This window comes from Streptomyces sp. NPDC002133, from assembly GCF_040296405.1.
Taxonomy (GTDB): domain Bacteria; phylum Actinomycetota; class Actinomycetes; order Streptomycetales; family Streptomycetaceae; genus Streptomyces.
In genome coordinates this window covers 1-56233 of record NZ_JBEOXF010000019.1, presented here as the reverse complement: position 1 = coordinate 56233, position 56233 = coordinate 1, and the positions used below count along the sequence as shown (strand labels likewise).

The 56233-nt window shown below is 71.5% G+C and carries 53 protein-coding genes and 1 riboswitch; of the genes, 22 read left to right on the top strand and 31 right to left on the bottom strand.

Translation table 11 applies throughout. The features are described 5' to 3' along the window. Positions 1-72 precede the first annotated feature (72 nt). Positions 73-1659 (top strand): peptidoglycan recognition protein family protein, encoded by a 1587-nt coding sequence (locus ABT078_RS19895; protein ID WP_351229420.1) that lies wholly within the window; start codon positions 73-75, stop codon positions 1657-1659. Positions 1660-1738: 79 nt separating this feature from the next. On the opposite strand, the gene ABT078_RS19890 is transcribed toward ABT078_RS19895, so the two are convergent. The 3 genes from ABT078_RS19890 to ABT078_RS19880 all read right to left on the bottom strand — a co-directional run bounded on the left by ABT078_RS19890 (position 1739) and on the right by ABT078_RS19880 (position 5469). After that, complete coding sequence (locus ABT078_RS19890; protein WP_351229541.1) at positions 1739-3790, bottom strand: galactose-binding domain-containing protein; 2052 nt, start codon at positions 3788-3790, stop codon at positions 1739-1741. A gap of 429 nt (positions 3791-4219) precedes the next feature. Next, entirely contained in the window at positions 4220-4501 is a 282-nt protein-coding gene (locus ABT078_RS19885; RefSeq protein WP_351229418.1) for a hypothetical protein, read from the bottom strand. Between the two features lie 179 nt (positions 4502-4680). Beyond that, on the bottom strand, positions 4681-5469 hold the full coding sequence (locus ABT078_RS19880) for a hypothetical protein (RefSeq protein ID WP_351229416.1): 789 nt from the start codon (positions 5467-5469) through the stop codon (positions 4681-4683). 221 nt (positions 5470-5690) lie between these two features. Here ABT078_RS19880 and ABT078_RS19875 point away from each other — a divergent pair, with 221 nt between their 5' ends. Continuing rightward, on the top strand, positions 5691-6416 hold the full coding sequence (locus tag ABT078_RS19875) for an SMI1/KNR4 family protein (RefSeq protein WP_351229414.1): 726 nt from the start codon (positions 5691-5693) through the stop codon (positions 6414-6416). Positions 6417-6551: 135 nt separating this feature from the next. Here ABT078_RS19875 and ABT078_RS19870 read toward each other — a convergent pair whose 3' ends face one another. Next, positions 6552-7202 carry a maleylpyruvate isomerase N-terminal domain-containing protein gene (locus ABT078_RS19870; RefSeq protein ID WP_351229412.1) on the bottom strand — a complete coding sequence of 217 codons (651 nt, stop codon included), beginning with the start codon at positions 7200-7202 and terminating at the stop codon, positions 6552-6554. A 61-nt stretch (positions 7203-7263) separates the two neighbouring features. Next, on the bottom strand, positions 7264-7683 hold the full coding sequence (locus ABT078_RS19865) for a hypothetical protein (RefSeq protein WP_351229410.1): 420 nt from the start codon (positions 7681-7683) through the stop codon (positions 7264-7266). Positions 7684-8562: 879 nt separating this feature from the next. Between ABT078_RS19865 and ABT078_RS19860 the strand changes: the two genes are divergently transcribed. Continuing rightward, the gene (locus ABT078_RS19860; RefSeq protein WP_351229408.1) at positions 8563-10311 is read left to right on the top strand and encodes an N-acetylmuramoyl-L-alanine amidase; all 1749 of its coding nucleotides are present in this window, start codon (positions 8563-8565) and stop codon (positions 10309-10311) included. On the opposite strand, the gene ABT078_RS19855 is transcribed toward ABT078_RS19860, so the two are convergent. Together ABT078_RS19855 and ABT078_RS19850 are read right to left on the bottom strand one after the other, a co-directional pair. Beyond that, positions 10308-10826: a hypothetical protein gene (locus tag ABT078_RS19855; protein ID WP_351229406.1), complete on the bottom strand. Its 519-nt coding sequence runs from the start codon at positions 10824-10826 to the stop codon at positions 10308-10310. The genes ABT078_RS19860 and ABT078_RS19855 overlap by 4 nt on opposite strands. A 168-nt stretch (positions 10827-10994) precedes the next feature. Further along, positions 10995-12647: a beta-N-acetylhexosaminidase gene (locus ABT078_RS19850; protein ID WP_351229404.1), complete on the bottom strand. Its 1653-nt coding sequence runs from the start codon at positions 12645-12647 to the stop codon at positions 10995-10997. Positions 12648-12892: 245 nt separating this feature from the next. On the opposite strand from ABT078_RS19850, the gene ABT078_RS19845 reads away from it, so the two are divergent. The 6 genes from ABT078_RS19845 to ABT078_RS19820 all read left to right on the top strand — a co-directional run bounded on the left by ABT078_RS19845 (position 12893) and on the right by ABT078_RS19820 (position 17673). Then, a complete protein-coding gene (locus ABT078_RS19845) occupies positions 12893-13498 on the top strand; it encodes a 2-oxo-4-hydroxy-4-carboxy-5-ureidoimidazoline decarboxylase (protein ID WP_502981259.1) in 606 nt (201 codons plus the stop codon). Between the two features lie 167 nt (positions 13499-13665). Beyond that, positions 13666-14046 carry a succinate dehydrogenase, cytochrome b556 subunit gene (gene sdhC / locus ABT078_RS19840; protein ID WP_351229402.1) on the top strand — a complete coding sequence of 127 codons (381 nt, stop codon included), beginning with the start codon at positions 13666-13668 and terminating at the stop codon, positions 14044-14046. An 8-nt stretch (positions 14047-14054) separates the two neighbouring features. Then, positions 14055-14537 (top strand): succinate dehydrogenase hydrophobic membrane anchor subunit, encoded by a 483-nt coding sequence (locus ABT078_RS19835; protein WP_351229400.1) that lies wholly within the window; start codon positions 14055-14057, stop codon positions 14535-14537. A 25-nt stretch (positions 14538-14562) separates the two neighbouring features. After that, positions 14563-16317: a succinate dehydrogenase flavoprotein subunit gene (sdhA, locus tag ABT078_RS19830; RefSeq protein WP_351229398.1), complete on the top strand. Its 1755-nt coding sequence runs from the start codon at positions 14563-14565 to the stop codon at positions 16315-16317. Continuing rightward, a complete protein-coding gene (locus tag ABT078_RS19825) occupies positions 16317-17075 on the top strand; it encodes a succinate dehydrogenase iron-sulfur subunit (RefSeq protein WP_351229396.1) in 759 nt (252 codons plus the stop codon). Before sdhA ends, ABT078_RS19825 begins: the two co-directional genes overlap by 1 nt. Before the next feature lie 85 nt (positions 17076-17160). Beyond that, positions 17161-17673: a hypothetical protein gene (locus ABT078_RS19820; protein ID WP_351229394.1), complete on the top strand. Its 513-nt coding sequence runs from the start codon at positions 17161-17163 to the stop codon at positions 17671-17673. 9 nt (positions 17674-17682) lie between these two features. On the opposite strand, the gene ABT078_RS19815 is transcribed toward ABT078_RS19820, so the two are convergent. Continuing rightward, positions 17683-18699: a hypothetical protein gene (locus ABT078_RS19815; RefSeq protein WP_351229392.1), complete on the bottom strand. Its 1017-nt coding sequence runs from the start codon at positions 18697-18699 to the stop codon at positions 17683-17685. A 55-nt stretch (positions 18700-18754) separates the two neighbouring features. Next, on the bottom strand, positions 18755-19534 hold the full coding sequence (locus ABT078_RS19810) for an alpha/beta fold hydrolase (protein ID WP_351229390.1): 780 nt from the start codon (positions 19532-19534) through the stop codon (positions 18755-18757). Positions 19535-19659: 125 nt separating this feature from the next. Between ABT078_RS19810 and ABT078_RS19805 the strand changes: the two genes are divergently transcribed. Genes ABT078_RS19805 through ABT078_RS19795 form a run of 3 tightly spaced genes read left to right on the top strand, consistent with a single transcriptional unit; the run spans position 19660 to position 21332 of the window. Next, the gene (locus tag ABT078_RS19805) at positions 19660-20094 is read left to right on the top strand and encodes a hypothetical protein (RefSeq protein ID WP_351229388.1); all 435 of its coding nucleotides are present in this window, start codon (positions 19660-19662) and stop codon (positions 20092-20094) included. Positions 20095-20100: 6 nt separating this feature from the next. Beyond that, positions 20101-20535 (top strand): thiol-disulfide oxidoreductase DCC family protein, encoded by a 435-nt coding sequence (locus tag ABT078_RS19800; RefSeq protein ID WP_351229386.1) that lies wholly within the window; start codon positions 20101-20103, stop codon positions 20533-20535. A 20-nt stretch (positions 20536-20555) separates the two neighbouring features. Next, complete coding sequence (locus ABT078_RS19795) at positions 20556-21332, top strand: TetR/AcrR family transcriptional regulator (RefSeq protein WP_351229537.1); 777 nt, start codon at positions 20556-20558, stop codon at positions 21330-21332. Positions 21333-21428: 96 nt separating this feature from the next. Here ABT078_RS19795 and ABT078_RS19790 read toward each other — a convergent pair whose 3' ends face one another. Then, positions 21429-22877, bottom strand: coding sequence for a metallophosphoesterase (locus tag ABT078_RS19790; RefSeq protein ID WP_502981258.1), 1449 nt, complete (start codon positions 22875-22877; stop codon positions 21429-21431). A gap of 15 nt (positions 22878-22892) precedes the next feature. Further along, complete coding sequence (locus ABT078_RS19785; protein WP_351229382.1) at positions 22893-23138, bottom strand: SCO4848 family membrane protein; 246 nt, start codon at positions 23136-23138, stop codon at positions 22893-22895. A gap of 130 nt (positions 23139-23268) precedes the next feature. Here ABT078_RS19785 and ABT078_RS19780 point away from each other — a divergent pair, with 130 nt between their 5' ends. Beyond that, a complete protein-coding gene (locus tag ABT078_RS19780) occupies positions 23269-24552 on the top strand; it encodes a D-alanyl-D-alanine carboxypeptidase family protein (RefSeq protein WP_351229380.1) in 1284 nt (427 codons plus the stop codon). A gap of 198 nt (positions 24553-24750) precedes the next feature. On the opposite strand, the gene ABT078_RS19775 is transcribed toward ABT078_RS19780, so the two are convergent. From ABT078_RS19775 to ABT078_RS19760, 4 genes are all read right to left on the bottom strand, one after another. Continuing rightward, entirely contained in the window at positions 24751-25653 is a 903-nt protein-coding gene (locus ABT078_RS19775) for a YihY/virulence factor BrkB family protein (protein WP_351229378.1), read from the bottom strand. Continuing rightward, positions 25641-26093 (bottom strand): GtrA family protein, encoded by a 453-nt coding sequence (locus ABT078_RS19770; protein WP_351229376.1) that lies wholly within the window; start codon positions 26091-26093, stop codon positions 25641-25643. Before ABT078_RS19770 ends, ABT078_RS19775 begins: the two co-directional genes overlap by 13 nt. Before the next feature lie 80 nt (positions 26094-26173). Beyond that, on the bottom strand, positions 26174-27139 hold the full coding sequence (locus ABT078_RS19765; RefSeq protein WP_351229375.1) for a decaprenyl-phosphate phosphoribosyltransferase: 966 nt from the start codon (positions 27137-27139) through the stop codon (positions 26174-26176). After that, entirely contained in the window at positions 27132-27737 is a 606-nt protein-coding gene (locus ABT078_RS19760) for a phosphatase PAP2 family protein (RefSeq protein ID WP_351229373.1), read from the bottom strand. The genes ABT078_RS19765 and ABT078_RS19760 overlap by 8 nt, the downstream gene beginning before the upstream one ends. A 152-nt stretch (positions 27738-27889) precedes the next feature. Between ABT078_RS19760 and dprE1 the strand changes: the two genes are divergently transcribed. Together dprE1 and dprE2 are read left to right on the top strand one after the other, a co-directional pair. Further along, positions 27890-29290 (top strand): decaprenylphosphoryl-beta-D-ribose oxidase, encoded by a 1401-nt coding sequence (gene dprE1, locus ABT078_RS19755; RefSeq protein WP_351229371.1) that lies wholly within the window; start codon positions 27890-27892, stop codon positions 29288-29290. An 83-nt stretch (positions 29291-29373) separates the two neighbouring features. Beyond that, positions 29374-30129, top strand: a complete 756-nt coding sequence (gene dprE2, locus ABT078_RS19750; RefSeq protein ID WP_351229369.1) for a decaprenylphospho-beta-D-erythro-pentofuranosid-2-ulose 2-reductase — start codon at positions 29374-29376, stop codon at positions 30127-30129. A gap of 34 nt (positions 30130-30163) precedes the next feature. Here the strand turns inward: dprE2 and ABT078_RS19745 are convergent, their stop codons facing one another. Both ABT078_RS19745 and trpS read right to left on the bottom strand, forming a co-directional pair. Next, positions 30164-30766, bottom strand: coding sequence for a 2'-5' RNA ligase family protein (locus ABT078_RS19745; protein ID WP_351229367.1), 603 nt, complete (start codon positions 30764-30766; stop codon positions 30164-30166). 80 nt (positions 30767-30846) lie between these two features. Continuing rightward, on the bottom strand, positions 30847-31860 hold the full coding sequence (gene trpS, locus ABT078_RS19740; protein ID WP_351229365.1) for a tryptophan--tRNA ligase: 1014 nt from the start codon (positions 31858-31860) through the stop codon (positions 30847-30849). Between the two features lie 74 nt (positions 31861-31934). On the opposite strand from trpS, the gene ABT078_RS19735 reads away from it, so the two are divergent. The 3 genes from ABT078_RS19735 to ABT078_RS19725 all read left to right on the top strand — a co-directional run bounded on the left by ABT078_RS19735 (position 31935) and on the right by ABT078_RS19725 (position 34177). Beyond that, complete coding sequence (locus ABT078_RS19735) at positions 31935-32582, top strand: RNA polymerase sigma factor (RefSeq protein ID WP_351229363.1); 648 nt, start codon at positions 31935-31937, stop codon at positions 32580-32582. After that, on the top strand, positions 32575-33360 hold the full coding sequence (locus tag ABT078_RS19730; protein ID WP_351229362.1) for a hypothetical protein: 786 nt from the start codon (positions 32575-32577) through the stop codon (positions 33358-33360). The genes ABT078_RS19735 and ABT078_RS19730 overlap by 8 nt, the downstream gene beginning before the upstream one ends. Positions 33361-33511: 151 nt before the next feature. Then, positions 33512-34177: a hypothetical protein gene (locus ABT078_RS19725; RefSeq protein WP_351229360.1), complete on the top strand. Its 666-nt coding sequence runs from the start codon at positions 33512-33514 to the stop codon at positions 34175-34177. On the opposite strand, the gene glyA is transcribed toward ABT078_RS19725, so the two are convergent. Then, on the bottom strand, positions 34174-35469 hold the full coding sequence (glyA, locus tag ABT078_RS19720) for a serine hydroxymethyltransferase (protein ID WP_351229358.1): 1296 nt from the start codon (positions 35467-35469) through the stop codon (positions 34174-34176). The genes ABT078_RS19725 and glyA overlap by 4 nt on opposite strands. Positions 35470-35560: 91 nt before the next feature. Beyond that, positions 35561-35651, bottom strand: a riboswitch (ZMP/ZTP riboswitch). A 209-nt stretch (positions 35652-35860) separates the two neighbouring features. Here glyA and rocD point away from each other — a divergent pair. Continuing rightward, positions 35861-37069, top strand: a complete 1209-nt coding sequence (gene rocD / locus ABT078_RS19715) for an ornithine--oxo-acid transaminase (protein WP_351229356.1) — start codon at positions 35861-35863, stop codon at positions 37067-37069. A 166-nt stretch (positions 37070-37235) separates the two neighbouring features. Here rocD and ABT078_RS19710 read toward each other — a convergent pair whose 3' ends face one another. Together ABT078_RS19710 and ABT078_RS19705 are read right to left on the bottom strand one after the other, a co-directional pair. After that, on the bottom strand, positions 37236-38417 hold the full coding sequence (locus tag ABT078_RS19710; RefSeq protein WP_351229354.1) for a glutathionylspermidine synthase family protein: 1182 nt from the start codon (positions 38415-38417) through the stop codon (positions 37236-37238). Between the two features lie 20 nt (positions 38418-38437). Next, complete coding sequence (locus ABT078_RS19705; RefSeq protein WP_351229535.1) at positions 38438-38722, bottom strand: hypothetical protein; 285 nt, start codon at positions 38720-38722, stop codon at positions 38438-38440. A gap of 121 nt (positions 38723-38843) precedes the next feature. On the opposite strand from ABT078_RS19705, the gene ABT078_RS19700 reads away from it, so the two are divergent. Next, positions 38844-39749 (top strand): DMT family protein, encoded by a 906-nt coding sequence (locus ABT078_RS19700; RefSeq protein WP_351229352.1) that lies wholly within the window; start codon positions 38844-38846, stop codon positions 39747-39749. A 31-nt stretch (positions 39750-39780) separates the two neighbouring features. Here the strand turns inward: ABT078_RS19700 and pdxR are convergent, their stop codons facing one another. Continuing rightward, the gene (gene pdxR / locus ABT078_RS19695) at positions 39781-41205 is read right to left on the bottom strand and encodes a MocR-like pyridoxine biosynthesis transcription factor PdxR (protein WP_351229350.1); all 1425 of its coding nucleotides are present in this window, start codon (positions 41203-41205) and stop codon (positions 39781-39783) included. 47 nt (positions 41206-41252) lie between these two features. On the opposite strand from pdxR, the gene ABT078_RS19690 reads away from it, so the two are divergent. Further along, entirely contained in the window at positions 41253-41744 is a 492-nt protein-coding gene (locus ABT078_RS19690; protein ID WP_351229348.1) for a carboxymuconolactone decarboxylase family protein, read from the top strand. A gap of 125 nt (positions 41745-41869) precedes the next feature. Here ABT078_RS19690 and ABT078_RS19685 read toward each other — a convergent pair whose 3' ends face one another. The 10 genes from ABT078_RS19685 to ABT078_RS19640 all read right to left on the bottom strand — a co-directional run bounded on the left by ABT078_RS19685 (position 41870) and on the right by ABT078_RS19640 (position 55212). After that, entirely contained in the window at positions 41870-42832 is a 963-nt protein-coding gene (locus ABT078_RS19685; RefSeq protein ID WP_351229346.1) for an ABC transporter substrate-binding protein, read from the bottom strand. Positions 42833-42859: 27 nt separating this feature from the next. Then, on the bottom strand, positions 42860-44821 hold the full coding sequence (locus tag ABT078_RS19680) for an ABC transporter permease (protein ID WP_502981256.1): 1962 nt from the start codon (positions 44819-44821) through the stop codon (positions 42860-42862). A 355-nt stretch (positions 44822-45176) separates the two neighbouring features. Next, positions 45177-46226: a quaternary amine ABC transporter ATP-binding protein gene (locus ABT078_RS19675; RefSeq protein ID WP_351229344.1), complete on the bottom strand. Its 1050-nt coding sequence runs from the start codon at positions 46224-46226 to the stop codon at positions 45177-45179. Continuing rightward, positions 46223-47875 (bottom strand): GMC family oxidoreductase, encoded by a 1653-nt coding sequence (locus ABT078_RS19670; RefSeq protein WP_351229342.1) that lies wholly within the window; start codon positions 47873-47875, stop codon positions 46223-46225. The genes ABT078_RS19675 and ABT078_RS19670 overlap by 4 nt, the downstream gene beginning before the upstream one ends. Positions 47876-47895: 20 nt before the next feature. Further along, a complete protein-coding gene (locus tag ABT078_RS19665) occupies positions 47896-49383 on the bottom strand; it encodes an aldehyde dehydrogenase family protein (RefSeq protein ID WP_351229340.1) in 1488 nt (495 codons plus the stop codon). A 475-nt stretch (positions 49384-49858) separates the two neighbouring features. Further along, complete coding sequence (locus tag ABT078_RS19660) at positions 49859-50383, bottom strand: SixA phosphatase family protein (RefSeq protein WP_351229338.1); 525 nt, start codon at positions 50381-50383, stop codon at positions 49859-49861. A gap of 107 nt (positions 50384-50490) precedes the next feature. Continuing rightward, complete coding sequence (locus ABT078_RS19655) at positions 50491-51480, bottom strand: malate dehydrogenase (protein WP_351229336.1); 990 nt, start codon at positions 51478-51480, stop codon at positions 50491-50493. Positions 51481-51708: 228 nt separating this feature from the next. Next, a complete protein-coding gene (locus ABT078_RS19650) occupies positions 51709-52704 on the bottom strand; it encodes an XRE family transcriptional regulator (RefSeq protein WP_351229334.1) in 996 nt (331 codons plus the stop codon). Positions 52705-53481: 777 nt separating this feature from the next. Continuing rightward, complete coding sequence (locus tag ABT078_RS19645) at positions 53482-54339, bottom strand: DUF3017 domain-containing protein (protein WP_351229332.1); 858 nt, start codon at positions 54337-54339, stop codon at positions 53482-53484. A gap of 6 nt (positions 54340-54345) precedes the next feature. Further along, entirely contained in the window at positions 54346-55212 is an 867-nt protein-coding gene (locus tag ABT078_RS19640; protein WP_351229330.1) for a bifunctional methylenetetrahydrofolate dehydrogenase/methenyltetrahydrofolate cyclohydrolase, read from the bottom strand. Positions 55213-55447: 235 nt separating this feature from the next. Between ABT078_RS19640 and ABT078_RS19635 the strand changes: the two genes are divergently transcribed. Next, on the top strand, positions 55448-56095 hold the full coding sequence (locus ABT078_RS19635) for an RDD family protein (protein ID WP_351229328.1): 648 nt from the start codon (positions 55448-55450) through the stop codon (positions 56093-56095). The last annotated feature ends 138 nt before the right edge of the window (positions 56096-56233 follow it).

Genomic DNA, 56233 nt, shown 5'->3' with positions numbered 1-56233 from the left:
TTCGGCGGGTCATCAACTGCGTACGAGGGATGGGGCATGAGTCCGAGAGGAACCCGCGCACGGCGGGCGAGCGTGAATAGGCGTGCGATCTGGCTGGCGGCGGGAGTCGTCGTCCTGGGTGGCACGGGGGTGACGGCAGTCGCCGTCTCGGGGGCCGCCGACGACGCCGGGGCCGGCCCCGGGGAGCGTCCCGCGAAGGCGCATGTGCTGGCCATGGACGGCAAGGACCCGAAGAAGCGCACGCTCCCGCGCACCGAAACACAGATGTTCTCGCTCGTCGGCGTCTCCTGGAAGGACAGCGCCGACACCTTCGAGGGCACCGCCCAGATACGTACCCGGAAGGCCCCCACCGGTGAGTGGACCGAGTGGCGCGATCTCGACTTCGACGTACGGGCGCCGGAGTCCACGGAGGGCAAGTCCTCGGGTGTGCGCGGTGCTTCGGAGCCGCTGTGGGTCGGACCGTCGGACGGCATCGAGGCGCGGGTGCTGGCGGACGGCGAGGAGACCGCCGTGCCCACGGCGCTGCGGATCGACATGATCGACCCGGGCGAGACCACCAAGGGCAAGGGAAACGGCGGGGGCAAGGGAAGCGGAAAGGGCAAGCCCACGGCCTCGCCCGATACCTCGCAGACCCCTGTCGACCCCGCGCCGCAGCCCTCGGAGTCCACGCCCGGCACGGCGCCCACGGACGAGCCCACGACCGCTGCCCCCAGCGCCGACCCCGGGGACACCACCGGCGGCTCCGGCGGCGAGACCTCGCAGCCTCCCACCGAGGAGCCGACCGGCACGCCACCCGCGCCCGAGGAGCCCGCTCCGTCCACCGACCCGGGTACGGATCCGACGGACGAACCTACGGACGGCCCCACCGAGGCGCCCACCCAGGAGCCCTCCGAACAGCCCTCAACACCGCCCGCCACCAGCGAGGCCCCTGCGGAGCCGACGCCGAGCACCGCGCCTTCGGAGGAGCCCACGGACCCCGACCCCACCGTCGACCCGAGCGGCACCCCCGAGCCGAGCGAAAGTTCTCCGGCCACGCCCACCGCACCCGCCGCGCCCGCCATCGTCAGCCGCGCCGACTGGGGCGCCGACGAGACGCTCGTCCAGGACCCGCCCTCCTACCTCGGCAAGGTCGACGCCGTCTTCGTCCACCACACCGCAGGAACGAACAACTACACCTGCACCGACTCCCCCGCCATCATCCGCGCGATCCTCACCTACCACCTGCAGACCAACGGCTGGAACGACATCGGCTACAACTTCTTCGTCGACAAGTGCGGGACCGTCTTCGAGGGCCGCGCCGGCGGCATCGACCGGCCCGTACTCGGCGCCCACACCTACGGCTTCAACAGCTACTCCTCCGGCATCTCCCTGCTGGGCGACTACGAGAACGGCGGCACCCCGACCCCCGAGGCCAAGCAGGCCATCGCCGACGTGGCCGCCTGGAAGCTCGGCCTGCACGGCGTCGACCCCGAGGCGAAGGTGACGCTCACCGCCGCCGCCGACACCGGCGTCTGGACGAAGGGCCAGGCGGCCACGCTCAACACCATCTCCGGACACCGCGACGGATACGCCACGCTCTGCCCCGGCGCGAGCCTCTACTCCGCCCTCCCGGGAATCCGTACGGCAGCGGGCAGTTCCCCGTACGCCGCCGGAAACTGACGAGCACGACGACAACCGCGACGCCGGCGGCCGGGGCTCTTCGACTGAGCCCCGGCCGCGGTGCCCCACGCCCGCGTTGTCAGCTGCTGTGGACCCCGACCTCGTGGAGGGAGTAGCCCCATCCGGTGCCGCGTTCCAGCCCGTGAATGCGTACGTAACGGGCTGATGTCTCCGTGAACCGTGCCGTGTCCAGGCCGCCGTCACCGTCGGTCGTGGACCACACGGTCCGCCAGTTCGTGCCGTCGGTGGAGACCTCGATGCGGTACGCCTTCCCGTAGGCGCGCTCCCAGTCGAGGCTGACGCGCGAGATCGGGTGCGGGTCCCCGAGGTCGATCCGGAGCCACTGGTCGTCGCTCCAGTCGCTCGCCCAGCGGGTGTCGGCCCTGCCGTCCACGGCCCGGTCGGGCGCATAGCTGGTGAACAGGCTCCACTCCGACGAGCTGGCCGACGCGGCGCCGCCCGAGGCGAGGTTCACCCCCGGCTCGTGGTTCTCGGACGCCTCCCAGGTGGTGAGGTAGGACTCGGCGCCCCGGAAGAGGTCGTCCACGACGTCCTGTCCGCCGACGACCCGGATGTCCTCCAGCCAGTCCGGGACGAGACCGTAGTGCGCGGCTCCGTCGCTGTTGATGTCCCACGTGCGCTCACCGGTGGTCTGGCGGTCGATGACGGCGCCGCCGTCGGCACTCCGGAAGGGGTAGCGCACCGGGTTCGAGGTGTCCGCGCCGCGCGGGCCCGGCCAGCCGCCGACGCCGTTCATGTCGGTGCCGTAGCCGTATCCGACGCCGTACTTGTCACGCAGCGCCTCCGTGCGCTTCGCCTCCCCGATGAACCCTTCGGAGCCGTGCATGTACTGGGCGATGAAGCCACCCAGACCGTAGACCCGCTCGGTCCAGTTGAGGTCCATCCAGCTGTGCGAGGAGATCACGCCGGCGTACGACTCCGACTCGAGGATGTCGAGGGCGCGGCCCGTGGCCTTGACGCTCATGTGGTCGATCTCCAGCATCATCCCGCGCTCCATCATGCTGCGTACCGCGTATTCGCCGAGCTCGGTGAGACCGCGGGTGTTGCACTGCGCGTCAGCGGCGTACGACGGGACCGACACGCCCGGCGGGAGTTCCTTCTCGGCTTCGGGCGCCGACGCGAGGCCGATGGGGTTGTCGTGCTGCGGGCCCGTGCACGTCTCCGTCTTCCAGAAGGTGCCGGTCGACAGGAACTGACCGACGTTGATGGCCGTGCCGAGGGTGCCCTCGTCGAAACGGACACCGCACAGGGCGTTGTCGAACTTGTGGCACAGGAACATGCTGCGTACGCCGAGGCCGTGCAGCTCGTCGAGACCCCGGTCGATGTCGTCCTTGCCGCACTGGGCGATGTCCAGGATCTGCTTGCAGCCGAACGGTTCGGAGGTCTCCACCCCCAGGACCACGGCAAGCTTGCCCTGCTCGATGACCTCGCGGGCCTGCGCGCTGTCGGTGACGATCCTGAACCAGCCCTTGCCGGGGCCGCCGTACATCCGGTCGATGTAGGCCTGCAGGTCGTATGTCTTCTGCGCCTGCAGGCGGATGGAGGTCATCTCGTCGCAGCTGCGGTCCTTGAAGAAGTAGACCGAGCAGATCACGCCGTTGGTGACGAGGTCGTTGACGAGCACCCGCTGACCGCCGCGCCAGGCCCGCTCGACCCAGGCGTAGTAGTTCTGCTGGTGGGTGAGCGAGTCATGGGCCGGCCAGTCCTTGAACGTCGGCCACCCGTTGGGGTCGTGCCTGCCGTCCCCGCCCTTGGTGATGAAGTCGAAGACCGCGAGCGAACCGTCGGGGTAGTGCTCGGGACAGTCCTTGAGCGCGTCGGCGATGCCCTGCTCGGAGAACGTCTTGCCGCAGATGAGCCGGCCGCCGAAGGCCTCGTTGGACATCAGGTGGTTGTGCGCGTCGACGAAGCCCCGCACCCGGCCCTGGGAGTCGGTGCCTTTGAAGGGCTCCCCCGTGACATCGATCCGGGAGTCGGGTGTCGGCCGCGCGGTCGGCGTCCACCAGTCGGCCCCGGCCCCGGCTTCGGCGCCGGCCTCGGCCGAGGAGGAACTGGGCCCCGTGCCGAGGACCAGGGCAACAGCGGTGAGGAGCAGCACCAGTACCGTGATGGGCCGACTGCGTGTGCGGTGCGAGCGTCGATTCGTGGTCGTCACTCATGCCTCCGGTGTCATCGCTCAGAACATCGGTGAGCGGGTGGGGGGTCTCGTGGAGCTGAGCCCTGCGGCGCACGACCACTGTGGAATTGTCATGGCCGCGCAAGCAGTGCGTCGAGAAAAGCGGCTGTGAGACAAAGTGTCAATGCTCTGGGACTTGCGACTCGACGGCCCGGCCGGATCCGTCGCACCGGCGGACGCCGGAGGATGACGCGGCGCTGTTCGCCGGCGTGCCCGCGGTGTGCTGCGAGGAGGCGACGGCAGCGACGCGATGAGGATGCGGCACGGCGAACGCAGCGACGCGATGAGGATGCGGCACGGCGAACACAGCGACGCGATGAGGATGCGGCACGGCAGCCGGGCGCCGGCCGCTGCGCCCTCCTGTCAGATCTCCATGGCGAGGTCGCACTCGGCGCAGACGACGTCCGCGTGAGCCGGGTCGTACCACGGCGCGGAGGGATGCTCGGACGGATTCCAGGTCGCCGCCTCCATGCCGAACGTGTCCTTGCCGCAGATCGTCCGTGGACCGGGAGCGAAGGGGTTTCCGGGGGCGGCCGGTGCCGCGTGGACCTTGCGGACGCGCCGGCTCTCGTCCGCCGGACCGCGCGCGGGACCGGCGGCCGGGCTCGGCTTGTCGCATTCGTGCACAACGATGATCTCGCTCATGATGCGACGGTATGCCGCCCGGCGGCAGCCCACCCGGGTTGCCTCGGCCGGCGCGCGTCGCCGACCGGCGTGCGTCGCCGGCCTGCGCGCGCCGCTGCCTGGTGCGTGCCGCACGGCCGGGGCCAGGCAGTCGGTCGTGAAGGCGTTCTGGTACTGGGGCCGTTGGGGCGTACGGGCCGTCAGTGCAGATCCACCCGGAACGGATGGTCATGGCCGGTGGGGCAGACGAAGATCCGCAGGTCGCCGTATCTGCCCACGACCACTCCCGACTCGGCGTCACTGGCCGCGGTGAACAGCAGTGTCATCTCCGCACCGCATGTGGTGCAGCGGAACACTCCGGGGTGATTCAGATGCCAGGTCGGCCAGCCGCCGAGCTTCCACCCCGCGACTCGGGTGATCACATCGCCGCCGTCACCGGTCCTGCGGACGAGCTCCTCCAGCGGCGGACGCAGTACCGGGGGCAGCACCTCGCGGAACGGGAAGTCGACCAGCGGCTCGACGGTGAGCGTGCACGGCTCGGGCAGATACCCCTCGCAGTGCCGCGAGGGCTCCGGCGAAACCCGTGGCGGCGTGCCGTCCACTTCGGCGGCCCGCCGCCATCGCATCTCGACGACGGGGCTGCCGTCGTCCTGGGGAGGCGGAACGTCCCAGTGCTCGTTGGGGCACCACAGGATCTGCAGGAGGTCGACGCCGTCGGGCCACCAGGGCCCCGGCACGTCCCGCCGGAAGATCTGGGCGACGGGCACCATCGCCGTGGCGGGCAGCCCCGTGGGGTCCTCCTCGTCGGGTACGGAACAGGTGGGCCACGGCTCCTGACCCGGCCACAGCAGCGGCCCGCCGATCGAACTGTCCCCCGGCCCCGGCTTCCCCCGCTCCGGGTGCAGTCGCACCGCCTCGCGCGCGAAGGGCGCGAGGCCGGGCAGGGCGTCGAGTATCTCTTCGGCCGAAGGTCTCGGGGAGTACGTCATCACGCCTTCTCGTCGTTCGCCGGCCGCGGGGCTCGCAACATACAGGCCGACGGCGACAGCGCCCCGTGCCGGGCCCCACGTGCCATCCCCGGATCGGACTGACCCGGAAATCCGTCAGGAAGGCGGCGGCGGCTTGAGCCGCAGGGGCTCTTCCCCATCGGGGGGCGCTTCGATCCCCTCATCCCGGCGGGCATGTCGGACCCGGCCAGTATGGTCGCCGCATGACACATGAGTTCGACCTGGCGCGGTCGCTGGCCGCGGGCGTCGAGGGCCGGCAGGGCGCCTGGCAGTTCATCCGCGACTTCACCGCGCACTGGACGGACGAGGCCCTCGGGGACGACGACGGATGGTCCGAGGCGGACCTCGCCGCTGCCGAGGCGCGACTGGGGCTGCGTCTGCCGGCCGCACTGCGCGAGGCGTACGCCCTCCTCGGCAAGCGCCACGACCTGACCAGCAACCACGACGCGCTACGCGCCCCTGCCGAGCTGTACGTCGACGAGAGCGGCGAAGCGCTCGTCTTCCGCGACGAGAACCAGGGCGCCGCGCGCTGGGGCATCCTGCTCACCGACCTCGCCCAGGACGACCCCGCCGTCGTCATACGCCTGGACCTGGCGGACAAGAGCGCCGAGACGTGGGAGGGCTGGCTGGACCGCGTCTCGCTCACGTTCGTCGAAATCGTCCTGTCGGAGTCGCTGCACGCGCCCGAGGGGTTCGTCGACTACCTGGACGCGCCGGACGAGGCGGACCTGAAGGAGCTGGAACGGCACGGCACCCGGCTGCCGTTGCCGGCCTGCCCGCCGGACGAGGACCCGGCCACGCGCTGGTTCCTGCGCGGCGACGTCCTGCTGCGCGACGACGCCGGAGCATGGCTGATGGCCCGGGGCCGCACGGAAGAGGCGCTGGACCGCGTCCGCGACCTCATGGACGGCGACTGGCTCAACGGCTGAGACAAGGAGAACCCCGGACTGCCGGGGATCCGTACAGCCGCAGGCAGTTCCCCGTACGCCGCGCGCTGACCACGACCACGACGACGGCCGGGCCCCACACCGGGGTCCCGGCCGCTGCCGTGCGTCCGCGACTGGTCAGTCGCAGACCGCTCCGTACCACCGCCACGAATCCAGCCGCCCCCGCCCCGGCAGTTCGCCGCGGCCCGTCGCCCACAGGAGCGTCGGCCAGCGGTCGGTGTCCGTGGGCGCGTCGGGGAAGAGGCGGGCGAGCACGCGGTCGCAGAGCCCCACGGGCGGGGTCCAGGTGACACCGAGACCCTCGGCGATGTCGTGGGTGTGGACGAGAGTCTCGACCACACCCATGGCGGCGAAGCCCTCGGGGTCCGACACCCCGTAGCCGTGGTACGACCGCACATCCGCCGGCACCGTCCGGACCATCGCGGTGAGCATCGCCCCGCACGTCTCCAGCACCGTCAGCAGCCCGGCAGGACCCGCGTCCCGGTCCGCGAAGGTCACGTTGGCGGGACCGCCCTCGCGCCGCGCGGACCAGTGGAAGGGAATCTCCTTGTCCAGCGGCGGCGCGTCCGGGCCTATCTGGGCGGCGTACGCGAAAAGGTCGTCGGCGAGATGCTCGACGGTCTCCCAGCAGGTCCACTCCAGGGTCCCGGCCTTGGCGTCCCAGTCGCCGCCGAGACGGCTCCGCAGGGTCGTGAGCGCGAGCCGCACGGCGTGCTGGACATCGTCGGCGGTGACGGGGCTTCTCGCTGATCCATGATCGTCGGCCATGGCGGGACCGTACCAGTGACATGTGACAGGACGTCGACTTCCCTGATTCACTCAATTTTCCTCATCGTGCGAGGGCGTCGGTCGCCGCGCACACGGCGAGGCCCGTGAGCAGAAACGCCGTTGCGGCGCTCAGGAGCGCCACCTCGTAATAGGTGCCGCTCCCCCATGAAGCGGCCACGTACGCCGCAGCCGTCCCGGCGACCACGGCGGCGCCGAGCTGGGCGCCCAGGAGCAGCCGGGTCCCGGGACCGCCCTGCCGGACCGCGTGCGCCGCGGCCACGAGCAGAATCAGGAGTGCGGCGGCCGCCGCCGGTACGGGCGTCCTGAAGGTCACCCCGTACCGCACGGCAAGGGCGGGCACGAAGAACAGGACCAGCCAGCGGCGCAGGCCCTCGCCGACCACGGCCACCGCCCCGCCCGGGGCCGGCTGCCCGTGGACCCTGCCGGCGGCCCCGCGCGCGAGGCAGCGCCGATCGGGCAACCGTCGGGTACAGGGCGGGATCCAGCCATCGCAGCACGGCCATGAAGGCGAGGAGTACGAAGGGGAGTTCAAAAAAGGCCTGCACTCGCAGCACGGACGGCGCGAGGAGCTCCGGTGCGGGAAAGTGCGCGACCACCCATGACAGCGGGCCGCGCTCGGCGTCGGCCAGGGCGAACCAGCCGTCGGGGAGGTTGCGGGCGATGAAGGACGCGTCGCCGCCGTGGACGCGCGCGACGTGGACGGTGAACAGCACCTGGTTGTGACAGATCAGTGCGGTCACCGCGGCCAGCGCGCCCCCGGGCCCGATCCTGCGCCCGCGGGCCACTGCCCCGACCCGACGTGCCGGCATCCGGCGCCCGGCCGCCGGCGCGAGGACGAGGGCGGGCGACTCGAGAAGAGGACAGCTTTCGTCCCGTCACACATTCCTCCAAGTGGCGTACGAGGAACGGCACCACGAAGCGCCCCCGAAGGCTTCACGGGGAGACCGCCCCGGCCCGTCCCCCCGAAGCGCGCGCAGATATAGCACGCTGCCGAATTCCAGGGCCATCGAGCGGACAACCCCTGCGATCGAGGGGAAAGAGTCATGAATCCGACGTCCGGCGCGACGGGCGCGGCCGGCGCGCACCCACCGCGCCGCATGCGCTGTGCCAACGTATGCGTACGCGGAGTGGACGCAGCGCACAACTGTCCGTGACGATCGGCTCGTTGGCGTACGGGCGTGGTGCGGCTCCTTGCGACGGGCAGGCGGCCGGCACGCCGCGCAAGTCTTGTTCCGTACTCCGACGGACCGTCAATCACCTCATCATTTCGGGCGATCCGGGTGCGGGAGAGGGCCGGGACGCGCTGTTTGGCTGGACTTGCTCCGTATGCTCGCGCAGCATGAGAAGCCGCGTCCTGAGGCGCTCACGCAACGCCGTGCTCGCCGCCGCCGTCGCCGTGGGGGTCGCCCTCGCGGGGCCCGCGGCACCCGCAGTGCCCGCAGCAGCCGCCCCCTCGCCCGGGCCGAAGTCCGGCGACGTCCACACCTTCCCCGTGCCCGCCGGTGACGATCCGGCGCTGCGGGCTCTCCCCGCCCGCACCACACCACCGTTCAGCATGCTCGGCCTGACCTGGGACGACGCGTCCGTACAGCTGGACGGCACCGCCGAGGTGCGCACCAGGGACAGCCGGACCGGCGTCTGGTCCGAGTGGCGGACGCTCGACGCCGATGCGCGTGCGCCCGAGTCGGGGCCCGAGCGGTCGGGCCCCGCGCTGCGCGGCGGGACGTCGCCGCTGTGGACCGGGCCGTCCGACGGGGTCCAGCTGCGCGTCAGGGGCGAGGCGCTGCCGGAGGGGCTGCGCGTCGACCTGGTCGACCCGGGAAGCGGCGACGACGTGCCCGAGGCCCCGTCAGCGCGCGCCGAGGCAACATCCGGTGCGCCTGCCATGACGTCGCGCGCGGGCTGGGGCGCGGACGAGTCGATGGTCATCGACCCGCCCAAGTACAACAGGACCACCAAGGCGGTCTTCGTCCACCACACCGCCGGGACGAACGACTACACCTGCGACGAGTCGGCGAGGGTCGTCCGGGGCATCTTCACCTACCACGTGGAGAGCCAGGGCTGGAACGACATCGGCTACCACTTCCTCGTCGACAAGTGCGGCAAGATCTTCGAGGGTCGGGCGGGCGGCATCGACAGGCCCGTCCAGGGCGCGCACACCTACGGCCTCAACACCGACACGAGCAGCATCTCGGTCCTCGGCGACTACATGACGGCCAGGACCGCTCCGGTCGTGCGGCAGGCGATCGCCGCGGTCGCCGCCTGGAAGCTCGGGATCGATGGACACGATCCGTCGGGGACCGTCACCCTCACCCCGAGCGTCGACAACGGCAGATACGAGGAGGGAGAGTCGGTCACGCTCGACCGGATCTCCGGGCACCGCGACGGTTCCGCGACCGACTGCCCCGGCGACAATCTGTACGACGACCTGCCCGACATCCGTGCCCGTGCCGCGGCCATCTCCGCCGGGGTCCTCCCGGAGGACTACGGCAGTGACGACACAGACACCGGCATGGGCGCCGGCCCGGGCCCCGGTCCGGACGTGGAAACCGGCTCGGACCCGGAAGCGGACCTGGTCACGGACGCCGACGACTGGGCGACCGTCGACATCGACGTCGCGGTCGGCGACTTCGACTCCGACGGCCTCCGGGACGCCGCCCTCACCTACCGTGCGGCACAGGGCTCCCTGTCCCTCGTGCTGCTGCGGGGCACGGCGGACGGGTACGACACCCGCTCCCCCGCCGTTCTGTACGGCGCCGGGGGACGGGCCGTCGCCGCCGGCGACCTCAACGGCGACGGCTACGACGACCTCGCCGTACGCACCGACCGCGGGTTCGCCACCTTCCACGGCTCGGCCGACGGTCTCACCACCACGGGTGCGCCCGTCCTCGCCGGTCCCGACGGCGTCAACGGCGTCGACGGCGACGGCCTCGACCGAGGAGGCCAGGAGATCGGCGCGTCGTTCACGGCCCGCGACACCGACGGCGACGGCTACGACGAACTCGTCGCCGGCGGGACGGTCGTCGCGAGGGGAGGACCGGGCGGAGTCACCGCGGTGACGGGTCGCCCGGGTCGCGTGGGTCCCTAGGACGGGCCCTGGGCGGCCCTCGCCCGGCGGGAGAGGGCAGCACGGAGCACGCGCTGCCCTTCCGTCGAGAGGTCGAGGGCCCGGCGCAGGCCCGCACCGTCCGGGGTGGCCGAAAGGACCTCCAGGATCTGGATCTGGCGGCGCTGCTCGCCCGCCACGAGCGGGCCCTGCTTCCCGCCCGACGGATCGAGTTCCTGGTGGAGTTCGAGCGCCAGGGCCGAGCATGCCGTGGCCCACTCGGCGAGCGGCCCCGCCGCCCACTCCGAAGGCGCGGCGCCGATCATCTTCCGTACCGGAGCCGCGGTCTCGTCGGTGTCTGGTGCCTCGTCCAGCACCGTCCTGGCGGCGGCCAGTCGCTCCGCCCAGCCGTCCTCACCCGCGGCGATGCCCGCCCAGAGTGGGCGCAGGACCTCGGTCTCGTCGATCAGCAGGGACAGGCAGCGGTCGAGACAGGCCAGACCGCTCGCGGCCAGGCTCCGCTCATCCGCCTCAGCGATCAGTTCCGCCAGGCTCATCGACGCCTCCAGTCGGGTGCGGACCGCAGTACGACGCGGTCCGGCGCGGTCGCGGTGCGGACGAAGGTACCGCTCTTTTCTGCGCCACATGGCCGAAAAGCGTCACTCAGTGTCGGCCACGCGGCGTCACACCGTGGCCACGACCCGTCCCCGAGGGGAGTCGCGCGCTCAGCCCAGCTGGTTCGCCAGCGCCGTGAACTCCGCCCACGACAGCGCCGGCTGCCCCGGTGCCCAGGTCTTCTGCGCCAGCGCCCGCAGCGGCATCCGGATGCCCGCCGCCACCTGGTCCTGGGTCTGCGCCTGGGCGAGGTCGGACCAGATCGCGAGGCGGCCGCCCAGGATCTGGCCGGAGTAGCGCTCAGGGACGGCGGTGGTGCCGCGCAGCACGAGCGGCGTCCACTGTTCGTAGATGCGGCGGCCGGTGGGGTACGTGAACTGGTTGGGCTCGCCGAGCACGTAGTACAGGTACTCGTCGTTGAGGTTGACGACCTTGCGGCCCTCGGCCAGGTACTCCTGCGGCTGCCGCGCCCCGATCTCCTTGCCGGTCCAGTACTCGACCTCGATGTCCTTGTCGCCGGACACGACACCACCGCGGAAGAAGCCGTCGTTCCACGCCTTGGCCGTCTTGTCCGCCGCGCGCACGACGGCCGCCCGGTCGTTGAGCCAGCCGGTCGCCAGGTCCTGGACGCCGGCCTGCGGGCCGTACTTCTGCTGCGCGGCCCTGGCCAGTTGCGGGTACGAGGCGGCCGGGTCGCGCACGGTCAGGGCCTGGTACTCGTCGGCGCCGACGTGGAACCAGTCGCCGGGGAAGAGACCTGCGTACTCGCGCAGCAGATCGTCCACGATCCGGGCCGACCCCGGTTTCGAGATGTCGATGGCTCCCTGCCGCGGCACGCCCTGCGTGTTGCGGAGCTGGAGGTCCGGATGGGCCCGCAGGACGGCGCCGAGGTGACCCGGCGAGTCGATCTCGGGCACGACGGTGATGTGCAGGCTCTGCGCGAGGGCGATGATCCGGCGCACCTGGTCCTTGGTGAGGTGCTGCGCCGAGACGACCTCGGGGTGCGAGTCGGAGGCGATCCGGAAGCCCTGGTCGTCGGAGAAGTGCAGGCCGAGCTGGTTGAGCTTGAGGTCGGCCATATCCCGCAGCCGGTCCTCGATCCAGTCCGCGGTGTAGTGCTTGCGCGCGATGTCGAGGTTGAGTCCGCGCTGCGGCCGCTCGGGACGGTCGCGCACGACACCCTCGGGCACGACGCCGCCGGAGCGCAGGGCCTGCTTCACGGTGCGGGTGCCGTAGAAGACCCCGGCCTCGTCGGGGCCGGTGATCCGGACGCGGTTGCCGCCGGTGGTGAGGGTGTACGACTCGGGCCCGTCCGGCTGCGCGGGTCCGAGCGCCAGTTCGATGTCACCGGAACGTACCGGTCCGCCGTTGCGCACATCCGTCTTCAGCTCCCGGGACAGCAGCCTGGCCTCGTCGGCCAGCACCTCGCTGCCCTTGGCGACCACGACGGCACTGCCGGGACCCGGCCGCCAGCCGGGCCCGCGGGCCGCCTCGTGCTCCCGTACGGAAGGGATGGTGCGAGGCGCCGTGGAGAGCGGATACGTCTTCGTGGGGGTCGGCGTGGGTGTGGGCGAGGGAGTGACGGCCGCGGGCGCGTCACCGCGGGCGCCCGGCTCCGTACCGCTGCCGGAGGAGCAGGACACGGCTGTGGTCAGCGCCACGGCGGCCGCGACCGCCGAGCCCGCCAGCCGCCTGCCCCTGGACCTTCCGCCGAACCTGCCCAAGGATGCACCGCCGGAGTTTCCGCTGGACTGCCAGATCATCCCATCAGCCTCCTCTTCCGGGCGAAGTATGGCCAATCAAGATGAACCCTGCGAAGAAGGTCGGAGTCGTCTATCATGCGCGGCAGAACGCTCCCGTCCGGGTGAAATTCGTGCATCCGTCGGACGACTCCCGGCGCGCCTCGATAGCGTTGAGACTATCCAACCCTCCCCTCACAGTCGCCACCGACTGCCTTTGCCCAGGAGCCGAGGAGCCCACGCTGTCCAGCGAATCGCACACCGGCGCCCTGCGGATCCCGGCTCCGGCCTCGCACTCCCGACGCCCCGCGCCGCTGACGGGTCTGGAGCGCTTCAACACGGCCCCCGCAGGTGCCGCCGAGGCCGCACTGCTCGCCTGCTGCGGCAGCCGCCGCTGGGGCAGGCGGATCGTCGCCCACCGCCCGTACCCCGACCTGGACGCACTGCTCGCGGCGGCCGACGAGGCGAGTTACGACCTCGGCTCCGCCGATCTCGACGAGGCCCTCGCCGACGAGTCCTCCTCCGGGCTGAACCCCGGCGCCCCCACGGCCGCCCACACCGCGCTGCGCGCCGCCCACGCCGCGTACGAGAGCAGCTTCGGCCACGCCTTCGTGATCTGCCTGGACGGCTTCCACCCCGACGAGCAGCCCGACCAGGTGCTGGCCGCCATCCGCGCGCGACTCGCCAACGAACGGGACGAGGAGCGGGTCGTCTCCGCCGACGAGCTGCGCCGGCTCGCCCGCACCCGGCTCGCCCACCTCGTGGCCGGTCCGCACAACCCGTCCGGACCATCCGGTACATCCGGAGCACACGACCCGGGCCGCTGCGCGGCGCCGCCCGGGAACCGCCCCGATAGCCCGTCCGTGCCTGTTTGATTGCCGGTTTGATCACACCTATGGACCCCGCGCGAGGGAACCGACATCTCGTCGCTACGATGGCCAGGGCCGGTGGACCGTACCCGGCCGGGCCAGACCGACAGAGCTGTCACTTTTGGTAGAAGACTGGCGGCCGGCTCCAATCCCCGCTCCCGGAGGGTTTTTCCGTGCCGGCTGGAACGCTGTACCGCGGCCGGGAAGGTATGTGGTCCTGGGTGGCTCATCGAGTCACCGGCGTCCTCATCTTCTTCTTCCTGTTCGTACACGTGCTGGACACCGCTCTCGTCCGCGTCTCCCCCGAGGCGTACGACGAGACCATCGCGGTGTACAAGAATCCGATCGTCGCGCTGCTGGAGTACGGCCTCGTGGCCGCCGTCCTCTTCCACGCCCTGAACGGCCTTCGCGTCATCGCCGTTGACTTCTGGTCCAAAGGCCCTCGCTACCAGAAGCAGATGGTGTGGACCGTCATGGCCATCTGGGTCGTGCTGATGGCGGGCGCCGTCTACCCGGTCCTCGGCCACGCCGCACGTGAACTGTTCGGGAGCTGACGCCAGACATGTCTGCTGAGACCTCTTCCGCTTCGGCGATCGGTGCCGTCGAGGGCGTCGGCGCGTACAGCGCCGACAACCCCGCTCCCCTCATCGAGGCGCCGCGCAAGCGCACGGGGAAGACCCCGAAGTCGACCCGCGGCAACTTCGAGATGGCCGCGTGGCTCTTCATGCGCCTGTCGGGTGTCGTCCTCGTCGTCCTCGTCATCGGCCACCTGCTGATCCAGCTCGTCCTGGACGGCGGCGTATCCAAGATCGGCTTCGCCTTCGTGGCCGGCCGCTGGGCGTCCCCGTTCTGGCAGGCCTGGGACCTGCTGATGCTGTGGCTGGCGATGCTGCACGGCACCAACGGCCTCCGTACCGTCATCAACGACTACGCCGAGCGGCCGAACACGCGTCTGTGGCTCAAGGGCCTGCTGTACACCGCCACGGTGTTCACCATCCTTCTGGGCACGCTGGTGATCTTCACCTTCGACCCGAACATCCGCTAGGCACGGGGCTGAGGTAATCCACGTCATGAAGATCCACAAGTACGACACCGTCATCGTCGGCGCCGGTGGCGCCGGCATGCGCGCCGCCATCGAGGCGACGAAGCGCAGCCGCACCGCCGTGCTGACGAAGCTCTACCCCACCCGCTCCCACACGGGCGCCGCGCAGGGCGGCATGGCCGCCGCGCTGGCCAACGTGGAGGAGGACAACTGGGAGTGGCACACCTTCGACACGGTCAAGGGCGGTGACTACCTGGTCGACCAGGACGCCGCCGAGATCCTGGCGAAGGAGGCCATCGACGCCGTCCTCGACCTGGAGAAGATGGGCCTGCCGTTCAACCGGACCCCGAACGGCACCATCGATCAGCGCCGCTTCGGCGGTCACAGCCGCAACCACGGCGAGGCCCCCGTCCGCCGGTCCTGCTACGCCGCGGACCGCACCGGCCACATGATCCTCCAGACGCTGTACCAGAACTGCGTCAAGGAGGGCGTGGAGTTCTTCAACGAGTTCTACGTCCTGGACCAGCTGATCACCGAGGTCGACGGCGTCCGCAGGTCCGCCGGCGTGGTCGCCTACGAGCTGGCCACCGGCGAGATCCACGTCTTCCAGGCGAAGGCCGTCATCTACGCGTCCGGCGGCACCGGCAAGTTCTTCAAGGTGACGTCCAACGCGCACACCCTGACGGGTGACGGCCAGGCCGCCTGCTACCGGCGCGGTCTGCCGCTGGAGGACATGGAGTTCTTCCAGTTCCACCCGACGGGCATCTGGCGCATGGGCATCCTGCTGACGGAGGGCGCCCGTGGTGAGGGCGGCATCCTCCGCAACAAGGACGGCGAGCGCTTCATGGAGAAGTACGCGCCCGTCATGAAGGACCTCGCCTCGCGTGACGTCGTCTCGCGCTCCATCTACACGGAGATCCGCGAGGGCCGCGGCTGCGGTCCCGAGGGCGACCACGTCTTCCTGGACCTGACCCACCTGCCGCCGGAGCAGCTGGACGCCAAGCTCCCGGACATCACCGAGTTCGCGCGTACGTACCTCGGCATCGAGCCGTACACGGACCCGATCCCGATCCAGCCGACCGCCCACTACGCGATGGGCGGTATCCCGACGAACGTCGTGGGTGAGGTCCTGGCGGACAACACCACCGTCGTCCCGGGTCTGTACGCCGCCGGTGAGGTCGCGTGCGTGTCGGTGCACGGTGCCAACCGTCTGGGCACCAACTCGCTCCTCGACATCAACGTGTTCGGCAAGCGCGCGGGTATCGCCGCCGCCGAGTACTCGGCGAGGAGCGACTACGTCGAACTGCCCGAGAGCCCGGCCTCCTTCGTCGAGGAGCAGGTCGAGCGGCTGCGCAACTCCACCGGCACGGAGCGGGTCGCCGTGCTGCGCAAGGAGCTGCAGGAGACGATGGACGCCAACGTGATGGTGTTCCGTACGGAGCAGACCATCAAGACGGCCGTCGAGAAGATCGCCGAGCTGCGCGAGCGCTACAAGAACGTGTCCATCCAGGACAAGGGCAAGCGGTTCAACACGGACCTGCTGGAGGCCATCGAGCTGGGCAACCTGCTCGACCTGGCCGAGGTCATGGCCGTGTCCGCGCTGGCCCGCAAGGAGTCCCGCGGCGGTCACTACCGCGAGGACTTCCCCCACCGCGACGACATCAACTTCATGCGCCACACCATGGCGTACCGCGAGGTCGGCGCCGACGGCTCCGAGACCATCCGTCTCGACTACAAGCCCGTCGTCCAGACCCGCTACCAGCCGATGGAGCGTAAGTACTGATGGCCACTCCCGTACTGGACAAGGTCGAGGCGGATTCCGCCGCCTCCCCGTACATCACGGTCACCTTCCGGATCCGCCGCTTCAACCCCGAGGTCTCCGCCGAGGCCGAGTGGCAGGACTTCCAGATCGAGATCGACCCGAAGGAGCGTGTGCTCGACGGTCTCCACAAGATCAAGTGGGACGTCGACGGCTCGCTGACCTTCCGGCGCTCCTGCGCGCACGGAATCTGCGGCTCCGACGCGATGCGGATCAACGGCAAGAACAGGCTCGCCTGCAAGACGTTGATCAAGGACATCAACCCGGAGAAGCCCATCACGGTCGAGGCCATCAAGGGCCTCACGGTCCTCAAGGACCTGGTCGTGGACATGGAGCCGTTCTTCCAGGCGTACCGGGACGTCATGCCGTTCCTCGTGACGAGCGGCAACGAGCCGACGCGCGAGCGTCTGCAGTCCGCCGAGGACCGCGAGCGGTTCGACGACACCACCAAGTGCATCCTGTGCGCCGCGTGCACGTCGTCCTGCCCGGTGTTCTGGAACGACGGGCAGTACTTCGGCCCGGCGGCGATCGTCAACGCGCACCGCTTCATCTTCGACTCGCGCGACGAGGCCGGTGAGCAGCGGCTCGAGATCCTCAACGACAAGGACGGCGTGTGGCGTTGCCGCACGACCTTCAACTGCACCGACGCCTGCCCGCGCGGCATCGAGGTCACGAAGGCGATCCAGGAAGTCAAGCGGGCGCTGATCACCCGCCGCTTCTGAGCGAGGCGTCACCGCTCCGCCGGGGGCCCGTTTCTGTACGCTCGCCGTACAGAAACGGGCCTTTGTCGTGCGAGAGCGGGGACTGATGACCGAGCCGAACCCGAACCCCTACCTGGACGGCGGCGACTACCAGTGGGGCCCGGCGAACCCGTACGGCCACGCCCACAACCACAACTACGGCTACGGCTACGGCTACGGCTACCCGCAGGGCCCGCTCGCGCCGCTGGGCGCGGCGGGGACGGGGGCAGGCGCCGGTGTGCCGCTGCTGGTGCTCGGGGACATCACGGTGCTGCAGGACTCGATCGTGACGCCGAACGGGACGCTGCCGCTCAAGGGCGCGGTGTGGAACGCCACGGACATGTCCCGGAGCGAGGAGAGCATCCCGACGCACGCGATCGTCCTGGCGGTCGTCTTCTCCGTGCTGTGCCTGCTGGGCCTGCTGTTCCTGCTGATGAAGGAGAAGAGGACGACGGGCTTCATCCAGATCACCGTCTCCAGCGCCGGCCGCCACCACACGACGATGATCCCGGCGACGGGACCGGACACGATCCACTGGGTACTGGGCCAACTCAACTACGCGCGGGCACTGAGCATGTAGCCCTTCCCGTCACGGCCGGCCGGCGTCGAGCGCGGCGCCTATCTGTTTGAGCGTCACCTTGTGCGTGATGAGCCCGGACAGCCTCTCCAGCTCACCGCGCCCGGCGGCGCCGTGCAGACGGGCGAGCGCCCGTACGCCCGCTCCGGCGACCACCGTCTTCACGGGAGGCCGCTCCACCAGGGCGCCGAGCACCCTGACGGTCTCCGGGTGCGGCGGCAACAGCGAGAGCAGCCACGCCAGTCCGCGCACGGCCCCGATGTTGTACGGGTCGTAGCCCCCGTCCGGACCGGATCCTCCGTGGGCGGCCAGGGCGAGCCAGGGGGTGGCGGTGCGGCGGACGGCATCGGCGTCCATGCCGTCGGTCAGCGCCGCGGTCCCACGGTCCCAGCGACGTGTCGGCGTTGCGGACGCCGAACGCAGATGCGCGATCAGCAGTCGCCACCGCGGACCCAGTTCGGGCAGCTCCGCGAGGATGCGGTCGGCCCACGGCTCCTCCGGGCTGAGCACCGGGTCCGGGAGAAGGCCGAGCAGCGCGTCCGCGGAGTCGAGCCCTTCGATGGCGGACCTGCGGAGAAACCCCACGACTCGCGGGGGCAGGACGCGTCCGGCGGACAGCAGCGCCCGGGCCAGATGGGCCGCTTCGTCACCGGTGACGGTCCAGTAGTACCTGCCGGCCAGATGCTCCAGCATCGAGGCCCAGGCGTCACACCAGGCGTCCTGCGCGAATCCGTCGGCGACCAGGGCGAGCAGCACAAGGGCCCGCTCCTGCTCGTCGGGTACGGCTTCCGCCGCATGACGACGGGCGACGAGGATCTCGCCCAGCGCCTGACGACGCACGCGCGGCATGGCCCGCAGCCGTCCGCCGACCCCCGTACCCTCGTGCGGCCACCAGACCGCCCCCAACCGGGCGCCGGCGAGCGCCGGAATGTCGCCGCTGTCCGCGAGGGCACCGATCCGGTGGACCCTCTCCGGATCCTCCCAGGAAGACGCCGCGGAGCTGCCGAGGAGGGCTGTGGAAGTTCCCATGCCGTGGAGCGTAGGAGCAGGCACTGACAGCGGGCGGCGATGCGACCGGGCGGCGCTACGCGACGCTGCCGCGCAGGAAGTCCTGGAGCAGGGCCGTCACTTCGGCGGGGCGTTCCAGCGAAGGGAGGTGTCCGGCCCAGGGCAGTTCGGTGGAGCGGGCGCCGGGGATGAGGGTGGCGAGGCGGGTGCCCATGGTCCGGAAGTCGGGCAGGTCGTGCGCGCCCGTGACGACGAGGGCGGGGGCTTCGACGGCGGTGGGGTCGACGGGCGGGGCCGCGGGAGCCTGGGGCTGTGTCCCGGCCGCCTCCGCGTCCGCCGCCAGCTGGACCTCGAAGGCGTGCCGCTGCATGGCCCGTACGCGCTCGCGCACCGCCTCGTCCGCCTCGGGGCCCAGCCAGGTGGTCACGTTCAGCTCGACGGCGCCTGCGAGATCGCCGGCCTCGATCAGTTCGTCCTCGCGGGCCCCGAAGTCCCGCAGTGCCGGGCCCGGTTCGTGTCCCGGCAGTCCGGCGCAGAGCAGCGCGAGCGAAGTCACGCGCTCGGGGCGGCGGGCGGCGATCTCGACCGCGACGCGGCCACCGAAGGACGCTCCGACGAGGGCGGCGCGGTCGATGCCGAGTGCGTCCAGGAGGGCGAGTACGTCGTCGGCGTCGCGGTAGGGCCGTACCGCCTCGGCCGGGGTCGCGCCGAAGCCGCGGAAGTCGCAGCGCACGACCCGGTGGCCGGCGTCGGCCAGGGCCTGCCACTGGGCGTCCCACATCCGCCGGTCGCACACGGACGAGTGCAGGAGCACCACCGCGGGGCCGTCCCCCGCCACATCGTAAGAAAGCGTCATGCCGCCGACGCTACGGTCCCGCACGCCCCGGCGCCTCCCGATTTCCCTATCGACTTGAACACGTTCAAGGAGAGGTCTACAGTCCATGGCAAGACCTTTTGAACACGTTCAAGGGAGGGTGGGGAATGGACCTCACTGTTGTCGCGTACGCCATCTACCTGCTGGTCAGCGTCGCGCTCACCGTCTGGGTGGCCCGCACGCTCAGCAAGAACGGCCGGATCTTCCTGGCCGACGTCCTGCAGGGGAACGAGAAGCTCGCCGATGCCGTGAACCACCTGCTGGTGGTCGGCTTCTACCTCGTCAACCTCGGCTTCGTCGCGCTCCACCTCAGCCAGGACGGCGCCGTCACCGAAGCCCGGGGACTCTTCGAGGCGCTCTCGGTCAAGCTCGGAGTCGTCCTGCTCGTCCTCGGCGTCATGCACCTCGTCAACGTCTACGTCCTCAACAAGATCCGCCGGCGCGGAGTGATGGAACGTCAGCAGACCCCGCCCGTGCCGCCGCAGGGCTGGACCGGCGCCGGCGACAAGGGCCCCTGGGCCGCGCCTGCCGCGGGAGCGTGAGCGGCCATGGGCGGCGAACCGGCAGTACCGGCGGTGGCGGCGGCCGTCCCGGTGAAGCGTCTGACCGTGCTGTACGACGCGCAGTGCCCGCTCTGTGTCCATCTGCGGCACTGGCTGCTGCGGCAACGGCAGCTCGTCCCGCTCGACCTGGTCCCGGCGGCCTCGGAAGAGGCCCGACGGCGCTTCCCCGAACTCGACCACGGCAGCACCCTGCGGGAGATCACGGTGGTCGGCGACCGGGGCCAGGTGTACCGGTCCACCGCCGCCTGGATCGTCTGCCTCTGGGCCCTCTCCGAGCACCGGCCGAAGGCCAACTGGCTGGCGACTCCTGCCGGAGCGCCCTTCGCCAGGGTCACCGTCCTGGCCGCCGCCAAGTACCGGGAGGCCACCGCGGTGCCCTGTGCCGACGGGCGGTGCGAGGTACCGGGCCCGCCCCGTTAGGCTCGGTCATCGTGAACGACGTGAAGGACGAGAAGCAGAGCGCGTCCGCTGACGAGCCCTCCAAGCCCGCCAAACCTGCCAAGAGCGAGCAGACCCGCACCCTCATCCTCGAAACCGCGCTGCGGCTCTTCCAGGAGCGTGGATACGACAGGACGACGATGCGGGCCATCGCCCAGGAGGCGGGTGTCTCGGTCGGCAACGCGTACTACTACTTCTCGTCCAAGGAGCACCTCGTCCAGGGCTTCTACGACCGCATCGCCGAGCAGCACCAGGCGGCGGTCGCGGACATCCTTGAGGGCGGTGAGAAGGACCTCACGGCACGTATCCGCGGGGTCCTTCTCGGCTGGCTCGACATCGCCGAGCCGTACCACGAGTTCGCGGCCCAGTTCTTCAAGAACGCCGCCGACCCGGACAGTCCGCTCAGCCCGTTCTCGCCCGAGTCGGAAGGGCCCCGGGACGCGGCGATCGAGGTCCACCGCCGGGTGCTGTCCGGGGCCGCCGTCAAGGTCGACCCCGAACTGGCCGAGGCACTCCCGCAGTTGCTGTGGCTCCAGCAGATGGGCCTCGTGCTGTTCTGGGTGTACGACAGGTCCGAGGGCTGTGCCAACAGCCGCCGCCTGGTCGAGCGGCTCGCGCCTGTCACGGCCCGCGCGATCTCCCTCTCCCGCTTCCGGGTCCTGCGCCCCCTGGTCAAGGAGACGCACGAGCTGCTCAGGGACTTCATGCCGACGGCCGCCGGGATGGCCGCCTCGGGCAAGCCCAAGCGGACGGCGAGCCGGAAGGACCAGGACGGGTGACCCCGGGCGCCACGGCCGCCCCGGGACCCCGCGGAGTGAGTGCCCCGGGGACCGGCGGCCGCGCCCCGGTCCCCCGGGACCGGGGCGTGCGATCCGTCAGGCCTGGCGGGACGCCAGTTCGACGACCGTGATGTCGGACGGTGCCCCGACCCGCACCGGCGGCCCCCACGCGCCCGCGCCCCGCGACACATAGAGCTGGGTGTCGCCGTACCGCTCCAGACCGGCGACGGTCGGATTGGCGAGTTCCGCTATGTAGTTGCCGGGCCAGAGCTGCCCGCCGTGCGTGTGGCCGGACAGCTGGAGGTCCACCCCGTGGCGTACGGCCTCGTCGATCACGATCGGCTGGTGGGCCAGGAGGACGGCCGCACGGGCCCGGTCGCGGTCACCGAGCGCGCGGCCGAAGTCGGGGCCCTGGCCCTCGTTCTCGCCGGCGATGTCGTCGACGCCCGCGAGATCGAAACCGGCGATCTCGACGCGGTCGTTGCGGAGCGGGGTGAGGCCGAGCTCCCGTACGTGGTCGACCCAGGCATCGGCGCCCGAGAAGTACTCGTGGTTGCCGGTGACGAAGAAGGACCCGTGGCGCGCCCGCAGCTGTGCGAGCGGCTCGGCGGCGCGGCCGAGGTCGGCGACGCTGCCGTCGACGAGATCGCCCACGACGGCGACGAGGTCGGGCTGTGTGCCGTTGATCGTGTCGACGATCCGCTGGGCGTGGGCGCGGCCGAGGACCGGGCCGAGGTGGATGTCGCTGACGACGGCGATCCGGTATCCGTGCGCCCCGCGCGCGAGCTTCGCGAGCGGCACGGTGACCCGCTTCACCCGGGGCCCGCGCATCACCCCGTACGTCCCGTACCCGACGGTCCCCGCGGCGACCGCGGCGGCCGCGCCGCCGGCGACGCGCGCGACGAACAGCCGTCGCGACAGCTCGGGGCGGGCGTCATCGCGCACGTCGGTGACGGTGCCCGCGCCGGGGGCGTCTGCGGTCGCCACGCCACCGCCGGGCCGTACACCCGCGTCGGCCCCGCCGTCGACGGCGACGGAGCCCGCGGCGTCGGTCCGCCCGGCGGCGGCCGCGGGAACGCCGAGCTCCGCGCTCGCGGAGGACGGACCCACGGGCTCCAGCGGCCTCACGCCGGATGCGGCCGTCACGCTCCCGCCGCCCTGTGTGGCGTCGGTCACATCCGCGCCCGCGGCCGTCGCGACGGCCGGCCCGGAGCCTGACCGTGCGTCAGTCCTCCGCTCCAGCGCACGTCGCAGCAGCGGCCGCACGCCCTCTGCCACGACCAGCGCCAGCGTCAGGTACAGCAGCGTCGCGAGCCACAGGTGTCCCGGCCAGGCCAGGACCTGCTCGAGCCAGAAGGGCGCGCCCGCGCGCCCCGACACCAGCGCGCCCACCGACAGCAGCGGCAGCAGCACCACCGCCACCGTGCCCGCGCGGCGCACGGCGCTGCCCGGCACCGTCGTGTCGCGGACCAGGCGACGCCAGACGTACCAGTGGACCCCCACCAGCACGGTGAGGATCACAGCGATCACAAACAGGACGACCAGCACGGCACCGTTTCCTTATTCGCGGTCGCGGCGCAATGCGCGTACGCCACGCAACCCGATGACCCCGACCGCCGTCCCCAGGAGAAAGGACGTGATGGCGAGCAGCAGATGGACCCAGAAGTACGCAGTGGGGTCACCGGCGTCGTCGAAGGCGAGCCCGCTGGCGTCCTGCCACAGGTTCTTGACGAAAGTGACCCAGATGACCCAGCTCCACACCCCGAACGCGAGCAGGAACCAGGAGACCGGGCGGCTGAGCTTCATATCTTCAGTATCACCGGTGTCCTCCATACCGGTGTGGCGGGGTCCCGGGGATGGGCTGTACCGGCGGCGCTCGCGGCGGGTCACCCTGCCGGTGTCAACATCGGCGTCAACTCCATGTACTTTCTCGACCGTGTCTGCTTTGAAGAAGACCGCATTGACGGTCACCGCCGCCGCGTTGCTGCCCGCCCTCGCCGCCGCGCCCGCATCGGCGGTCACCAGCACGGCCGGCAAGGACAACACCGGACCGAAGCCGCCCGCCGTCATGTCGACCGTCGGCGGCGCGCAGCTCGGAAAGCCAGGCACCCAGGTCGATCTCACATCCGGCGCCCCCGTCCTCCCCAAGGACCTGACGGCCCGCTCCTGGATCGTGGCGGACGCGGAGAGCGGCGATGTGCTCGCCGCCCACAACGCGCACTGGCGGCTGCCTCCCGCGTCCACCCTGAAGATGCTCTTCGCGGACACCGTCCTGCCCAAGCTGTCCAAGGACGAGGAGTACACGGTCACCGACGACGACCTCGCAGATATCGGCGAGGGCAGCAGCCTCGTCGGGGTCAAGGAAGACCACACCTACACGGTCCACGATCTCTGGCTCGGTGTGTTCCTCCGTTCGGGCAACGACGCCGTCCACGTCCTGTCCGAGATGAACGGCGGCGTCCCGGACACCGTCCAGCAGATGCAGGACCACGCCGAGGAGCTGCAGGCGCTCGACACGCACGTCGTCACACCGGACGGCTACGACGAGACGGGCCAGGTCTCCAGCGCGTACGACCTGACCCTGATCGCCCGCAGCGGGATGCAGAAGAAGGACTTCCGGGAGTACTGCTCGACCGCCCGCGCCAAGTTCCCCGGCGAGGAGAAGTCGGGCAAGAAGCGCGGGACGTTCGAGATCCAGAACACCAACCGGCTGCTCACCGGTGACTTCGGCATCGATCCCTACGACGGCATCGCGGGCGTCAAGAACGGCAACACCACGCACGCGGGCGCGACCTTCACCGGTGTCGCGGAGCGGAACGGCAAGGTGCTCCTCGTCACCGTCATGAACCCGTCGTCGAAGGAGAGCCAGGCCGTCTACAAGGAGACCGCCCGCCTCTTCGACTGGGGTTTCGCGGCGGCCGGGAAGGTGAAGCCGGTCGGCGAACTCGTTCCCCCGAAGTCCGCGCGTACGGACCCGTCCAACGGTTCCGAATCGTCGACCGACTCCGGGACCAGCGCCGGGACCGGCACCGGCGAGGACGGCAAGAAGAACCGGCCCGGCCCGGCGAAGGCATCGGCCACGAGCCACGACGGCTCCAGCGGCGCGGGGGTCGCGATGGCCATCGTCGGCGGCGTGCTGGTGCTGCTCGCCGGCGCGGTGTTCCTGGTCAACCGCCGCTGGCCGCTCCCCGATCTGGTCCGCCGCCTTCCGCGCCGCTAGGCCTGGAGAACTCCGCCTCGCACGCGACGCCCGGCACGCACTTCCCGTAGCCCTTCGGGCGCGGGAGGTGCCCCCACGCCGCGAGTCGGATTCATCCACGGCCCTTCGGTACCTGGATGATCCTCCGCCTTGCGATCGCAGTCACCGGACACCGCGAGCCACGCCTACGGGCGGACGGCGCCAGTTCTCACACGCGGCCTAGGAGTTCTCCCGCTGTGCCTGGTCGCCGCCGGCGGGCACTTCCCCGCCGCCGGCCGCCGGCGTCGCCGTCCAGGCGGCGCAGTACAGCAGCAGCTTCGCCGTGAAGTTGATCCACAGCAGCAGGGCGATCGGCACGCCGAACGCCCCGTACATCGACTTCGCCGCGACGCCCGAGATATAGCCGCTGAGCAGCAGCTTCAGCAGCTCGAAGCCGACCGCGCCGAGCAGTGCCGCCACGATCAGCCTGCGGCGCGGCGGCTGCACCCCGGGCAGCATCGTCAGGACGTACAGGAGCATCAGGAAGTCGGCGAGCACCGCGACGGCGATGGCGGCGGTCTGGAGCAGGACGCCGCCCGCCCCGTCCCGGTCGATGCCCAGCCGGTCGGCGCCCCAGCCGACGGCGCTGGAGCCGAGCGACGAGGCGGCGAACGACGCCAGCACCACCGCGCCGAGCCCGAGCAGGACGACCGCGTCCTTGCCCTTTCGCACGATCGGATTGCCCTCGTCCTCGTCGTCGAGCTCCCAGACCGCGCGCAGGCAGTCCCGCATCGAGCCGATCCAGCTGATGCCGGTGAGCAGCAGCAGCGCACCGGCGATGAGGCCGACGGTCCCGGCGTTGTCGACGAGTGCCGAAATGCCGAGCTGGTCGGCGATCCCGGGCACCTGCTCGGCGAGTTTGTCCTCGATGGTGCGCAGCTGCTCGGCGCTGAGCAGTGCCGCGCCGGTCGCCGCGGCGACCGTGATCAGCGGGAAGAGGGCGAGAAAACTGAGGAAGGTGATGGCGGCCGCGAGCCGGGTCCAGTGGACCTGCTCGAGCCGCTCGTACGAACGCCAGGCGTGGGTCTTCATCAGCCGCTGCACGAGCGGCCCGATGACGGGGAGTCGGGTCAGCCAGTCCATGGGTTCTCCCTTCCCGCCCTCCCGAAGACCAAGGTTCTTGTTCCCCAGAGGCGCAGGCACGTGGCGAGGGCCATGCCGATGCCGAGCCCGGAGACGGCGTCGGCGCAGGGCGACGTGAGCCCGAGTCCGTGGTGGGAGACGGCGAGGCAGCACACCTGGACGACGGTGCCCGCAGCGTTCACGCCGCAGAAGACGGCGTACGCGCGCAGCCCCGTGCCCTGTTCCGCGCGGCGGCGACTGTACGTCCCGTCGGCGTTGCCGAGATACGCGACCGTGCAGCCGGCGACGGATGACAGCGCCTTGGCGGTGAGCGGGTCCTGGCCGAGCGCGCCGCGCAGCGCGACGCACAGTGCGAGGTCGGCGGCGTACGCGCAGGTCCCGACCGGCGCGAACGCCACCAGCTCCCGGACCGTCCCCGGCACCGGTACGCGGCGGCTCACGGGTCGGCCGGCGGGTCGGCCCGCAGGCGGACCCGCGGGTCGGCTCAGCGATCGGCTCGCCGGTCCGCTCACCGGTCGGCTCACAGGTCCGCCACGGCCATGCCGTACATCGCCAGCCACACCAGCCCGATGAAGGCGAGCGGCCGGTCGCGCAGGACGACCTCCTCCGGGGCACCGGCCGCGCCCCGGTCGGCGAACACGGCGTACCGCAGCACCGCGAGGATGAACGCGATCATCGAGAGCTGCCGCCAGGGCAGCAGCGAGCCGTTCGCGGTGCCGCCGCTCTCCAGCGCCCAGAGGCAGTAGCCGAGGACCGCGACCCCGGCCGCCAGCTGCCAGACGAAGCGCAGATATCCGGTGGTGTAGGTGGTGAGCAGAGCCCGGGTCGCGCCACCCGCGTCCGCCATCTCCACGGCCTCCGAGTAGCGCTTGGCGGCCACCATGAAGAGTGCGCCGAAGCCGGTGGTGATCAGGAACCAGCGGGAGAGCGGGATGGACAGCGCCACTCCCCCGATCATCGCGCGCATCAGGAAACCGGTGGTGACGACGGCCAGATCGACGACGAGGACGTGCTTGAGCCGGACGCAGTACGCGAGCTGCATGAGGACGTACGCGGTCAGCAGCGCGGCGGTCATCGCATTGCACAGGACCACGGCCGCGGTGGCCGTGGCGGCGGCGAGGAGCGCGCCCGCCGCGTAGGCGACGGGCACCGGCACGTCCCCGGCGGCCACCGGGCGGCGGCACTTCACGGGGTGCGCCCGGTCGGCCGCGGCGTCGCGCGCGTCGTTGATCAGATAGACGGCGGACGCGGCGGTGGTGAAGAGGGTGAAGACGACGGCCAGTTGGAGGACGGCGTGCCGGGACGCCAGCTCGCCCGCGGCCGCGGGCGCCGCCACGACCAGCACGTTCTTGATCCACTGGCGAGGTCGTGCGGTCCGGACGAGCCCGACGGGCAGGCGGAGCGCGTGCCGGGCCCGGCGTGCGGGCGCGGGCTGCTCGGGCCGCCGCTCCGGCTGCTCCAGCAGGGCGGTGCTCCGCTCAGCCATGGAGACCCCCGTCGCACCGGCGAGTCCGCGTCGTACACCCCGGCCCGCCGGACGGCACCGGCAGCCACGCCACGCCCAGGCGCGCCACCAGCGCGCCGAAGAGCGCGCCCGCGGCCACGTCGGTCGGGTAGTGGACGCCGACGACCAGCCGGGACACGCACATCGCGGCGGCCAGCGGGGCCACCAGCCGTCGGCCTGCCGGGCGCAGCGCGCCGAAGGCGACGGCGGCGGCGGCCGCGCCGGTGGCGTGCGAGCTGGGGAAGGAGTACCGGCCCGCAGTGCGGACGAGCGGCTCGAGCGCGGGCAGCCGTGGGCGTGGGCGGCGTACCACCCATTTGACGCCGATGCTCGCCAGATGCGCCCCGCCGACCAGCGCGGTGGCACGCAGCCATTCGCGGCGCCGCTCCTGGTCGGCCTTCGCGCACACGAGTCCCGCCGCGATCCACAGCGCGCTGTGCTCACCGCTGCGCGAGAGCGCGCCGGCCGCCGCGGCCACGCCCGACTGCCGGCCGCAGCCGCGCAGCGCCGCCAGCAGTCGGTGATCGGCCGCCACCAAGCCGGCCCGGCCCGCCCGGCCCGCCCGGTCGACGTATCGCATCTGCCGCCCCTTTCCCTCAGCCAGGGGCGACTCTTCTCAACCGGACGCCATCATTCACGGCAATCTTTGATGACACTCGGATAATCACCCATTTCGGCGAGTCAGCCGATATTGAGAGCAAAAGACTCATAGAGGGCGATAGCGTCGCGTGCATGTCTGCCGACTCCCGAGCGATCTCGACGTCGCCATCCCTCACCGCGGCCCCCGACCGGCTGCCCGTGGCCGTGACGGGCTGGGGTCGCACCGCCCCCTCGGCCGCGCTGCTCGTCCGCCCCCGTACGTACGGGGAGGCAGCGGCGGCAGTGAGCGGCTGCGGGGCGCGCGGCTCCATCGCGCGAGGGCTGGGACGGGCGTACGGCGACGCCGCGCAGAACGCGGGCGGTGCGGTCCTCGACATGACCGGTCTCGACCGGATCCTCACCATCGACGCGGAAGCGGGCGTCGTGGTGTGCGACGCGGGCGTCAGCCTGCACCGGCTGATGGAGGTGCTGCTGCCGCTCGGCTGGTTCGTGCCGGTCACGCCCGGGACCCGCTATGTGACCGTCGGAGGGGCCGTCGGCGCCGACATCCACGGCAAGAACCACCACGTCTCCGGCTCCTTCTGCCGCCATGTGCAGGCGCTGGAACTCCTCACCGCCGACGGCGAGGTACGGACGGTCCTGCCCGGCACTGAGCTCTTCGACGCGACCGCGGGCGGAATGGGCCTGACCGGAGTGATCCTCTCCGCCACGGTCCGGCTGCACCGCGTCGAGACGTCGCTGATGTCGGTCGACACCGAACGGGCCGCCGACCTGGACGACTTGATGGCCCGGCTCACCGCCACCGACCGCCGGCACCGCTACTCGGTCGCCTGGATCGATCTGCTCGCGCGCGGCGCGGCGACAGGGCGCGCGGTCCTCACCCGCGGGGAGCACGCGCCCCTCGACGCGCTCCCGCCGCGCGCTCTGCGCCGCCCCCTGGAGTTCCGCCCGGGACGGCTCCCGGCAGCCCCCGGCTTCGTACCGGAAGGACTCCTCGGCCGTACGTCGGTCGCTCTCTTCAACGAGCTCTGGTACCGCAGGGCGCCGCGTTCGCGCACCGGCGAGCTGCAGACGATCTCCACGTTCTTCCACCCCCTCGACGGAGTCCCGCACTGGAACCGGATCTACGGGCGGAGCGGCTTCGTCCAGTACCAGTTCGTCATCGGGTACGGCCAGGAGGAGGCACTGCGCCGGATCGTGCGGCAGATCTCCCGGCACGGCTGTCCGTCGTTCCTGGCCGTGCTCAAGCGCTTCGGCGAGGGCGATCCGGGCTGGCTGTCGTTCCCCATGCCCGGCTGGACGCTGGCCCTGGACATCCCGGCGGGCCTGCCCGGCCTCGGCACCTTCCTGGACCGGCTGGACGAGGAGGTGGCGGGGGCCGGGGGGCGGGTGTACCTGGCCAAGGACGCGCGGCTGCGGCCGGAGCTGCTGGCCGCGATGTATCCCCGGCTGGACCGGTTCCGGGCGTTGCGCGCCGAGCTCGATCCGCGCGGGGTGTTCGTCTCGGACCTCTCCCGCCGTCTGTCCCTGTGAGCCGCCGTCTTCTCCCGTGAGGCACCGCCCGTCCCGGTGAGCCGCCGCCCGTTTCCATGAGTCTCTGTGAGGAGCTTCTCGTCATGAAGGACGCCTTCGGCACCCCCCAGTCCCTGCTGGTCCTCGGCGGTACGTCCGAGATCGGCCTGGCCACGGCGCGCCGCCTGGTCGCCCGCCGTACCCGCACGGTCCGGCTGGCCGGCCGCCCGTCCCCCGCCCTGGACTCGGCCGCGGCCTCGCTCCGCGACCTGGGTGCGGACGCGCGTACGGTCCCCTTCGACGCCCTCGATCCCGCCACCCACGAGGAGGTCCTCGGCAAGCTCTTCGCGGAGGGCGACATCGACATGGTCCTGCTTGCCTTCGGGGTTCTCGGCGACCAGGCGCGGGACGAGGCCGAGCCGCTCTCCGCGGTGCGGGTCGCCCAGACGAACTACACCGGAGCGGTCTCCTCCGGGCTGGTCTGCGCGGGCGCCCTGCAGGCCCAGGGCCATGGCTCGCTCGTCGTGCTGTCGTCGGTCGCGGCCGAGCGGGCCCGGCGGGCCAACTTCATCTACGGGTCGTCGAAGGCGGGCCTGGACGCCTTCGCCCAGGGACTCGGCGACGCTCTGCACGGCACGGGGGTGCACGTGATGGTGGTCAGGCCCGGATTCGTGCGGTCGAAGATGACGGCGGGCCTGCCGGAGGCGCCGCTTGCCACCACCCCGGAGGCGGTCGCCGAGGCGATCGAGACAGGGCTGCGGCGGCGCTCCGAGACGGTGTGGGTGCCCGGGCAGCTACGGCTGGTGATGTCCGCGCTGCGGCACGTGCCACGGCCGGTATTCCGGCGGCTGCCGCTGTGACCGGCGGGGTGCCGGGCGATCGGGGCCCGGAGGACTAACCGGGGGTGACCGGCGTGGCGGCCGGGGCCTCCACCGACGTGGCCTGCGCGGGCACGTTGGAGGACAGGGCCGCGCCGCTGCCGAAGGCGAACACCCTGTGCTTGCGCCACACGGCGTCCGCGCCCTGCTCGTACAGCGCGAACGACGTGCACGTCCACGCCGCCTCGTAGTCGGCCAGCTCCTCGTACGCCCGGTCCATCGCCTCCTCGGCGATCCCGTGCGCCACGGTCACATGCGGGTGGTAGGGGAACTGCAGCTCCCGGACCAGCGGCCCCGAGGCGTCCCGGACCCGCTGCAGGAGCTGCGCACAGGCCGAGGCGCCCTCGACGACCTTGACGTAGACGACGGGCGAGAGGGGCCGGAAGGTGCCGGTGCCGGCCAGCCGCATCGGGAACGGCCTGCTCGCGGCCGCGACCCGGGTGAGGTGCGCCTCCACGGACGGCAGGGCGGACGCCTCGGCCTCCGTGGGCGGGAGCAGGGTGATGTGCGTGGGGATGCCGTGCGCGGCGGGATCCCCGAAGCCCGCGCGCCGCTCCTGGAGCAGGCTGCCGTAGGGCTCCGGGACCGCGATCGAAACGCCGAGCGTTACGGTCCCCACGTCGTTCTCCTCATTCGTCGGACGGTCGGTGCAGCGCCAGTGTGACCGCTGCACCGCTCCTGTGGCCAGGGTCCTTGGACTCAGTGCTTGGCGGGCAGGAGGCCCACCCGGTCGTAGGTCCGCGCGAGGGTCTCGGCGGCGACCGCACGGGCCTTCTCCGCACCCTTGGCGAGGATGGAGTCCAGCGTCTCCGGGTCGTCCAGGTACTCCTGCGTACGGGCCCGGAAGGGTGTGACGAAGTCCACCATGACCTCGGCGAGGTCGGTCTTCAGCGCACCGTAGCCCTTGCCCTCGTACTTCTGCTCCAGTTCCGCGATTGCCGTACCGGTGAGGGTGGAGTAGATCGTGAGCAGGTTGCTGACGCCCGGCTTCTCGTCCTCGTCGAAACGGATGACCGTGTCGGTGTCGGTGACCGCGCTCTTGACCTTCTTCGCGCTGACCTTCGGGTCGTCGAGCAGGTTGATCAGGCCCTTGGGGTTGGCCGTCGACTTGCTCATCTTGGCGGACGGGTCCTGGAGGTCGCAGATCTTCGCCGTCTCCTTGAGGATGTACGGCTTGGGGATCGTGAAGGTGTCGCCGTACCGGCCGTTGAAACGCTCCGCGAGGTCGCGGGTCAGCTCGATGTGCTGGCGCTGGTCCCCGCCGACCGGGACCTCGTTCGCCTGGTACAGCAGAATGTCCGCGACCTGCAGGATCGGGTACGTGAAGAGGCCGACGGTGGCGCGGTCGGAGCCCTGCTTGGCGGACTTGTCCTTGAACTGGGTCATACGGGAGGCCTCGCCGAAGCCGGTGAGGCAGTTCATGACCCAGCCGAGCTGGGCGTGCTCCGGGACATGGCTCTGGACGAACAGGGTGCAGCGCTCGGGGTCGAGGCCCGCGGCGAGCAGCTGGGCGGCGGCGAGGCGGGTGTTGGCCCGCAGCTCGGCCGGGTCCTGGGGGACCGTGATCGCGTGCAGGTCCACCACCATGTAGAAGGCGTCGTGGGACTCCTGCAGCGCGACCCACTGGCGAACCGCGCCGAGGTAGTTGCCGAGATGGAACGAGCCCGCGGTGGGCTGGATTCCGGAGAGCACGCGAGGACTGTCAGAGGCCATGTCCCACATTCTCTCAGGTGCCGCGGACAGGACGGGAACCGATCGCCGGTGGGCGGTGTATCAAGAGTGTGGGCATGCGGGAGGGGACCCTGGAGGGGGGCCGCACTCTGACCGTCGTCGACGAGGCAGCGGTGATCGCGCGCGTACGTTCCGGGGAGCCCGAGGCGTATGCGGTGTTGGTGCGCGCGTACACACAGGTGGCGTTGCGTGCGGCGGTGGCGTGCGGCGCGGGGGCGGACGCGGAGGACGTGGTGCAGTCCGCGTTCTTCAAGGCCTATCGGTCACTGGGCCGGTTCCGGGACGGCTCGGCGTTCCGTCCCTGGCTGCTGCGGATCGTCGCCAATGAGACGAGGAACACAGTGCGGTCGGCGGTGCGGATGCGGGCCCTCGCCGGGCGGGAGGCGATGCTGCTGGGCGCCGGCGAGCCGCTGATACCGGACTCGGCGGACCCGGCGGCGGCCGCCGTGGCCGAGGAGCGCCGCGGACGGCTGCTGGCCGCTCTGGACGAACTGGGCGAGGAGCAGCGGCAGGTCGTGGTCCACCGCTATCTGCTGGAGCTGGACGAGACGGAGACGGCCCAGGCGCTGGGCTGGCCGCGCGGCACCGTCAAGTCCCGGCTGAACCGCGCGCTGAAGAAGCTGGAGCGGCTGCTGCCGGGCGAGGCTCCGGGCGCGGCCGTGGACGCGGTGGACGGTGTGGGGGGAGGTGAGAAGTGTGGATGACCAAGGGCTTCCGGAGGAGCTGCGGGAGCTGGGACGCCGGCTGCCGGTCCCCGATGTCGACGGCGAGTCGATGGCCGAGCGGGTGCTGGCCCGGATAGTGGCGGAGTCGGTGCCCACGCCGGTGCCGGAGCCGGTGCCCGGCCGGGCGTGTCGCGCCGCGGGCTGGGCCAGGCGGCGGTGGCGGGCGCTGAGCGTCACGCTGTCCGGCGCCCTGGTCGTGCTCGTGCTCACCCCCCCGGTCCGGGCGACGGTCGCGGACTGGTTCGGCTTCGGTGGCGTCGAGGTGCGGTACGCGCCGTCGGCGACACCCCCGCCGCCCGCGACGGTGCCGCGCTGCCGGAACCCGGTGTCCCTGGCGGAGGCCGGGCGCAGGGCGGGATTCGTGCCACAAGGGCCCGGCGCGCTGGGTGAGCCCGACGCGGTGTCGGTGAGCCTGGCGTCCGGCGGGCGCCGGATGGTCAGCCTCTGCTGGTACGAGCCGTCGGGGACGCTCAGGCTCGACGTGTTTGCCGCACGGCTCGACCCCTGGTTCGCCAAACAGGTGCGGGTCCACCCGCAGTGGGTGGAGCTGTCCCGCGGCCGCACGGGACTGTGGTTCGCCGAGCCCCATGTGCTGAGGTTCCCGCTGACCGGCGGCGCCGGGCAGCAGTGGACCGAGTCGCGCCGCACCGCGGGCGCGACGCTGCTGTGGATGTCGGCCGACGAGCGCACCACGCTGCGGCTCGAGGGCGTGGCGGACGCGGACGAGGCGCGGAAGATCGCGGAATCGATGCCCTGAAATCCCCGGCGGGCCGATGGGAACCGGACCGGCTCGGGCGGTGTACCAGGAGTGACGCGGACGGTGCGGACGGTCCGTACCGGGCGTCGACAGGGCAGGGGGAAGCATGCGACCGCTACGACGACTTGCCGCACTGGAGACACTGATCGTCATGTCTCTGGGTGCGGCCCTCTTCCTGGCACCGGCCGCGGTGGCCGGGGGCCCGACCAGCGTGCTGGTCGTCTCCCCGGAGAGCGGCGAGACGGCCGCGCTGTACTACTCCGACCGGGAGTACCAGGCGCTGACGGACCTGCTGGGGCAGGGATCATCGGGCGACACGGACCGGCCGCCGTCCCTCGACTCCATGACGGGAGTGCGGCAGCTCAATGTGACCTGGATGGCGCACGACATCAGTCCCTGGCGGCTGGACCGGATCTATCCGTCGGACGACGGAGGCACGGTCTGGATCCACTCGGCGCTCGGGCTGCCGGCGTCGTACGACGGCCGGTGGCACAAGGCCACGGAGCCGGCCGCGCTGACCGCCCTGCTGAAGAAGCTCGGTGTCATGGGCCGGCGGAGCAGCGAGCACGGCCAGGGCATCCCGCCGCACTCGTCGTGGGAGGGCGACGGCGCGTCGCCGGAGGCGGCACCTCCGGCGACGGCCTCGGCCGCCGGAGGCGCCGACCCCGCCGGCTGGTGGTGGGCGATACCGGGCCTGGCTGCCGGGACGGTCGTGGGCCTGGTACTCCGCCCGCTCGCTGCCCGGCTGCCACGGCCTCCGTTCACCCGCCGCGAGGACCGGGAGCCGGGCCCGCGCGGGCAGCTGCTGGACCTCTAGCGCGCTGCGGCAGAAGGTCGGGCCGGAAGGCCCGGTGCCGGGAAGCCGGACATCAGGTCGGCGACCTCCGCACGGATGGCGGCGAGGACGTCCTCGTCGCCGTCCCTGGCGGCGGTGACACCGCGGGTGATCCAGTCGGCGACGGCCGGCATGTGCTCGGTGCCGAGGCCGCGGGAGGTGAGGGACGGGGTGCCGATGCGGATGCCGGAGGGGTCGAAGGGCTTGCGGGTGTCGTAGGGCACGGTGTTGTAGTTGACGACGATCCCCGCGCGGTCCAGCGCCTTCGCCGCGACCTTGCCCGGGACGTCCTTGGGCGTGAGGTCCATCAGGATCAGATGGTTGTCGGTGCCGCCGGACACCAGGTCGAAGCCGCGGGCGAGCAGCTCCTCCGCGAGGGCCTTGGCGTTGGCGACGACCGTGTGCGCGTAGTCACGGAAGGAGGGCTGGGCCGCCTCGTGCAGGGCGACCGCGATGGCGGCGGTGGTCTGGTTGTGGGGGCCGCCCTGGAGGCCGGGGAAGACCGCCTTGTCGATGGCCTTCGCATGCTCCTCGCGGGACATCAGCATCGCCCCGCGCGGGCCCCGCAGCGTCTTGTGCGTCGTCGTGGAGATCACGTCCGCGTGCGGCACCGGCGAGGGATGCGCGCCGCCCGCGATCAGACCGGCGATGTGCGCGATGTCGGCGACCAGCACGGCTCCGGCCTCGCGGGCGATCTCACCGAAGGCGGCGAAGTCGATGGTGCGGGGAAGCGCCGTGCCGCCGCAGAAGATGACCTTCGGCCGCTCCTTGAGGGCCAGTTCGCGAACCTCGTCGAAGTCGACGAGGCCGTTGTCCTTGCGTACTCCGTACTGCACGCCGCGGAACCACTTGCCGGTCGCGGAAACGCCCCAGCCATGGGTGAGATGGCCGCCCATCGGCAGGGCCATGCCCATCACGGTGTCGCCGGGCTCGGCGAAGGCGAGGTACACGGCGAGGTTGGCAGGGGAGCCGGAGTAGGGCTGGACGTTGGCGTGCTCGACGCCGAAGACGGCCTTCGCGCGGGCGATGGCGAGCAGCTCGATCTGGTCGATGTTCTGCTGGCCCTCGTAGTAGCGGCGCCCGGGATAGCCCTCGCTGTACTTGTTCTGCAGGACGGTGCCGGAGGCTTCGAGGACCGCCCGCGAGGCGTAGTTCTCGCTGGGGATGAGCCGCAGCGTGTCCGCCTGCAGCCGCTCCTCGGCGCCGACGAGTGCGGCCAGCTCGGGGTCGGTGGCGGTGAGCGCGGGATGGTCGTGCTGGGTGGGGAGTGTCATGGCGTCCTCCGGGCAGGCAGTCGGTGTCCCCGAGGTGCCGCCGGGAGTCCCCGCCGAAGGCGGAGACCGGCAGCACCCACGGGAATGTGTCCCTCGGTGCCCAGGCGGGCGGCACCTTGTCGGTTCTGCCGCACACGGCTCCCCCGCGGTCCGTTCCGCGTACGCCAGTCGCCGTGCGTATCGCCCACACTACTCGCGGCGGCGTCGGAGCCCGGCCACGGGTTCCGAAACCGCAGGGAAACGGGAAGGTCTCCGGCGAGCCGCTTCCGAAGCTCAATGTTTCTTCTCGCGGTAGCCGAGCGACGATAGAAAGGGGCACCACCCCGGCTTGGTCCGGGCCTCATCCGGGCCCGGTCCGACCGACCCACGCCGCAGGACGAACGGAGACCCCGTGTCTGCTACGGAGAGAGCGATCGCCTCCGCGGAGGCGCACAGCGCCCACAACTACCACCCGCTGCCCGTCGTGGTCACCTCGGCGGAAGGCGCGTGGATGACGGACGTCGAGGGGCGCCGCTACCTCGACATGCTCGCCGGGTACTCGGCGCTCAACTTCGGCCATGGCAACCGGCGGCTCATCGACGCCGCGAAGGCCCAGCTGGAGCGGGTGACGCTGACGTCCAGGGCGTTCCACCACGACCGGTTCGCCGACTTCTGCACCCAGCTCGCCGAGCTGTGCGGCATGGAGATGGTGCTGCCCATGAACACCGGGGCGGAGGCGGTGGAGACCGCCGTGAAGACCGCCCGCAAGTGGGGGTACAAGGTCAAGGGCGTCCCGCCGGGCCAGGCGAAGATCGTCGTCGCGGCCAACAACTTCCACGGCCGCACGACCACGATCGTCAGCTTCTCCACCGACCCGGAGGCCCGCGCCGACTTCGGTCCGTACACGCCGGGCTTCGAGATCGTCCCGTACGGCGACCTGACCGCCCTGCACCGGGCGTGCAGCGCGAACACGGTGGCCGTGCTGCTGGAGCCGATCCAGGGCGAGGCCGGGGTCCTGGTGCCGCCGGCCGGCTATCTGGCCGGGGTGCGGGAGCTGACCCGCGAGCGGAACGTGCTGTTCATCGCGGACGAGATCCAGTCGGGCCTGGGCCGCACCGGCCGCACCTTCGCCTGTGAGCACGAGGGCGTCGTCCCCGACATGTACATCCTGGGCAAGGCGCTGGGCGGCGGTGTCGTCCCCGTCTCGGCGGTCGTCTCCTCGACCGAGGTGCTCGGGGTCTACCAGCCCGGTGAGCACGGTTCGACGTTCGGCGGCAATCCACTGGCCTGCGCCGTTGCGCTGGAGGTCATCGCGATGCTGCGGACCGGCGAGTTCCAGCAGCGCGCCACCGAGCTGGGCGAGCACCTCCACCACGAGCTGGGCCTGCTGGTCGGCGGCGGGTCCGTGGAAGCGGTGCGCGGGCGCGGGCTGTGGGCCGGGATCGACATCGTCCCGTCGCACGGCACGGGCCGGGAGATCTCCGAGAGTCTGATGGAGCGCGGTGTGCTGGTGAAGGACACGCACGGTTCGACGATCCGGATCGCGCCCCCGCTGGTGATCAGCAAGGAGGACCTGGACTGGGGCCTCGACCAGTTGCGCGCGGTGCTGGCCGGCGAGTGAGCCCGCGGGCGGTGGCCCGGGGCCGCGGGGCCCGGCCCACCGCCCGCGGCAGGACCTGCCGGGCTCGCGTACGAGGGCACGCGGGCCCGGCCTGTCCGGCCGGATCGGCCGGACAGGGCCACCTGGCGACACGGGCCGGGGGCACAGGGCCCGAGCGATCACCTCGCTACAGGATCACGTGCGGCAGGAAGCGCGCGTACTCGTCCGTGACCAGTCCTGCCGACTCACGGATCCCGAGGCCCGCCGCCTCGCCCTCGACGACCCATGCGCCGAGCACGACCCTGTTGCCGTCGAAGTCGGGCAGCGGCGCCAACGCCTGGTAGCAGCAGGCCTCTTCCCGTACCACCGGCTCCGCGCCCGGTTCGTGGACGGTGACGCCCGCACCCTCGCGGCCCAGCAGCGGCTTGGCGACGTAGCCGCCGGTGGCAGCGAGTTCGCGCGGGCCGTCGAGATACGCGGGCAGCAGGTTCGGATGCCCCGGATACAGCTCCCACAGCACCGCGAGCAGCGCCTTGTTGGAGAGCAGCATCTTCCAGGCGGGCTCGATCCAGCAGGTGGTGCCGGTGCCGCCGCCGTTGTCCAGGGTGTCGAGGACGTACGGCCCGAAGCGGTCGGTGGTCAGCCACTCCCACGGGTAGAGCTTGAAGCAGCTGCGGATGAAACGCAGCCGGTCGTCCACGAAGCGCCCCGAGAGCCGGTCCCAGCCGATCCGTTCTACCGACAGCGCCTGGGTGGCGAGTCCGGCCTGCTGAGCGGTCTCACGCAAATATGCGACCGTCATCAGGTCCTCGCCGAGCTCGTCCCCGTCGGAGTGCACGAAGTGCACGGGGCCGGGCGGCAGCAGCGGCGCCTGCCGCTTCCAGGCGTCGACGAGCCGCTCGTGCAGGGAGTTCCACTGGTCGGCGCCGGGGAAGCGTTCCTCCATCCAGAACCACTGCGGGCTGGCCGCCTCCACGAGCGAGGTCGGGGTGTCGGCGTTGTACTCCAGCATCCTGGCCGGCCCGGTGCCGTCGTAGCGCAGGTCGAACCGCCCGTAGAGGGAGGGCAGTTCGTCGCGGCGCCGCCAGGACTCGGCGACCCGTCCGGCCAGTCGACGGTCGCTGATGCCGAGATCGGCGAACCGGTTGTGCTCCACGATGTGCGCGGCCGCGGCCAGACACATCGCGTGCAGTTCCTCGACGACCTCCTCCAGCGCCTCGACCTCGGGCAGCGAGAACTCGTAGTAGGCGCTCTCGTCCCAGTAGGGACGCAGCGAGCCGTCCGGGTATCGGGTGAGCGGATAGACGAGCCCCTGCTCCTCGACGGTCTCCTGCCAGCCGGGGCGCGGTTCAGTGGTGTGACGCTTCATCGGTGTCTACGTGTCCCGGCTCAGCCGCCGCCGCTGCTGGAACCGCCGAAACCGCCGGTGTCCACCGCCGACTTGTCGTAGCTGCCGCCCGAGACCTTGCCGCTGCGCATGCTGCCGCCGTAGTAGTAACGGCCGGACGTGTGCCCGTCGCCGTCGTCGTCGCACTCGTAGTCGGGCAGGACCTCGTACGTCACCGGGTCGATGCACCGCTCGTCCGGCTCCGAGCCGCAGGATGTGAGCGTCGCCGCGAGCACCCCCATCCCACCGAGCACCACTGTGCCCGACCTCAGCCTGCGCCGCGCCATCCTTCCGGCCTCCCCGTCCTTGTACACATCAAGCCAGTCAACGAATCGCCGCACAGACTAGATGGCCCCGCCACCCCGCCGTAAGCCCGGTCCGCCAACCGTCCGCAACTAGAGTCGCTTTGTGTTCTTTGGGATGCTCTGCGCTGTCGTCTCGTCGGTCTGCTACGGCCTGGCCACCGTCTTCCAGGCGGTCGCCGCCCGTGCCGTCGTCGATCCGGCCACGACGTCGGGGGTGGACCCCGCGCTGTTCCTGCGCGCGGTGCGGCAGTGGCGGTATGTCGTCGGGCTCTGCCTGGACGGGGCGGGCTTCGCGCTGCAGATCGTGGCGCTGCGGCTGATCCCGATCTACGCGGTGAGCGCGGCGCTCGCGGCGAGCCTGGCGGTGACGGCGGTGTCCGCGACGCGGGTGCTGTCGGTACGGCTCAGCCGCACCGAGTGGGCCGCGGTCGGCGTGGTCTGCGCGGGCCTCGGGATGCTGGGGCTCGCCGCGGGTCCCGAGGGCCAGGGGTCGGCGCCGCCCGGGCTGAAGTGGGTGCTGCTCGCCACGTCGGTCGCGGTCCTGCTGATCGGCGTGACGGCCGGCCGGCTGCCGGGCCGCGCCCGGGCGCTGGTGCTCGGCCTGGGCGCCGGCATCGGCTTCGGGGTGCCCGAGGTGGCGGTGCGGCTGCTGGACTCGGTGGACTTCACGAACCCGGCGCTCTACGCGCTGCTGCTCGGCGGGGCGGCCGCGTTTCTGCTGCTCACCTCGGCTTTTGCGCGGGGCTCGGTGACCACGGCGACGGCGGGTCTGGTGCTGGCGGAGACCCTCATCCCCTCGGCGGTGGGGGTGATCTGGCTCGGCGACCGTACGCGCGAGGGGCTCGCGTGGCTCGCGATCACGGGGTTCGCGATCTCGGTGGTCGGGGCGCTGGCGCTGGCCCGCTTCGGCGAACTCCCGACACCGGCGGGGGACGCGGGGCCGGGTCCTGGCCCGGGCCCGGCGCCCGAATCCGCCGGAGCGAACGACGGCCCACCGACACGCGGGTAGGCACCTGCGTCCGCCCGCGATGACGCCCCGCTCACGGCAGCACCCTGCACAGCGCATCCAGCGCACCCGACCACGCGCTGTCCGGCGGCGTCCCGTAGCCCACGACGAGGGCGTCGCGATCCGGGGCGGTGGAGGGATGGCGCGAGCTGGAGAGGCCCTCCAGGGCGAGGCCCTGCCGGGCCGCCGCCTGGACGACCGTGCTCTCCGTGCCCGTGGGGAGTTCGAGGACCGCGTGCATCCCGGCCGCGATGCCGCTGACCCGGATGTCCGGGGCACGTTCCGCGAGCGCCTCGACGAGCTGATCGCGGCGGCGCCGGTAGCGCAGCCGCATGCCGCGCACGTGCCGGTCGTACGCGCCCGACGCGATGAACTCCGCGAGCGTCAGCTGGTCCGGCGTCCCCGACGCCCAGTCCGGCTCGCCCTTCGCCTCCGCGACCTCGGCCGCCAGCCCCTCCGGAAGCACCATCCAGCCCAGCCGCAGCCCGGGTGCCAGGGACTTGCTCGCCGTCCCCAGATAGACGACGCGGTCCGGGTCGAGGCACTGCAGCGCACCGACCGGCTGGCGGTCGTAGCGGAACTCCCCGTCGTAGTCGTCCTCCAGGATCAGCCCGCCCGCGCTCCGCGCCCAGTCGACGACGGCGGCCCGCCGGTCGGCGTGGAGCGCGACCCCCATCGGGAACTGGTGCGCGGGCGTGAGCAGCACCGCGCCCACCCCCTCCAGCTTGGGCCCGGCCAGCTCGTCGGTCCGCGTGCCGTGCTCGTCGAAGGGCAGTGCGGGCAGCCTCAGCCCGGCGTCCCTCAGCCGCTGCCAGTGCACGTCGAGCCCGTACGACTCGACCGCCACCTCCCGCACCCGGCGCCGGTGCAGCACGGTCGCGAGCAGCATCAGACCGTGGATGATGCCGGAGCAGACGACGATGCGGTCCGGATCCGCGTACACCCCGCGGGCCCGCGCGAGGTAGTCCGCGAGGACGGTACGCAGCTCGATGCGCCCGCGCGCGTCGCTGTAGCCGAAAGCCTCGTGCGGGGCGACGGTCAGGGCGCGCCGCGCCGCCTTGAGCCATTCGGCGCGCGGGAACGAGCCGAGGTCGGGCGAGCCGGGCATCAGGCTGAACGTGGGCCTCGGGCGCGCGGGAGGCGCCCGCCGGGCGCTGGGCGCCGGTTTGCTCGGGGTGGCACGGCGGGCGACGCGGGTGCCAGAGCCCTGGCGGGCGGTGAGCCAGCCTTCGACGACGAGTTCGGCGTACGCGTCGGCGACGGTGTTACGGGCGAGGCCCAGGTCGGCGGCGAGCGCACGGGACGACGGCAGCCGGGTGCCGGGGGCCAGCCGCCCGGTGCGCACGGCGTCGCGCAGAGCGTCCATGAGGCCCGAGCGCAGTCCGGAGCCGGGCAGCTCGATATGGAGGTCGGCCCCGATGGTCGCCTCGGAAGCAGAAGTGGCCCAGTCGTCCATCATGGAATTGGACCATACCGAGGCTCCACATGGCGCGTACGGTCATATCCATGACGACGAACGACTTCAACCCCGAGCACACCCCCCGCATGGAGTGGGCGAAGCACGCTCCCGAGGTCTACAAGGCCATGGTCAGGCTGGACGCGGCCGCCCGGAAGGGCCTCGACCCGGTGCTGCTGGAGCTGGTCAAGATCCGCGCCTCGCAGCTCAACCACTGTGCCTTCTGCCTCGACATGCACACGAAGGACGCCATCGCGGCGGGCGAGTCGGTGGACCGGATCATCCAGCTGGTCGCGTGGGAGGAGTCGCAGCACTTCTACACGGCGAAGGAGATCGCCGCGCTCGAGCTCACGGACGCGGTGACCGTGCTGACCGACGGATTCGTGCCGGACGAGGTGTACGAGAAGGCCGCGAAGCACTTCGAGGAGGCGGAGCTGGCCCAGCTCGTCGCCGCGATCGCGGTGATCAACACCTGGAACCGCTTCGGCGTCACCCACCGGCTGGTGCCCGGCCACTACACCCCGGGACAGTTCAAGCACTGAGCAGCGGACCGAGCCGGTCGCTGCGCACCTGACGGCGCCGTCCTCGGCCACCGCCTCACACGGGGCGCCCCTGTGGGCCCGGCCTCGGCCGGACCCACAGGGGAACGGGGACTGCAACGGCCCCGTCACTTCTTCGGGAGCCACGCCTTCCAGGTGGACTCGTTCGCCTTCACCCACTTCTCCGCCGCCGCCTCGGGCGACAGCTTCTGGTCCGCGATCATCAGCGCGACCTCGTTCTGCTGCTCGGTCGTCCACGTGAAGTTCTTCAGGAACTCGGCGGCCTCGCCGCCCTCCTTGGCGAAGTCCGCGTTGAAGAACTTCTGCAGCGGGGTGTTCGGGTACGCGCACGCGACCTTCTTCGGGTCGGCGTCGCAGCCCTCCTTGTACTCGGGGAGCTTGACCTCGACGAGGTCGATCTGGGCGTTGAGCCACTGCGGGGTCCACCAGTACGTCAGGAAGGGCTTCTTCTCCTTCGCGTACTTCTTGATCGCCGTGATCTGGGCGGCCTCGGAGCCCGAGTAGTTCGTCATCAGGTTCAGCTTCAGACTGCCGATGATCGCGTCGTCGTTGGTGACGTAGTCGGGCGAGCCCTCCAGGAGCTCGCCCTTGTCGCCGCTCTCCGCGGTTCTGAAGTCCTTGGCGTACTTGTTGAGGTTCTTCCAGTCCGTGACGTCGGGGTGCTGGTCGGCGAAGTACTTCGGTACGAACCAGCCGATGTGCCCGGTGACGCCGAGGTCACCGCCCTCGACGACGGTCTTCTTCGTCTCGACGTACTGCTTCTCCTCCTTCGGGTGGCCCCAGTCCTCCAGGATCGCGTCGATGTCGCCCTTGGACAGCGCGTCCCAGGCCAGCACCTCGCCCATCTGCTGGGTCTTGACGGTGTAACCGAGCTCCTTCTCCAGGATGTGCTGGGCCACGGCCACGTTGGCCTGGGCGCCGACCCACGAGGGGACGGTCAGTTTCACGGTTTTCTTGCCGCCCGCGTCGTTGCTCTTGCCGGTGTCGGCGGCGCCGCAGGCGGTGAGGGAGAGGATGCCGAGGGCGACGGCGACGGCCACGACGGTACGGAGGGGACGAACGGTACTCATGGTGCTCCTGTCAAGAGAGGGTGGGGGTCAGCGGTCGGTGCGGGAGGTCCGCTGTGTGATCCGGTCCAGGACGAGGCCGAGGCAGACGATCGCGATCCCGGCCGTCATCCCGATGCCCATCTCGCCCCGGGAGAGGCCCTTCACGACGTCGTACCCGAGCGCCCCGCCGCCGACGAGGCCGCCGACGACGACCACGGCCAGCACGAGCACCACGCCCTGATTGACGGCGAGTTGCAGGGCCGGGCGGGCCAGGGGCAACTGCACCTGCAGCAGTTGCTGCCCGGTGGAGGCCCCGAGCGAGCGGGAGGCCTCCAGCGCGGCCGGATCGACCTCGCGCAGGCCCTGGGTGGTGATCCGGACGACGGCGGGCAGCGCGTAGACGACGGCCGCGACGATCGCCGACGTACGCGTGGCGCCGAAGAGCGCGACCACCGGGATCAGATAGACGAACTGCGGCATCGTCTGCATCGCGTCGAGCAGCGGTCGCAGCCAGCGCTCCAGCCGCCCGGCCCGCGCGCACAGCACGCCCGTGAGGAAGCCCAGCACCAGCGTGACCACCAGCGCGGCCAGCACCTGGGAGAGCGTGTCCAGGGACCTCGTCCAGACGCCGAGCACCCCGATCGCGCTCATCGCGGCGGTCGCGGTGAGCGCGGCGGTCCAGTTGCCGACGAGCCACGCCACGGCGGCGACGAGCAGCAGCACCGACCACCACGGCAGCCAGAGCAGGACGTCCCGGAGCGGGTTGAGGATCCACAGCGTGAACTCCCTCGCCCAGACCTCCGTGAACGTCAGGTTCTCGGTGATCCACTCCTGAGCCTTGTTGACCGGCGTCGAGATGTCGTACGTCCACGCCTCGGGCCACGTCGCGGTGCGGACGGCGGCCGCGGCACCGACCGCGACCAGCACCAGCGCCCAGGCCCGGCCGCCGTGCAGCCAACTCCCCGCGCGCGGCGGCAGGCCGCCTATTCGGTCGCCGGCGGCCGCCGTCGTACGGTCCAGCCAGATGGCGATCAGGACGATCGGGACACCCGCGGCGAACGCCTTGCCGACGTCCGTCGTCGACAGCGCCGAGTACACCTCCTCGCCCAGGCCGCCCGCCCCGACGAGGGCGGCGATGACGACCATGGACAGCGCCATCATGATCGTCTGGTTGAGGCCGAGGAGCATCTGCCGGCGGGCGAGCGGCAGCCGGGCCGTCCACAGCCGCTGCCAGCCGCTCGCGCCGAGCGACTCGGAGGCCTCCAGCGCGGCCGGATCGGCGCCGCGCAGGCCGAGCGCGGTGAGGCGGGCCATCGGCGGGGCCGCGTAGATCACCGTGCAGAAGAGCGCGGCCGGCGTGCCTGTGCCGAAGACCAGCACGAAGGGGAGGAGATACGCGAACGCCGGCAACACCTGCATCGTGTCCAGCACCGGCCGCAGTGCGCGGTCCACGCGGTCGGAGACCCCGGCCAGGAGCCCGATCAGCGCGCCCAGGACCGCGGCGACGGCCACGGACACCACCATCAGCGCGATGGTGATCAGCGTGGCGTCCCACATCCCGAGCAGCCCGCACACGGCGAACGCCCCGAGCGCGGTGAGCGCCACGCGCGCCCCGCGGAGCCCGAGCCCGGCGGCCCGCCACGCGGTCAGGACGCCGGCAGCGAGGACGCCGAGCCAGCCGAGCGCGTCGAGCAGTCGGTAGACGGCGTCGACCGCGTCGGTGGCCGTGTTGGACAGGTGCAGGAGGAAGTAGAGGAAGAGAGGGTGGGTGTCGCGGTTGTCGATGACCCATGCGTTGGCGTCGTCGAGCGGCTGCGAGATGTCGACGGTCAGGCCGGAGGGCCAGCTGCCACCCCCGAGCAGGGCGATGCCGAGCGCCACCAGCACGGCGACGGCCGCGGCGGCCGCGCCGCCCGTCATGAGCCGGCGCCGGCGCCGTTCAGGCTCGGGTGCCGGGCGCCCGCCCACGGCCTTGACGGTCTTGGAGACGTCGTCCACGGTGACGGTCATCGCTGACACCGCCATCCCTGAGACAGACCCGGAACCGCCCGGCCGGCCAAAGTGTCCGTCGTCGAACGACGGACGGGCTCAGGACGACCCGGCACCACCTCGTCGCCGGGAGCGTCCGTCCATGAACGACGAACAGGCTGACGGTGGGGCGGTGTCGACGAGCCGACCCGCATGTCCGTCCACGAACGACGGACGGAATCGATGGGCGACTGCCGAGCGGGCCCCGAAGGAGCGCTGGTCGTGACCGAGGCCCACGGGCCGGGGCGGAGCCCCGAAGCCGGGGTCCGGGACGGAGCTCCGGCGGGGGCTGGGGCGGAGCTCCGGCTCGGGAAGGGGCGGGGTGGGGAAGAGACGCTCACGCCGTCACCTCCCCCACCGGCACGCCCGCGACCACCGCGAGCAGCGCCGCATGGTCGACGATGCCCAGGCACCGGCCGTCGTCCATCACCCGGGCCGGGACACCCGCGCGGGCGACCGCCTCGATGGCCTGGGCCACCGTCGCGTCGGGCGGCACCGCGGGGCCGCCCGCATCGGCGTCGGACGCGTCCGCCGGGCGCATCGCCGTGCGGACGGTCATGACCTGTTCGCGCGGGACGTCGCGGACGAAGTCCCGCACGTAGTCGTCGGCGGGCGAGCCGACGATCTCCTCGGGCGTGCCGAGCTGCACGATCCGCCCGTCCCGCATGAGCGCGATCCGGTCGCCGAGACGCAGCGCCTCGCCCAGGTCATGGGTGATGAAGACCATCGTGCGGCCTTCCTCACGGTGCAGCCGTACGACCTCGTCCTGCATGTCGCGGCGGATCAGCGGGTCGAGCGCGCTGAACGGCTCGTCGAAGAGCATCACTTCGGGGTCGACGGCGAGCGCCCGCGCCAGCCCGACGCGCTGCTGCTGGCCGCCGGAGAGCTGCCCGGGACGGCGGTGCTCGAGTCCCTCCAGGCCGACCTTGGTGACGACCTCCGCCGCCCTGGCGCGCCGCTGAGCCCGGCCCATGCCCTGGATCTGCAGCCCGTATGCGACGTTGTCGAGCACGGACCGGTGCGGCAACAGCCCGAAGTGCTGGAAGACCATCGAGGCGCGGTGCCGGCGCAGTTCGCGCAGCCGGGACCTGTCCATCGACAGCACGTCCTCGCCGTCGATCGCGATCGACCCGGACGTCGGTTCGATGAGCCGGGTCAGGCACCGGACGAGCGTGGACTTGCCGGAACCGGACAGGCCCATGACGACGAAGACCTCGCCGCGCCGGACGTCGAAGCTGACGTCGCGTACGGCTGCGGTGCAGGCGGTGCGGTCGCGCAGCTCGGTGGGGCTCAGCGCAGCGAGCTCCGGGGATCCGGGCACCCGCCGAGCCCGCGGCCCGAAGACCTTCCACAGGTCGCGCACTGCGAATACGGACGGCTCGGTCATCGTGCCTCACTTCCGGTCTGCGGCTGCGTCTGCGCCTGCCGCATCGGCTGCGTCTGCAGCAGTTCCGCGCATTTCTCGCCGACCATCAGGACCGCGATCATCGGGTTCACGGCGGGCATCGTCGGGAAGACGGAGGCATCGGCGATACGGATTCCGTCGAGCCCCCGCACCCTCAAGTCCGGTGACACTACGGCAAGTTCATCGGTGGGAGCACCCATTCGGCAGGTGCCGGCGGGGTGGTACACGGTGTGCGCGACCTTCCGCGCGTACTCGCTCAGCTCCTCGTCGCCCGTCACCTCGGGTCCCGGGCACACCTCCCGCTTCAGCCACTCGGCGAGCGGCGCGGTCTTCGCGATCTCGCGCGCGAGGCGGATGCCGTCGACGAGGGTGCGGCCGTCGTAGTCGTCCTCGTCCGTGAAGTACCGGAAGTCGAGGGCGGGCTTGGTCTCCGGGTCCGCGCTGGTGAGGTGGAGACGGCCGCGGCTGCGCGGCTTGGGGATGTTCGGGGTCATCGACACACCGTGCGGCGGGCGTTCGTAGCCGAGCCGCTCCGGATTGTCGGTGAACGGTATTTGGTAGAAGTGGAACATCAGGTCAGGGCCCCGGTGCTCGGGATCCCGGCGTACGAAGAGCCCGGCGTCGGAGTCCATCGCCGAGTTCTCGGGGATCGGCCCGTGGGTCTCCCAGACGATCACCGACTCGGGATGGTCGAGGAGGTTCTCACCTACGCCCGGCAGGTCGTGCGCGACGGGTATGCCGAGGGCCTCCAGATCGGCCTCGGGTCCGATGCCCGAGTGCAGCAGGAGCCGCGGGGTGTCGATGGCGCCCGCGCAGACGACGACTTCGCGCCGCGCCCGTACGAAGCGCTCCGCCCCGTCCTTCGCGCGGACATGGACGCCTGCCGCGCGCCGGGTGCCCGGGGCCAGCTCCAGCCGGTACGCCCAGGTCTCCAGCAGCAGCGTGAGGTTCGGCCGCTCGTCCATCACCGGATGCAGATACGCGACGGACGCCGACGACCGCTTGTTGTCCTCCGGGTGGTAGGCGAGGTCGAAGAAGCCGACGCCCTCGTGGAAGGGCTTCCCGTTGAAGCCCTCGATGCACGGGACGTCGAGCGCGGCCTGGGCGGCGTCGACGAAGTCGCGGGCGATGGCGTTACGGTCCGCCTCGTCGACCGGCACGATGTGGTTGAGCAGCCGGCCGTAGTACGGGTCCATGGCGGCGGCGTCCCAGCCGTCGGCCCCCGCCTCCGCCCACTCGTCCCAGTCGGACGGCAGCGGCTTGAAGGCGATGAGGGTGTTGTGCGAGGAGCAGCCGCCGAGGACGCGGGCGCGGCTGTGCCGGATATGGGAGTTGCCGCGGGGCTGTTCGGTGGTGGGGTAGTCGTAGTCGAGTTCGCCGCCGAGGAGTCCCATCCAGCGGCGCAGCGTGAGGACGTCGTCCCGGTCGGCGTCGCTCGGGCCGCCCTCGATGACGGCGACGGTGACGTCCGGGTTCTCGGTGAGGCGGGAGGCGATGACGGATCCGGCGGTGCCGCCACCGACGACGACATAGTCGTACTCGTACTCGTGCTCGTGCTCGTACTCGTGCTCGTGCTCGTGCTCGTGCTCGTGGTCGTGCTCGTGGTCGTGCTCGTGGTCGTGCTCGGTCATGCTCTTGGTGCTCCCCGTGATCAGCCCGCGAACCAGCGCACGGGGCGCGGGGCGAGGTTCTGATAGATGTGCTTGGTCTCGCGGTACTCGGCGAGTCCGGCGGGCCCCAGCTCCCGCCCGATGCCCGACTTGCCGAAGCCGCCCCACTCCGCCTGCGGGAGATAGGGGTGGTAGTCGTTGATCCACACGGTCCCGTGCCGCAGCCGCCCTGCGACGCGCCGCGCCCGTCCGGGGTCACCGCTCCAGACGGCGCCCGCGAGCCCGTACTCGGTGTCGTTGGCGAGGGCGACGGCCTCGTCCTCCGTAGCGAACGTCTCGACGGTCAGAACCGGCCCGAAGACCTCCTCGCGGACGACGCGCATGTCGCGGTGGCAGTGGTCGAGAACGGTGGGCCGGTAGAAGTAACCGGGCCCGTCGGGCCGCGATCCCCCGGCGCGCAGCACCGCCCCTTCCGCCAGCGCGGAGGCCACGTACTCCTCGGTCTTCGCCAGCTGCTGCGCCGAGACGAGCGGGCCGCACTCGGCGTCCTTGTCGGTGCCGCGGCCGAGGCGGATCTTCTCGGCGCGGCGCGCGAGTTCGGTGACGAAGCGCTCGCGCAGGGACTCCTCGACGATGAGGCGGGAGCCGGCGGAGCAGACCTGGCCGCTGTGGATGAAGGCGGCGTTCAGCGCCTGGTCGACGGCGGTGTCGAAGGCCTCGTCGGTCGCGCACGCGTCGGCGAAGACGACGTTGGGGTTCTTACCGCCGAGCTCCAGGGCGACCTTCTTGACGCTGTCGGCGGCGGCGCGCATCACCTTCGTACCGCTGGCCAGTCCGCCGGTGAACGACACGAGGTCGACGTGCGGGTGCTCGGCGAGGCGGGCTCCGACGGAGTGGCCGGGGCCGGTGACGATGTTGGCGACGCCGTCCGGGAGACCGGCCTCACGGAGGAGCCGGACGAGGGCGACGGTGGTGAGCGGAGTGAGCTCGCTGGGCTTGACGACGAAGGTGTTGCCCGCGGCAAGGGCCGGAGCGATCTTCCAGCTCGCCTGCAGCAGCGGATAGTTCCACGGGGTGATCAGTGCGCAGACGCCGACGGGCTCGTGCACGACCACGCTGTGGATGTCGCTCGACCCGGCGTCGACGACGCGCCCGTTCTCGTTCACGACCAGGTCGGCGAAGTAGGCGAACGCGTCGGCGACGCAGTCGATGTCGATGCGGCCTTCCTCCAGCGTCTTGCCCGCGTCCCGGCTCTCCAGGAGTCCGAGCTCCTCGCGGTCCCGCCGGAGCAGCCCGGCCACGCGCCGCAGCAGCGCGGCCCGCTCGGCCACGGGAGTACGGGGCCACTCCCCCCGGCCCCGGTCGAACGCACGGCGTGCGGCGGCGATCGCGGCGTCGGCGTCCTCGGCCCCTCCTTCCGCCACGACCGCGAAGACGGTGGCGTCGACGGGATCGAGGATCTCTCGTGTGGCTCCAGAGGCGGCTTCACGCCACTCTTCGCCCACGTGAATGGTCAGTTGTGCCGACACGTCGCGTTTAGCCTTCCGTTCCCGTTACGTTCCCCACCAGTAACAACCGGTGATCGGGAGGCCTGCCCCGGGGGGCGGAAAGCATGCGCAACGCGTTCCCGGAAGTGGCCTGATTCACTCCTGACCGGTTGTGCCCCGTACGCCCGGCGGTCGAGTCCCATCACGGGCCGAAGGCCGCAGGTGTCCGCGCCGACAGCGGCAGGCGAGCCACGCCACCGCCCGGCGAACCGGGCACATACGCCTGCGCGGCTGGATAAAAGCACCCTCTTGACATCGGACAAATCGGGAGGATACTTACAGCTACACCAGAGAACCAGAGACGAGCCATACGCGTCGGAGGAGACGTCCGAAGATACGCGTGACCCATCCCTCGGCTCCGGTTAGGCCCCCGGCAGAAACCACGAGGACCGGAGTCTCAGCGACGACTGGGACACGGAAATCGGTGCGGACTACCGGGGACTGTTTTTGTCTCCGGTCATTTCTTCGAACCCCTGGCCACGACGAAGGCCCTCAGGCGAGCGGCGCCGGGAGCGAGCGCCGGCCAGCCGCCGTGGAAGTCGAGCACCGCGAAGGCGGACGTCGGGAACTTCTCGGTCATCCGGGCGAGGGCGTCACCCTCGGCCTCACCGCTGAGCGCACCCGCCAGGTCTTCCATGCCCGGGTTGTGGCCGACCAGCAGGGCCGTCGCCACCTCCGCGGGCAACTCCCGCAGAACGTCGATGAGTTCGGCCGGATCCGCACCGTACACCCGCTCGTCGTGGCGGACCGGAACCTGCGCGCCCAGTTCACCGGCCGCGAGTTCCCAGGTCTCGCGTGCCCGCCGGGCGGTCGAGCAGATCACCAGGTCGGGGACGTACTTCAGCTCGCTCAGGAGCCGTCCGGCAGCGGGGGCGTCCCGCCGGCCGCGTGGTGCGAGGGGGCGCTCATGGTCCGCGACGTCCGGCCAGGCGGACTTGGCGTGCCGCAGCAGCACCAGACGGGCCGCGTCTCGCTCAGTCATGCGCCCAGGTTCGCAGAGAGCACTGCGGGGCGCTACGCAACGGCGCAGCGCCCCACAGTGGCGTCGGTTCGTGCTCTCGTACGTACGCGTACGTACGAGAGCACGTACTAGATGAGGCCGAGGCCGCGGACCGCCTCGCGCTCCTCCACCAGCTCCGCGACCGACGCGTCGATGCGGGTGCGGGAGAACTCGTTGATGTCCAGGCCCTGGACGATCTCGTACTTGCCGTCCTTGCAGGTGACGGGGAAGGAGGAGATCAGGCCCTCCGGGACGCCGTAGGAGCCGTCCGAGGGAATGCCCATGGAGGTCCAGTCGTCCTCGGCGGTGCCGTTGACCCAGGTGTGGATGTGGTCGATCGCGGCGTTGGCGGCGGAGGCGGCCGAGGAGGCGCCACGGGCCTCGATGATGGCGGCGCCGCGCTTGGCGACGGTCGGGATGAAGGTGTCGGCGAGCCAGGCCTGGTCGCCCACGACCTCCGCGGCGTTCTTGCCGGCGATCTCCGCGTGGAAGATGTCCGGGTACTGCGTCGCGGAGTGGTTGCCCCAGATGGTGAGGCGCTTGATGTCGGTGACGGCGGCGCCGGTCCTGGCGGCCAGCTGCGAGATCGCGCGGTTGTGGTCGAGGCGGGTCATCGCGGTGAAGCGCTCGGCCGGTACGTCCGGGGCCGCAGCCTGCGCGATGAGCGCGTTGGTGTTGGCCGGGTTACCGACGACGAGGACCTTGATGTCGTCCGCGGCATGGTCGTTGATGGCCTTGCCCTGCGGCTTGAAGATGCCGCCGTTGGCGGAGAGCAGGTCGCCGCGCTCCATGCCCTTCGTCCGCGGGCGGGCGCCGACCAGCAGCGCTACGTTGGCGCCGTCGAAGGCGACGTTCGGGTCGTCGGTGATGTCGATGCCCCGGAGAAGCGGGAAGGCGCAGTCGTCGAGCTCCATGGCGGTGCCCTCGGCGGCCTTGAGTCCCTGCGGGATCTCCAGGAGGCGGAGCTTGACCGGCACGTCCGCGCCGAGCAGCTGGCCCGAAGCGATGCGGAAGAGCAGCGCGTAGCCGATCTGGCCGGCCGCGCCGGTGACGGTGACATTCACGGGAGTGCGGGTCATGGCGATCTCCGTAAGACAGCTGGCGGTGGGGGTCCCTGCCCCTGGTGCTGGATATCTCCACCGTACTGATCGATCTCTCGACGTGAAGAGATATCCAGCGGTCAGGCTATCCGACGGCGCCCTCTGTGGCCCGCCACCCCCTTGTGGTCCGGCTCACTGGCCCACCGGTCCTTTGCACGGCCACTCGCCACCCCCGTGCCGCCCTCGCCGCTCCCCCGTGCGGCCTCGTCACTGCTCCTCGGTGCAGCCCTTCGTGCCCGTCGTCAGCGTCGCGCATGCCTTCGCGTCGGACGCCGCAGTCACGGCGACCATGGGGGTGTACGCGTCCTTGTCGGCGTTGACCAGGCCGTTCTGGCTCGCGCCGTCCGCGGTGATCGACACCTTGTCGCCCGGTGCGGCCTGGGTGATGCGGGCCCACGCGGCCGCGCACGTCTTGCTGTAGCGCACCTCGACGAGGGCCGTGCCGACCTTCACCCGCGAGGCGGTCGTGGCGAACTGGCCGCCGCAGCCCATGTTCTCCGGGTCCTGGCCGGTGCAGTCGGCGCCCGAGCACTTCACTCCGACGGGCAGCTGCGGATCACTCGTCGTGGGGGCCGCGCTGGGCGACTGGGCCACGTTCTTGGCGCCGCCGTCGTCGCCGCCTCCGCCGAGATCGGTGAGGAGCACGGCCGCCGCGACCACGAGCAGCGCGCCGACGACGCCCGCGAGGAACATCGTCATCTTGCGCCGCCGACGGCCCTGGTCCGGGGCCACCGCAGCGACGCCGGCGTGGGGCGGCGGTACGGAGCGCCCGCCGCCCTGCGCGGGAACGTACGCCTCGCGGTCCCGGCCCGTCGGCGGCGCGGCGGTCCGCGACGCCCCGGCAGCCGGGGCGGCCGGGCCTCCGAACTCCCCCAGCGCCGCCCGCGCCTGGGAGATCCGTATGGCCTCCATGGTCATGTCGTGGCGCATCTCGGAACGGCTCCAGGCGCGCTCCGCGAGCTCCCACATGGTGGTGAGGTGGATCGGGTTCGTCCCCGTCACCTCGGCGAGTGCGACGATCGCGCCCTTCGGCGCGAGCAGCCGCCCGTTCAGATAGCGCTCCCACGACGTCTTGCTGTAGCCGGTGCGGTCCGAGACCGCCGCGATGCTCAGCCCGCTGCGGTCGACGAGCCGGCGCAACTGGCCGGTGAACTCCCTGACCTGTGGGTCGAGCTCTTCCGGTAGCGCCTTCCAACGAGGCATTGCCCCCCCTTGTCCCCCCGAACGTGCCTGATGTGCCCCCGCTCCCCCTTCGCCCCGGGGCGTGGGCGGACCCCCGTTCCACCCCGCCACGCTCTCGGACGCCCGCCTGACCCGCCCGTGGGAAGACGACCGGGGTGGACTACCCAGAGGGATGCGCAGAGCCAGGATGACAGTTCCTGAGCGCGGGGCGCACGGGGGCATTGAGGGCGGCTGCTCTCCCCCGAGTGCGCCCCGCCCCGAAGCCCGCACCAGTTTCGCATCCGTTGCCCGACGATCACACCATGGCGGAACCGTCACTTCCGTGACACAGGCCTCGGCTGTCTCTTGAACGCGTTTGGCGCGTGCATGACGCTGTTGCACATGACGGCATCCGCCCTCCCTCGGGGGAGAGGGCGGACGCCGTCACCTGGTCGCACGGCTCGGCGTACCGAAGGCGGGCCCGAGCAGCCCGTGTTGCGGATGAGACGCGGAAGGGGCGACGGGGCGGGCGTGGGAACGCGGATGAGGGCAACGGGCGGGTGCGGGCACGGCGCGGGCGCGCCAAAGGATCATGCCGACGCCACCCTCTTCTGCAGGTCGGTGTCGAACATCCCTCTCACGCTCGGACGATTCGGCGCGCCGGTCGGCCGGTCGGCATCGCACAACGCACAACGCAACCGTGCAGCCGGACTCATCAACTTATCTCGACGTCAAGATACTTGACTGCGAGATGCGTCGGGAGCCCCGAGACCTCTCCGTGCACACGTCACACGTCACACGTCACACGTGAAACGTGACCTAACGGACGGTGAAGCGGACCACTTCCTCCAGGAACGGAATCTTCAGCCAGGGCCGCGGCTGGGTCATGAGGGCGAGCAGCACGATCACGGTGCCGAGCAGGCCGTACGTCACCATGTCGGTGAAGCGCGAGCGCACCGCCAGCATGCCCACGGAAGGCAGCCACCGGCGCAGCGCCGCGCCGGTGAGCAGAGCGACGCCGACGAGGATCGTGCCGACCCGGAACGCCTGCGGGAACGGATCCGTACCGACGATCAGCAGCCCGAGCGCCGTGAGGCCGATCACGGTGAGCAGCGGCCACTGGCGAGCAGGGGCGGAGGCATCGCCGGGCGCGGCACGGCCGCCGCCTTCGGGGCGGGCGGTGTCGCGCGTGACGGTGGGCGGTCGGCGCGACCTGCCCGCGCCTGCGGTGTCGGGAGCCGCGCCGGGGGCGGCTGTTCCCCGCTCGCCGGGGCGGGCCCCGTTGTTCGCGCTGGAGCCATTGGCGCCCGGCTCGTCGGTGCCGCGGCCGGTGGCGTCGCCGGGGCCGATGTCGTCGGGCTCATGGGCGTGCCCGTTCGCGCGCGCGCGTCCCTCGGCGACCGCTTCGGGTTCGGCGCCGCCCCGCGTGGCGCCGGCCCTGCCCGACCGACCGTTGGTCCGGCCGTCGCCCTGCCCGTTCGCCTGGCCGTTGGCGCGCGCCCTGTCCCGGCCGTTCGCGTTCTCCGACTGCGCCGGTTTCTCCGGCTTCTGCGACTGCTCCGGCTTCTCCGGCCCGGTGCCGTTCGACGACGCCGCTACGCCGTCGGTCCGACGCGCGCCGGCGGCGGTGTCGGAGTCGTGGTCCGGGGTGTCCGGCCCCGGTGTGGGCTCGCCCATGTCCCGTCAGCCCGCAGCGCCGGTCACGGCGCGCTCCGCCGCCTCGACGACGTTGACCAGCAGTTGCGCCCGGGTCATCGGGCCGACCCCGCCCGGGTTCGGGGCGACCCATCCGGCCACCTCCGCGACACCGGGGTGCACATCGCCGACGATCTTGCCGGTCTCGTCACGGCTCACGCCGACGTCGAGCACCGCGGCGCCCGGCTTGACGTCCTCGGGCTTGACCAGGTGCGGCACGCCCGCGGCCGCGACGACGATGTCGGCCTGCCGCAGCTGCGCGGAGAGGTCGCGCGTGCCCGTGTGGCACTGCGTCACCGTCGCGTTCTCGGACTTGCGCGTCAGCAGCAGCGGCATCGGCCGGCCGATCGTCACGCCGCGGCCCACGACCACGACGTGCGCACCGTTGATCTCGACGCCGTGGCGGCGCAGCAGCGTGACGATGCCCGCCGGGGTGCACGGCAGCGGGGCCTTCTCGTTGAGCACGAGCCGCCCCAGGTTCATCGGGTGCAGCCCGTCGGCGTCCTTGTCCGGGTCCATGAGCTCCAGCACCCGGTTGGTGTCGATGCCCTTGGGGAGCGGGAGCTGGACGATGTAGCCCGTGCACTCCGGGTCTTCGTTGAGCTCCCTGACGACCGCCTCGATCTCCTCCTGCGTGGCGGTGGCGGGGAGTTCGCGCTGAAGGGACGCGATGCCCACCTGCGCGCAGTCGCGGTGCTTTCCGGCCACGTACTTCTGGCTGCCGACGTCGTCGCCGACCAGCAGCGTTCCGAGGCCGGGCGTCACGCCCGCGGCCTTGAGCGCCGCCACGCGGGCAGTCAGGTCGGACTTGATCGCGGCTGCGGTGGCCTTGCCATCGAGAATCTGGGCGGTCATGCCCCCATCCTCGCGGATGACCCCGCTCCTGTTCCAATTCGGGGACTTCGGCGAGGACACGAGGTTGCACTTGCACAACACATACGGTTATCGACTGGACAAAAAAGCGAGAGTAAGACGACGATGATCCGCGCAGTGCCGCGGGCAGTGTCGGGGGGCAGACCGCTTGATTCTTTGTGACGTTCCTCCGGTTCGGACCGCGTCGTCCCCGCAAACCCGACGGAGGAATCCCGCCATGAGCTTTGGCGACCCGAACAACCCTTACGGGCAGCAGCCCCAGCAGCCCCCGCAGGGTCAGCCCGGCTACGGCTACCCGCAGCAGGCCCCGCAGGGCGTGCCCCAGCAGGGTTACGGCTACCCGCAGCAGCCCGGGCAGTACCCGCAGCAGCCGGGTCAGTACCCGCAGGCCCCGCCGGTCTCCCCGTACGGGCAGCAGCCCGGCTACGGAGCGCCCGGCTACGGCCAGATGCCGGAACTCGCCCACTGGGGCCTCCGGTTCGCCGGCGCTCTGCTGGACGGCGTGATCATCCTCGTTCCGTACTACGTGCTGCTGGCCATCGGCGTGGCCATGAGCGACCCGTCGGGCAGCGGCGGCGCCGCGGTGGTGGGCATCATCGGCGTGGTGTACGCGATCGGCATGGGCCTCTACAACATCTACCTGGAGGGCAAGACCGGTCAGTCGATCGGCAAGAAGGCCCTCAAGATCCGGGTCCTGAAGGAGGCCGACGGCGCCACTCTCGGCTTCGGCATGGCTTTCGTGCGCAAGCTCGCGCACATCCTCGACGGCCTGCCCTGCTACATCGGTTACCTGTGGCCGCTCTGGGACAGCAAGAAGCAGACCTTCGCCGACAAGGTGTGCAGCACGGTGGTTGTCCGCGCCTGACGCGACACGACCGGCGAACGAACGGGCGAAGTGGCGGGGGGGCCCCCCGGGGGGGGGGGGGCCCCCCCCCCCCCCCCCCCCCCGCGGCGCGGGGCGAGGCCGCCCCGCGGCGCGCGGGGGCCCAGCTGCGACAGGGCG

Coding starts and splice junctions, on each gene's coding strand:
- ABT078_RS19655 (WP_351229336.1), bottom strand. CDS start 51,480: ATGACCCGCACTCCCGTGAATGTCACCGTCACCGGCGCGGCCGGCCAG.
- ABT078_RS19765 (WP_351229375.1), bottom strand. CDS start 27,139: ATGGCTGAGCGGAGCACCGCCCTGCTGGAGCAGCCGGAGCGGCGGCCC.
- dprE2 (WP_351229369.1), top strand. CDS start 29,374: ATGAAGGACGCCTTCGGCACCCCCCAGTCCCTGCTGGTCCTCGGCGGT.
- dprE1 (WP_351229371.1), top strand. CDS start 27,890: ATGTCTGCCGACTCCCGAGCGATCTCGACGTCGCCATCCCTCACCGCG.
- ABT078_RS19640 (WP_351229330.1), bottom strand. CDS start 55,212: ATGACCGCCCAGATTCTCGATGGCAAGGCCACCGCAGCCGCGATCAAG.
- ABT078_RS19760 (WP_351229373.1), bottom strand. CDS start 27,737: ATGCGATACGTCGACCGGGCGGGCCGGGCGGGCCGGGCCGGCTTGGTG.
- ABT078_RS19815 (WP_351229392.1), bottom strand. CDS start 18,699: ATGGGAACTTCCACAGCCCTCCTCGGCAGCTCCGCGGCGTCTTCCTGG.
- ABT078_RS19885 (WP_351229418.1), bottom strand. CDS start 4,501: ATGAGCGAGATCATCGTTGTGCACGAATGCGACAAGCCGAGCCCGGCC.
- trpS (WP_351229365.1), bottom strand. CDS start 31,860: ATGGCCTCTGACAGTCCTCGCGTGCTCTCCGGAATCCAGCCCACCGCG.
- ABT078_RS19775 (WP_351229378.1), bottom strand. CDS start 25,653: ATGGACTGGCTGACCCGACTCCCCGTCATCGGGCCGCTCGTGCAGCGG.
- ABT078_RS19670 (WP_351229342.1), bottom strand. CDS start 47,875: ATGACCGAGCACGACCACGAGCACGACCACGAGCACGACCACGAGCAC.
- ABT078_RS19650 (WP_351229334.1), bottom strand. CDS start 52,704: ATGCCTCGTTGGAAGGCGCTACCGGAAGAGCTCGACCCACAGGTCAGG.
- ABT078_RS19675 (WP_351229344.1), bottom strand. CDS start 46,226: ATGACCGAGCCGTCCGTATTCGCAGTGCGCGACCTGTGGAAGGTCTTC.
- ABT078_RS19680 (WP_502981256.1), bottom strand. CDS start 44,821: ATGACCGTCACCGTGGACGACGTCTCCAAGACCGTCAAGGCCGTGGGC.
- ABT078_RS19870 (WP_351229412.1), bottom strand. CDS start 7,202: ATGGCCGACGATCATGGATCAGCGAGAAGCCCCGTCACCGCCGACGAT.
- ABT078_RS19860 (WP_351229408.1), top strand. CDS start 8,563: ATGAGAAGCCGCGTCCTGAGGCGCTCACGCAACGCCGTGCTCGCCGCC.
- ABT078_RS19855 (WP_351229406.1), bottom strand. CDS start 10,826: ATGAGCCTGGCGGAACTGATCGCTGAGGCGGATGAGCGGAGCCTGGCC.
- ABT078_RS19705 (WP_351229535.1), bottom strand. CDS start 38,722: ATGGCGCGGCGCAGGCTGAGGTCGGGCACAGTGGTGCTCGGTGGGATG.
- ABT078_RS19825 (WP_351229396.1), top strand. CDS start 16,317: ATGGCCACTCCCGTACTGGACAAGGTCGAGGCGGATTCCGCCGCCTCC.
- ABT078_RS19785 (WP_351229382.1), bottom strand. CDS start 23,138: ATGAAGCTCAGCCGCCCGGTCTCCTGGTTCCTGCTCGCGTTCGGGGTG.
- glyA (WP_351229358.1), bottom strand. CDS start 35,469: ATGACACTCCCCACCCAGCACGACCATCCCGCGCTCACCGCCACCGAC.
- ABT078_RS19660 (WP_351229338.1), bottom strand. CDS start 50,383: ATGACTGAGCGAGACGCGGCCCGTCTGGTGCTGCTGCGGCACGCCAAG.
- ABT078_RS19645 (WP_351229332.1), bottom strand. CDS start 54,339: ATGGGCGAGCCCACACCGGGGCCGGACACCCCGGACCACGACTCCGAC.
- ABT078_RS19800 (WP_351229386.1), top strand. CDS start 20,101: ATGGGCGGCGAACCGGCAGTACCGGCGGTGGCGGCGGCCGTCCCGGTG.
- pdxR (WP_351229350.1), bottom strand. CDS start 41,205: ATGATGGACGACTGGGCCACTTCTGCTTCCGAGGCGACCATCGGGGCC.
- sdhA (WP_351229398.1), top strand. CDS start 14,563: ATGAAGATCCACAAGTACGACACCGTCATCGTCGGCGCCGGTGGCGCC.
- ABT078_RS19880 (WP_351229416.1), bottom strand. CDS start 5,469: ATGACGTACTCCCCGAGACCTTCGGCCGAAGAGATACTCGACGCCCTG.
- ABT078_RS19875 (WP_351229414.1), top strand. CDS start 5,691: ATGACACATGAGTTCGACCTGGCGCGGTCGCTGGCCGCGGGCGTCGAG.
- ABT078_RS19635 (WP_351229328.1), top strand. CDS start 55,448: ATGAGCTTTGGCGACCCGAACAACCCTTACGGGCAGCAGCCCCAGCAG.
- ABT078_RS19735 (WP_351229363.1), top strand. CDS start 31,935: ATGCGGGAGGGGACCCTGGAGGGGGGCCGCACTCTGACCGTCGTCGAC.
- ABT078_RS19835 (WP_351229400.1), top strand. CDS start 14,055: ATGTCTGCTGAGACCTCTTCCGCTTCGGCGATCGGTGCCGTCGAGGGC.
- ABT078_RS19685 (WP_351229346.1), bottom strand. CDS start 42,832: ATGAGTACCGTTCGTCCCCTCCGTACCGTCGTGGCCGTCGCCGTCGCC.
- ABT078_RS19725 (WP_351229360.1), top strand. CDS start 33,512: ATGTCTCTGGGTGCGGCCCTCTTCCTGGCACCGGCCGCGGTGGCCGGG.
- ABT078_RS19850 (WP_351229404.1), bottom strand. CDS start 12,647: ATGATCTGGCAGTCCAGCGGAAACTCCGGCGGTGCATCCTTGGGCAGG.
- ABT078_RS19810 (WP_351229390.1), bottom strand. CDS start 19,534: ATGACGCTTTCTTACGATGTGGCGGGGGACGGCCCCGCGGTGGTGCTC.
- ABT078_RS19820 (WP_351229394.1), top strand. CDS start 17,161: ATGACCGAGCCGAACCCGAACCCCTACCTGGACGGCGGCGACTACCAG.
- ABT078_RS19805 (WP_351229388.1), top strand. CDS start 19,660: ATGGACCTCACTGTTGTCGCGTACGCCATCTACCTGCTGGTCAGCGTC.
- ABT078_RS19710 (WP_351229354.1), bottom strand. CDS start 38,417: ATGAAGCGTCACACCACTGAACCGCGCCCCGGCTGGCAGGAGACCGTC.
- ABT078_RS19690 (WP_351229348.1), top strand. CDS start 41,253: ATGACGACGAACGACTTCAACCCCGAGCACACCCCCCGCATGGAGTGG.